Source organism: Bacillota bacterium, from assembly GCA_013314855.1.
GTDB lineage: Bacteria > Bacillota > Clostridia > Acetivibrionales > DUMC01 > Ch48.
On sequence record JABUEW010000012.1, the window covers coordinates 1 to 50969 of the forward strand.

At 39.5% G+C, this 50969-nt stretch carries 51 protein-coding genes and 1 riboswitch; of the genes, 3 read left to right on the plus strand and 48 right to left on the minus strand.

Going from position 1 to position 50969, the window contains the following annotated elements:
• Window positions 1–307 precede the first annotated feature (307 nt).
• Window positions 308–550: a hypothetical protein gene (locus HPY74_03125; GenBank protein NSW89670.1), complete on the minus strand. Its 243-nt coding sequence runs from the start codon at window positions 548–550 to the stop codon at window positions 308–310.
• A 114-nt stretch (window positions 551–664) separates the two neighbouring features.
• Between HPY74_03125 and HPY74_03130 the strand changes: the two genes are divergently transcribed.
• Window positions 665–1381, plus strand: coding sequence for a sulfite exporter TauE/SafE family protein (locus tag HPY74_03130; protein NSW89671.1), 717 nt, complete (start codon window positions 665–667; stop codon window positions 1379–1381).
• A 46-nt stretch (window positions 1382–1427) separates the two neighbouring features.
• Here the strand turns inward: HPY74_03130 and HPY74_03135 are convergent, their stop codons facing one another.
• The 19 genes from HPY74_03135 to HPY74_03225 all read right to left on the minus strand — a co-directional run bounded on the left by HPY74_03135 (window position 1428) and on the right by HPY74_03225 (window position 22685).
• Window positions 1428–2486 (minus strand): hypothetical protein, encoded by a 1059-nt coding sequence (locus tag HPY74_03135; protein NSW89672.1) that lies wholly within the window; start codon window positions 2484–2486, stop codon window positions 1428–1430.
• A gap of 63 nt (window positions 2487–2549) precedes the next feature.
• Window positions 2550–3887 carry an alpha-galactosidase gene (melA, locus tag HPY74_03140; GenBank protein NSW89673.1) on the minus strand — a complete coding sequence of 446 codons (1338 nt, stop codon included), beginning with the start codon at window positions 3885–3887 and terminating at the stop codon, window positions 2550–2552.
• Between the two features lie 127 nt (window positions 3888–4014).
• Entirely contained in the window at window positions 4015–5652 is a 1638-nt protein-coding gene (locus HPY74_03145; GenBank protein NSW89674.1) for an extracellular solute-binding protein, read from the minus strand.
• 55 nt (window positions 5653–5707) lie between these two features.
• The gene (locus HPY74_03150) at window positions 5708–6814 is read right to left on the minus strand and encodes a hypothetical protein (GenBank protein NSW89675.1); all 1107 of its coding nucleotides are present in this window, start codon (window positions 6812–6814) and stop codon (window positions 5708–5710) included.
• A gap of 29 nt (window positions 6815–6843) precedes the next feature.
• A complete protein-coding gene (locus HPY74_03155) occupies window positions 6844–7704 on the minus strand; it encodes a carbohydrate ABC transporter permease (protein NSW89676.1) in 861 nt (286 codons plus the stop codon).
• 41 nt (window positions 7705–7745) lie between these two features.
• Window positions 7746–8759 (minus strand): sugar ABC transporter permease, encoded by a 1014-nt coding sequence (locus HPY74_03160; GenBank protein ID NSW89677.1) that lies wholly within the window; start codon window positions 8757–8759, stop codon window positions 7746–7748.
• Between the two features lie 142 nt (window positions 8760–8901).
• On the minus strand, window positions 8902–11238 hold the full coding sequence (locus HPY74_03165; GenBank protein ID NSW89678.1) for an AraC family transcriptional regulator: 2337 nt from the start codon (window positions 11236–11238) through the stop codon (window positions 8902–8904).
• A 138-nt stretch (window positions 11239–11376) separates the two neighbouring features.
• Window positions 11377–12468, minus strand: a complete 1092-nt coding sequence (locus HPY74_03170; protein ID NSW89679.1) for an aminopeptidase P family N-terminal domain-containing protein — start codon at window positions 12466–12468, stop codon at window positions 11377–11379.
• Window positions 12469–12481: 13 nt separating this feature from the next.
• A complete protein-coding gene (locus tag HPY74_03175) occupies window positions 12482–13348 on the minus strand; it encodes a class II fructose-bisphosphate aldolase family protein (GenBank protein NSW89680.1) in 867 nt (288 codons plus the stop codon).
• Between the two features lie 23 nt (window positions 13349–13371).
• Window positions 13372–14805, minus strand: coding sequence for a hypothetical protein (locus HPY74_03180; GenBank protein ID NSW89681.1), 1434 nt, complete (start codon window positions 14803–14805; stop codon window positions 13372–13374).
• Window positions 14806–14970: 165 nt separating this feature from the next.
• Window positions 14971–15444, minus strand: a complete 474-nt coding sequence (locus HPY74_03185) for an RpiB/LacA/LacB family sugar-phosphate isomerase (GenBank protein NSW89682.1) — start codon at window positions 15442–15444, stop codon at window positions 14971–14973.
• 7 nt (window positions 15445–15451) lie between these two features.
• Window positions 15452–16399 carry a transketolase family protein gene (locus HPY74_03190; GenBank protein NSW89683.1) on the minus strand — a complete coding sequence of 316 codons (948 nt, stop codon included), beginning with the start codon at window positions 16397–16399 and terminating at the stop codon, window positions 15452–15454.
• 5 nt (window positions 16400–16404) lie between these two features.
• Window positions 16405–17238 carry a transketolase gene (locus HPY74_03195; protein ID NSW89684.1) on the minus strand — a complete coding sequence of 278 codons (834 nt, stop codon included), beginning with the start codon at window positions 17236–17238 and terminating at the stop codon, window positions 16405–16407.
• Between the two features lie 23 nt (window positions 17239–17261).
• Window positions 17262–18146, minus strand: coding sequence for a succinate--CoA ligase subunit alpha (sucD, locus tag HPY74_03200; protein ID NSW89685.1), 885 nt, complete (start codon window positions 18144–18146; stop codon window positions 17262–17264).
• Window positions 18143–19270: an acetate--CoA ligase family protein gene (locus tag HPY74_03205; GenBank protein NSW89686.1), complete on the minus strand. Its 1128-nt coding sequence runs from the start codon at window positions 19268–19270 to the stop codon at window positions 18143–18145. The genes sucD and HPY74_03205 overlap by 4 nt, the downstream gene beginning before the upstream one ends.
• A gap of 16 nt (window positions 19271–19286) precedes the next feature.
• Window positions 19287–20702, minus strand: a complete 1416-nt coding sequence (locus HPY74_03210; GenBank protein NSW89687.1) for an aldehyde dehydrogenase family protein — start codon at window positions 20700–20702, stop codon at window positions 19287–19289.
• 93 nt (window positions 20703–20795) lie between these two features.
• Entirely contained in the window at window positions 20796–22271 is a 1476-nt protein-coding gene (locus tag HPY74_03215; GenBank protein NSW89688.1) for a DASS family sodium-coupled anion symporter, read from the minus strand.
• 18 nt (window positions 22272–22289) lie between these two features.
• The gene (locus HPY74_03220; protein ID NSW89689.1) at window positions 22290–22532 is read right to left on the minus strand and encodes a beta-galactosidase; all 243 of its coding nucleotides are present in this window, start codon (window positions 22530–22532) and stop codon (window positions 22290–22292) included.
• Window positions 22533–22685, minus strand: coding sequence for a beta-galactosidase (locus HPY74_03225; protein NSW89690.1), 153 nt, complete (start codon window positions 22683–22685; stop codon window positions 22533–22535).
• Between the two features lie 363 nt (window positions 22686–23048).
• Between HPY74_03225 and HPY74_03230 the strand changes: the two genes are divergently transcribed.
• Window positions 23049–23894 (plus strand): AraC family transcriptional regulator, encoded by an 846-nt coding sequence (locus HPY74_03230; protein NSW89691.1) that lies wholly within the window; start codon window positions 23049–23051, stop codon window positions 23892–23894.
• Between the two features lie 43 nt (window positions 23895–23937).
• Here HPY74_03230 and HPY74_03235 read toward each other — a convergent pair whose 3' ends face one another.
• From HPY74_03235 to HPY74_03320, 18 genes are all read right to left on the minus strand, one after another.
• Window positions 23938–24729 carry a M55 family metallopeptidase gene (locus tag HPY74_03235; protein ID NSW89692.1) on the minus strand — a complete coding sequence of 264 codons (792 nt, stop codon included), beginning with the start codon at window positions 24727–24729 and terminating at the stop codon, window positions 23938–23940.
• Between the two features lie 209 nt (window positions 24730–24938).
• The gene (locus HPY74_03240) at window positions 24939–25292 is read right to left on the minus strand and encodes a hypothetical protein (GenBank protein NSW89693.1); all 354 of its coding nucleotides are present in this window, start codon (window positions 25290–25292) and stop codon (window positions 24939–24941) included.
• Window positions 25289–26155: a GNAT family N-acetyltransferase gene (locus HPY74_03245; protein NSW89694.1), complete on the minus strand. Its 867-nt coding sequence runs from the start codon at window positions 26153–26155 to the stop codon at window positions 25289–25291. The genes HPY74_03240 and HPY74_03245 overlap by 4 nt, the downstream gene beginning before the upstream one ends.
• Window positions 26156–26694: 539 nt before the next feature.
• On the minus strand, window positions 26695–26997 hold the full coding sequence (locus HPY74_03250; GenBank protein ID NSW89695.1) for a DUF192 domain-containing protein: 303 nt from the start codon (window positions 26995–26997) through the stop codon (window positions 26695–26697).
• Between the two features lie 156 nt (window positions 26998–27153).
• Window positions 27154–28068 (minus strand): type II secretion system F family protein, encoded by a 915-nt coding sequence (locus HPY74_03255; protein ID NSW89696.1) that lies wholly within the window; start codon window positions 28066–28068, stop codon window positions 27154–27156.
• 15 nt (window positions 28069–28083) lie between these two features.
• Window positions 28084–29046 carry a type II secretion system F family protein gene (locus HPY74_03260; protein ID NSW89697.1) on the minus strand — a complete coding sequence of 321 codons (963 nt, stop codon included), beginning with the start codon at window positions 29044–29046 and terminating at the stop codon, window positions 28084–28086.
• 55 nt (window positions 29047–29101) lie between these two features.
• The gene (locus HPY74_03265) at window positions 29102–30433 is read right to left on the minus strand and encodes a CpaF family protein (GenBank protein NSW89698.1); all 1332 of its coding nucleotides are present in this window, start codon (window positions 30431–30433) and stop codon (window positions 29102–29104) included.
• A 10-nt stretch (window positions 30434–30443) separates the two neighbouring features.
• Entirely contained in the window at window positions 30444–31601 is a 1158-nt protein-coding gene (locus HPY74_03270; GenBank protein ID NSW89699.1) for a response regulator, read from the minus strand.
• 54 nt (window positions 31602–31655) lie between these two features.
• Entirely contained in the window at window positions 31656–32612 is a 957-nt protein-coding gene (cpaB, locus tag HPY74_03275; protein NSW89700.1) for a Flp pilus assembly protein CpaB, read from the minus strand.
• Between the two features lie 77 nt (window positions 32613–32689).
• On the minus strand, window positions 32690–33583 hold the full coding sequence (locus HPY74_03280; GenBank protein NSW89701.1) for a pilus assembly protein: 894 nt from the start codon (window positions 33581–33583) through the stop codon (window positions 32690–32692).
• A gap of 12 nt (window positions 33584–33595) precedes the next feature.
• Window positions 33596–33985: a pilus assembly protein gene (locus HPY74_03285; GenBank protein ID NSW89702.1), complete on the minus strand. Its 390-nt coding sequence runs from the start codon at window positions 33983–33985 to the stop codon at window positions 33596–33598.
• A 127-nt stretch (window positions 33986–34112) separates the two neighbouring features.
• The gene (locus HPY74_03290) at window positions 34113–34289 is read right to left on the minus strand and encodes a Flp family type IVb pilin (protein NSW89703.1); all 177 of its coding nucleotides are present in this window, start codon (window positions 34287–34289) and stop codon (window positions 34113–34115) included.
• 201 nt (window positions 34290–34490) lie between these two features.
• Entirely contained in the window at window positions 34491–35177 is a 687-nt protein-coding gene (locus HPY74_03295; protein NSW89704.1) for a response regulator transcription factor, read from the minus strand.
• Window positions 35158–36330, minus strand: a complete 1173-nt coding sequence (locus tag HPY74_03300) for a sensor histidine kinase (GenBank protein ID NSW89705.1) — start codon at window positions 36328–36330, stop codon at window positions 35158–35160. Before HPY74_03300 ends, HPY74_03295 begins: the two co-directional genes overlap by 20 nt.
• Before the next feature lie 453 nt (window positions 36331–36783).
• Entirely contained in the window at window positions 36784–38445 is a 1662-nt protein-coding gene (locus HPY74_03305; protein NSW89706.1) for a pyridine nucleotide-disulfide oxidoreductase family protein, read from the minus strand.
• A gap of 149 nt (window positions 38446–38594) precedes the next feature.
• Entirely contained in the window at window positions 38595–39050 is a 456-nt protein-coding gene (locus HPY74_03310) for a GNAT family N-acetyltransferase (protein ID NSW89707.1), read from the minus strand.
• Between the two features lie 109 nt (window positions 39051–39159).
• Window positions 39160–39594: an OsmC family protein gene (locus HPY74_03315; GenBank protein ID NSW89708.1), complete on the minus strand. Its 435-nt coding sequence runs from the start codon at window positions 39592–39594 to the stop codon at window positions 39160–39162.
• 115 nt (window positions 39595–39709) lie between these two features.
• A complete protein-coding gene (locus HPY74_03320; protein ID NSW89709.1) occupies window positions 39710–39898 on the minus strand; it encodes a PspC domain-containing protein in 189 nt (62 codons plus the stop codon).
• 365 nt (window positions 39899–40263) lie between these two features.
• On the opposite strand from HPY74_03320, the gene HPY74_03325 reads away from it, so the two are divergent.
• Window positions 40264–41109 carry a sugar phosphate isomerase/epimerase gene (locus HPY74_03325; protein ID NSW89710.1) on the plus strand — a complete coding sequence of 282 codons (846 nt, stop codon included), beginning with the start codon at window positions 40264–40266 and terminating at the stop codon, window positions 41107–41109.
• Window positions 41110–41137: 28 nt separating this feature from the next.
• Here the strand turns inward: HPY74_03325 and HPY74_03330 are convergent, their stop codons facing one another.
• The 10 genes from HPY74_03330 to HPY74_03375 all read right to left on the minus strand — a co-directional run bounded on the left by HPY74_03330 (window position 41138) and on the right by HPY74_03375 (window position 50351).
• Window positions 41138–41764, minus strand: coding sequence for a manganese efflux pump (locus HPY74_03330; protein ID NSW89711.1), 627 nt, complete (start codon window positions 41762–41764; stop codon window positions 41138–41140).
• Between the two features lie 359 nt (window positions 41765–42123).
• Window positions 42124–42717, minus strand: coding sequence for an HAD family phosphatase (locus HPY74_03335; GenBank protein NSW89712.1), 594 nt, complete (start codon window positions 42715–42717; stop codon window positions 42124–42126).
• A gap of 132 nt (window positions 42718–42849) precedes the next feature.
• Window positions 42850–43524, minus strand: a complete 675-nt coding sequence (locus HPY74_03340) for a thiamine phosphate synthase (protein NSW89713.1) — start codon at window positions 43522–43524, stop codon at window positions 42850–42852.
• Entirely contained in the window at window positions 43517–44350 is an 834-nt protein-coding gene (gene thiM, locus HPY74_03345; protein NSW89714.1) for a hydroxyethylthiazole kinase, read from the minus strand. Before thiM ends, HPY74_03340 begins: the two co-directional genes overlap by 8 nt.
• A 74-nt stretch (window positions 44351–44424) precedes the next feature.
• Window positions 44425–45231 (minus strand): bifunctional hydroxymethylpyrimidine kinase/phosphomethylpyrimidine kinase, encoded by an 807-nt coding sequence (gene thiD / locus HPY74_03350; protein ID NSW89715.1) that lies wholly within the window; start codon window positions 45229–45231, stop codon window positions 44425–44427.
• A gap of 75 nt (window positions 45232–45306) precedes the next feature.
• Window positions 45307–45798, minus strand: a complete 492-nt coding sequence (gene thiW / locus HPY74_03355; protein ID NSW89716.1) for an energy coupling factor transporter S component ThiW — start codon at window positions 45796–45798, stop codon at window positions 45307–45309.
• The gene (gene thiC / locus HPY74_03360; protein ID NSW89717.1) at window positions 45799–47124 is read right to left on the minus strand and encodes a phosphomethylpyrimidine synthase ThiC; all 1326 of its coding nucleotides are present in this window, start codon (window positions 47122–47124) and stop codon (window positions 45799–45801) included.
• A gap of 155 nt (window positions 47125–47279) precedes the next feature.
• Window positions 47280–47379: riboswitch (TPP riboswitch) on the minus strand.
• 210 nt (window positions 47380–47589) lie between these two features.
• Window positions 47590–48342 (minus strand): ABC transporter ATP-binding protein, encoded by a 753-nt coding sequence (locus tag HPY74_03365; protein ID NSW89718.1) that lies wholly within the window; start codon window positions 48340–48342, stop codon window positions 47590–47592.
• Window positions 48343–48380: 38 nt separating this feature from the next.
• A complete protein-coding gene (cbiQ, locus tag HPY74_03370) occupies window positions 48381–49190 on the minus strand; it encodes a cobalt ECF transporter T component CbiQ (protein NSW89719.1) in 810 nt (269 codons plus the stop codon).
• Between the two features lie 42 nt (window positions 49191–49232).
• Entirely contained in the window at window positions 49233–50351 is a 1119-nt protein-coding gene (locus tag HPY74_03375) for a PDGLE domain-containing protein (GenBank protein NSW89720.1), read from the minus strand.
• Window positions 50352–50969 lie beyond the last annotated feature (618 nt).

Genomic DNA, 50969 nt, shown 5'->3' on the forward strand with positions numbered 1-50969 from the left:
CTGACAGAGTCACAAATAAAATCGATATTCAACTATAAACTATAACTTGAATTTTCGGATACTTAAAAGGGCTGTTGCAGTTGCAACAGCCTTACAATTTTTGTAAAGTTATCACCATTTTTTAATGTCTGATACCAAAGTCAGGTATAATACTCCTGTTTTTATCTAAATGCAACTGCTTTTAGTTAAATTTTTTAAGTTAAAAGTTGCTATAAGAAAATGAGTCTTGAAACAAGGAATTTTAAAAGAATTAAAGAATATATTAGGTAAAAATATTAGAATAGCAATAGCAAAAGATATAGTGATTTTAATATACATAATATAATTCTCTGTATTCCTGTTGTGCTGTAAACTCCTTGAATGCTTCAACAAAGCACTTTCGTATAAAGCCATCTTCATTCAAATAATTATCTACCTTGTCAATAAAAAACAAAGAAAGTACCTTGATACCCTTATCCGAAAATTTCTTTTTCTTTCTTAAATGTTCCAATACAGTTTGCCTTATCTGGTGCTTCATTATTTCACTTTTGTTGTACAGAAATGCCCCCAATCGCACGATGCATCACGACTCATGTGATTTTCAGCAAAATCATATATATTTTCAGCAAAAGCCTTTATTTACTTGCTCATGTAATAATACTATAATTCTATTTGAGGAGAGAATATGACATACATTCAAATATTTTTGATTTTTCTATTGTCCGGCATAACCCAAGGAGCTTTAGGTTTTGGTTTTGCTATAATTTCAGTTCCACTTCTTACATTGATTCTACCAATAAAAATTGCTGCCGTTGTAGTACTTTTGCTTGGTTTTATTACAAATCTGCAGCTTGTTATAAGGCTTAGAAAGCATGTGGATCTGAAGATTGTTTCTACTCCTGTTGTGTTTTCAATAATTGGAAGACTTACAGGAACTTACATTCTTATAAATTCTGCAGGAGACGTACTAAGAGTAATACTTGGTATTTTCCTTGTCTTGCTTTCAATTTATTTTTTCAGGTATAGTACAAAAATTAAAATACATGCTTCTTTTTTAAACGGGTCTATTGCAGGGTCCCTGAGCGGTTTGTTTGGTGGAATGTTCAATATTTCCGGTCCTCCAATAGTAATTTACTATATTTCAAGTATAAACGATAAAATGAAATATGCAGCCTGTATGCAGATAACGATGACAACAAGTTCAGTTTTTTCGATACTAATACACATATTATATGGTAATATTGACTGGAATGTTCTTACGTATGTTGGTACCGGTCTGGCAGCTGCAATTGCAGGAAGCCTTCTCGGTCTCTATATTTTTACAAAGATCAACAAGGAGAATCTGAATAAAATTATATACATTTTTCTTATGTTGATGGGAGTTATCCTTGTAATAAGGTAAAAAACCCGCAATTCATCTGCGGGTTTTTCCTTCGGTTAATATAATCTTATTCTAGTGCATATTCCTTTAATGCTCTGAGTACAACCGGTATTGAATCCCGCCAATTTGCCGGCAGATCTTCAGATATGCCGAACGCCAGAAGCCTGCCGTCAACGGATGCATCCCTCGCGTATTGTTTGACCAGAGCACTGAGTTCGTTAAATGGCATAAAATACTTTGAGACGTTTATATTACACCATAACAGCTTGTCAGGCCATGCTATTCGGGCATCCTTATACTCCATATCGCCTTCAGGGGGTGGTGTGAGTGATTCTATCAGGTCAAAAGCCGAATTTGCTATTAAATCCTTACAAGCATTTGTCCTTCCATCAAAATGCACACCGAATATTTTTCCGTTTTGATGCGCTAAAGGTGCACACTCTTCATAAACATTCATAAGTTTTGTCTTATATCTTTCCCTGCCTATTGTCTCGGCTGAAAAATTTTCCCCAAGCCATATGAACCTTCCGGGGCCTTCAGCTACAATCTCCAGTTTCTTAATGAAGTTTTTATACAATGCTTTATATAGTTCATCTACAAGGTCTTCATAGTCAAAAAGATGAAACGCGAAATTTTCAAGGCCAAGTAATTCAACCTGCAACTTCTGAAACGGAGATCGTCCCATTTGCAGCTTTATAACAGGACTTGTGGCTGTCCGGGATTCTATCTCATCAACAAGCATCCTGTAGTTATCATAATCCGGAACAATATCCGTATTTTTTACTATATAGAGCATTACTTCATAATCCTTCTCATTTTCTATCCAGTATTTCAATGTCCATGATCCATCAGCAATTCTGTATATATCTCCTACAGGAGTACTAAGAGTTGTTTTTTCAAGGACGCGCCCGTTTACATTACAAGTTTCTTTTTTTAGTGTTACACCCTTGTGTATTTCCTTGGCTGTAGGAACATGACAGCTCAGTCCAAGGCCTTCTTTGAAAAATTCATTCCATATGGGATCATCAGGATTGTTCATCCGCCACATTCGGATGTTAACCGTATAGGGAATCACATCCGGTTTTTCTCTATTCAGGAATATGTCAACTTGTTCCTTAGCATTCATCTGATATCTTCCTTTCAATTTTTATGCGAGCTTAATTTGATGCCTCCTCTTCATTACTGCCAATCAGCACAAATAACCCTTCAGGTACTCCGAATGAACTTTTATAAGTTCATCAACAACATTCTCAATCTGGTCGATGTCTAATACACTGTGGGTAAGCGGATCCATCATCAATGCCCAATACACATAGCGCCTGTCATGCTTTAGCATGGCTTCAACAGCAAGTTGATGAACATTGATTTCCATCCTGTTCAAAGCTGCCAGCTGGGTAGGCAAATCGCCATAGATGCATGGATGGACCCCACTCCTGTCAACAAGAGATTTTACCTCAACTGCACTGAATTCCGGCAGATTAGTAATAAGTCCTCGGTTTATAAAATTAGCATACACCTTGCAAGGAATATTAGTTACCAAGGAATTCAAGATTTGTGGACCATATTCCACACTTCTTTCATAGTTTGGCAATTCATGTTTTACAGCCTTATCCAATATAGCTTTGTAGTTATTCTCTTTCCTCTTCGCAAAAAAACTGTATTTATCAATCTCTACAAGATACTTATCCGCCAGCTCCCGGGTACGCAGATAATATGGAACATATTCCGCGAAATGTGTACTGGATTCGGTAACCATATATCCGGTTCTATTAAGCATATCGAGTCTTGTGGGTCCCAGCTTTGCTACCACATCATCATCGTCATTTTTTCCTGATGAATAAATACCTCGCTCTTTTACCAGGTTTCTGAAAAGAGGGTATATATCCTCACCGTTTCTTTCCAGTTTTGTAATCCATGCCATATGGTTTATGCCTGCACAATCATAGTCCAGTTCATCATATGGGATATCAAGATATTTCGCTATGGTTTTTGTAGTTCCCTGTACACTGTGGCATAATCCTATAAAGGGTACTTTACTCACGGATGCGGCATACATAACAAGCATCGCCTGGGGGTTTGTATAGTTTAAAACAACAACATCCTGAGAACTGTTTTTTTCTATCAGCTTCAGCATTTTCTCACAGAACGGCATGGTCCTTAAACCCCGGAAAACACCCGCTATTCCCGACGTATCACCTATTGTCTGATTAAGTCCGTATTTCTTGGGTATTTGCATGTCCGAATCAACCGCGCCTAATAGTCCTATTTTAACAAGATTGATGACAAAATTGCATCCTTCAAGTGCTTTCTCAAGGTCAAGGGTATAAATTATATTACGGACTGAACATCCGGTCTTTGCAAGGTATTCATCAATGATTATCTTCAGATTGTCAAGTCTTGACCTGTCAATATCCATAAATACTATTTCACTATCCTGCAAAGCTTCAAAGCTTAAAATATCCACCATGAGTCTGAATGTAAATCCATAGCTTCCAGCTCCGATAAATGCTATCCTGGGATTTTTCATCACTTCATTCTCCTTTTTTCATAATGTCATTAGAGTTGCAGTTTAATCTTTATTAAAGAGCAGGCACACTCCTTAACTGAAATGGAAGTATGCCTGCGCGTAAATATCCGATCATCAAACCATGTTTCTATTTTTCAGAATTCGCTTCTTTTTCAAGGATTTCACCACCAGCCTTTTTCCACTTTTGAACATATTCATCAAAATATTCAAGTGGTTTATCACCGGTAATAATCTGCGTATAAGCCTCTTCCCTCAATTTATCCAATTCTGCCTTGTATTTTGATATGGAAGGCAGCGGATTTATAAGTGCATCCATCATCCCATATTCCCTGAAATAATGTTTATCCATCCATTCCGTGAATACAGGCGACGGCTTGAAATCCATTGGCCCATAATTAAAGCACTGAAGGACTATATGTCCTCCTTTCTTACTAGCTTCCAGAGCTTTCCAATTCGGATTAACAGGATCGACAGTCCCGTACTCATTTAATTTCCAGTCCCTACCTTCCATTCCATAATATGCTGTAGCATTTTCCTCAAGGCTGACGAAGTGGATGTCATTGATAACCTGCAATAGCCGCGAAAATTTGTCTGGTTCTTTTTCCAATTGTTTTCCAAAGGAGTATACAAGGTCACCAAAGAATTTATCACGTAGAACCCCTCGTGCTCCATTCGGTCCTGCCGGCGGCTTTCCAAATACCAGTTCTTCAACAGCTTTAGGATTCAGTTTAGCCATTTCTGCTCTTGAAGGTGAAACATCCATTCTTCCCGGAAATGACGGTACCCAGTTATGAAATGCACCTGCACAGGTAAAGCCTATCCTCCCCTGTATAAATGGAACACCTAGCAGGCTTCCTACCTTTTCACCTGTAACGAATTCAGGGTCAAGGACCTTGTCTGCATACCATTTGCGGAGAAGTCCAAGGGCTTCCTTCATTTCCGGCTGTATTCCTCCAAAAACCAGCCTTCCATCCTTTTCCGTCCAGATATTCGGCTGGTATCCGTAAGCACCGTACACCACACTCATACCTTCCTTTGACAAACCATAGGTATCTTTTTTACCGTTCCTATCGGGGTCCTCGTGAGCAAAAGCATACATGGCTTTTTCAAATTCTTCAATTGTGTCGGGCTCCTTTTCCATTCCTACATTTTTTAGCCAGTCGCCACGATAAAGAACCGGCTTCCTATAAATATTCTTATGCTGTATTACAGGTATGCCATAAAGTCCCCCGTCAAAATTATAGTATTTGGTAAATACGTCAGGTCCGATTAATTCCTTGTAATGTGCAACCATTTCAGGTGCATAATATTCAAGTACATCCCTGGGAATCTCCATTAATATATTCTGTTCATAATAATTAAGGAAGTTTGTAGCCGGTTGTATCCTGAAAAGGTCCGGGACCTCTCCGCTGGCTACTCTAAGAGCAATAAGCTCCGCATATTTTGACATATCGATGTACCATAAATCAAATTTCACATTGAATTTCTCCTCAAAGTACCTAAGGATATAAGGATCGCTGTCCAGAGGTGCCATCTGATATGATGTCCAGCTAAAAGTATATTGCTTGTTCGGATCAGGCTTATACTTTTCCGGAATGCCAGAAGAGTCTGTTTTGGCTACCGTACTGCTTGTCTGGCTACTTGTTTCGGAAATTTCACCCCCTCCGGAATCCTTGTCTTTTTGTTTTGGCGCGCATCCTGTGACATTCAGCAATAATGCCAAAACCAGACCTGCAGTTAGAATTTTTGAAAAAATCTTCACCATATTCGTACCCTCCTTATAAATTTGATTTATACATAACCGTTTAATGGTTAGTACCTTATGTATTTTTCACAAACCATTCCAAAATCTCATCCGCTTCGTCCTGGCTCGATGCTCTTACATGATAAACAGCCTTTTCGGGTTTTAGTTCCTTGTGCATGATTTTAATTTGGTCTATACTCCCCCTGACCTCAACCGCCTTGCCAACCGCCTGTATTTCTTTCAATAAATCCAGATATTCAATTAACTCCCCATTCCCAGCACCGGGTACAACCTGTATAATATATAGTCCCTTGCTGTTTAAAACACTGTTTTTATGAGCAGCTATAGCACCCAAACCATCCCAGTGGTACATTGCATGTTTCACCACCTCGGCTTCTTCTTCAAGGGCGGGCATCACCCAGCGGTTGAACATTTCAGGGCTGATCATGATGCTGAAATCGCATTGAAGAATAGCCGCGCCATCAAATGAATAGACATCGTGGCGCACATATCCGTATTCATCCATCCTTCCCGCTTCCCTCATTACATCCCACAACTCACGGAAAATATTCTTCGCATCCTTCATTGCGTCGTCGATTAACTCCGGACAATCCAGCAAGTCCATGCATAAAGCCTGGGGACCTCTTATGGCAGCCAGCAAATCCATGTTTGTATGAAGGTCCAGTGTTGTCAACAGCATTTTCCCTCCAAGCTTCTCAAATGCCTTTTCATAAAATTTCATCAGTCTTTTCCATATATAGCATTCTTTATTTAATTTAATTGGAAGAGATTTCTTCCAGTCCTCCACAAAAGGCTTAGCCCATATGGTATCCGCAGAATCAGGATTAATCTCAAGTTCTGCACCGCACAATGCAGCTATAGTATCGGGGCCGAAGGTAATGTTTATCGACGGTAAAGCTTCACCCCCGTAATATGTGCTTTTTGCCGCTTCAAGCACTTCATCGATTGCCCGGTCCATATCGCCGAAAATACGCTCTTCCAGCATCCATAACTGTTTGGCAGTCTTTTCAATTTTATGTCCGTTTTTTGGAGCAATTACCGACACAATCGGTCTATCGATAATATCGCCGTTGAAGAATGCATCCCATCTTTTCGATACATCACACAAGTCAGGTTTGAACAGTATTGGCTTAGGATATCTTTGACCGGTATTCAAATCCATATCATCTCCCCTTTTTATTGTTGTTTTAATTATCCTTTAAGAGATCCAACCATTATACCTTTGACAAAATACTTCTGAATAAACGGATATACCAGGAGAATAGGCATTATTGTAATGATTGTAGCGGCAGCCTTAAATGATTCAGGATTCATGTATTCTACATCTATTTCCTGGAAAGCAGCTTCAATTACAATACGCCTTGTCACATTCTGGAGGACCTGCTTTTTGGGATCAGTAATATACATCAGAGCGTCAAACCAGGCATTCCAGTGATATACGGCTGTCCACAAGAATAATGTGGCAATGATGGGCATGGATAATGGCAGAATAATGCTGAAAAGTATCCTGAAGTCCTTTGCCCCGTCTATCCTGGCTGACTCCTCCAGTGTCTCCGGAATTGACGCAAAAAAGTTCCTTACAATAATCATATGGTATGTAGTAACCAGGCGCGGAAGCACTAATGCCCATACCTTGTTTATCAACCCTAAGTTTTTCACCAGTAAATAATTCGGTATCAAACCTCCGCTGAAATACATGGTGAATACAATTAATGCCATCCAAAATGTCCTGTTCGGAAGGTACTTTTTTGAAAGTGGATACGCAAGAAGAATCGTTACACTCATTGAAAAAAAACAGCCGGTTACAAGCCTGATAACACTGTTCCGGAATCCGCTAGCGATAAATTTGTCCTTAAACACACGCTGATAATTAATGATTGAGACTTCCGGCGGTATAATATTTATTTCGGTGAAAGGAACTGATGGTGCGGAAAAGGATAACGATAACACATATAAAAAAGGGTATATTATTGAAATAGAAAATAAAATTATGAACAAATATATACAAATATCAATAATAATATCCTGAGAACTTCTTCTTGTTCTGTACATTGGAAATATATTCCTCCTTATTTTTATACATGTACTGGCTGCTACCATATTCCATATTCGTTTATTTTCTTAGCCAGTGAGTTGGCAAGTACTATCATTATAAAGGCTATAACATTCTTAAATAGTCCTACGGCTGTTGCTGTGTTATATTGCATGCCTCCTAGGCCTATACGGTATATATATGTGCTGATAACATCACCTACGCTGTAAACTGCGGGATTGTACAGGTTAAATATCTGGTCGAAATTGTCATTTACAATCCTTCCTATTGCAAATATCAACATAATGGTAATCACCGGCGCCAGTGAAGGTATTGTAATATGTATTATTTTCTGAATTCTGCTGGCTCCATCCATTTCACCGGCCTCATATAGTTGAGAGTCAATAATTCCGCTAATTGCAGCTATATATACTATTGATCCCCATCCAACACTTTTCCATATATCCGTAATCACCAGCGTAAATCTGAACCATTTGGGGTCACCGAGGAAAAATACAGGAGGCAGGGTAAGTGCTTTTAAAGCAATGTTGACCGGACCGATGGAAGGCGATAAAAATTGTATGAAAAGGCCCCCAAGGATTACCCATGAAATGAAATGCGGCAAATAACTTAATGTCTGGACGACTTTTTTAAATCCACGCAATCTTATTTCATTCAGAAGGACTGCAAGAAGTATGGGTGCAGGAAATCCAAAAATTAAATTGTAAAGGCTTATAATCAATGTATTTCTGAATACTTGCCAGAAAGTCGGAAGATTAAATACGTGTTTGAAAACCGACAACCCAATCCATGGACTGTTCCATATTCCCTTTTTGAACATGTATTCCTTAAAAGCTATCTGTATGCCATAAAGCGGGGCATAATGAAAAATAATGTAATAAAGCAAACCCGGAAGCATCATTATAAATAAATATCTGTATTTGAAATATTTATAAAATATTCCTCTATTATGTAGAGAATAAGCAGCTTCTGTTTTATTAGTTCTATTAACTATATTTTCAAGATTTTCAAGCAAACCTTTCACCCCCTTTTCGATGCTCAAAACGGTAGTCATCCATATAAACAGTTTAAAAGCTAATATCATTTAAGTCAATCAACAAAAGATATTAATCATTGTAATTTCTGACCTTTATACGGTAATGTTTAGAAAATACCAGAATGACAAGAAATTACTATGTAAGAGGATGTAATCTTTACTACATGGAATCCTCTAAAGCTCTAAAGTTTATAGCTTTTAGTTTATAGCTTTTAGGGGTCATCCCATAGCGCCGTTTAAATACTTTGATGAAGTATCCGGCACTGCTGAATCCTGTTTCAGCCGCTATTGTTTCCACTGACATATTAGTTTTCAGTAAAAGCTCCCTAGCCATTTCCAAACGGGTATTGGAAACATAATCAGCGAAATCCGTGCCGGTTTTACTCTTAAAGAGACGGCTAAAATAAGATGCGCTCAGGAAGACTTTCCGGGCTACATTCTGCAGGGAGAGATCGGAATTAAGATTTTTCCGTATATAATCTATTGCCTGATCTACGGCCTCATAACTTTTGAACTCACTTCTCCTTCCTGTACACTTAATGACTTCAGCCGCTATACACCTTATCCAATTCCCGGCATCGTCTATATTATTAATTGCAGAAAACTGTTCAAATAGTTCCCTGCCAATGAACTTCTTTTTGTGCGGCAAATAGTGCATGTATCTGGACAAAACCGACAACAAGTAAATGAGTTTTTGTTGACAATGATCAGCAGAATAGTTGCTACTCTTCATAAGATGAATCAGTTCATCAAGAGAGCTGTCCAGTTCATTTTCATTATTTGAATCAAGTGCACCTATTATCTTCTCGATAATTTTATCAGGAATTTCCAGTGAACTGTTCTCTCTAACCATTAGAATATCTTCAGTAAAAATTCTATTTTCCGGCATGAAATACAAATATTTCTGAAGTAACTTTGCAGTATCAAAAGACTGGTATAGATCAACCGGATTTTCAACCACTCTACCAATGTAAAAAACCAGCTTTACAGGAAAAATCTTTTCCTGGCTCATCAGGAAATTGCATAATGCAATATAAAGATCCTGGCTATCGGGTGTAGAATTAACAATAATCCCCAGGCTATCATCACTTAATTCCGTAGCAAAGCATGAAATTGAACCCATATTATAATTTTCTATACTTTCAATAAGAGAATACCTGATATAATGACTGTCCTGCAAACTAATATTTGAATTGAAATAGTCAATTTGAATAATAATTGTACAATAGCATGAGTAATTGAATTTCAGCCCTATCAATTTCATGCGTTCTCTAAATTCGCTGTAATCATTTACAGTATGATTAAGCAGCCTCAATACCAGGTTATGTTTTATCAGACTCATGTTTGTTTCCAGTATAACCTCAAGATTTTTTACTTTTAATGACATATTACTGAACGCATCAGCAAGAAATACATATTCGTTTTCCGTGTTAACCGGAGATATCCTGGAACTATGAAATATCTTCTTAAGATTCTCAATAAGGATTTTTAAAGGATTATAGATATTAAATGTGAATAGACCGGACAAAACAATTCCTACAACCATTGTTAAAAGACATATTGCAAAAACCTGGTATAGTATATTTCTTAATTTTTCGTAAAACACATCAACAGGGAGTATATTTATTATTTTCCAACCTGTAGAAGAAAGTGATGTGTATGTAATTATACTTCTTACCTTATTTACATAGTTAACAAATCTTCCACTCTCACCGGAGAAATCAAACGGGCCAATACTGGAAAGCACTTTATCCGCAGCCGGCTGGTCTCTGTTTGTTGTTGATATCAGAGAACCGTCCGATGTAACAATATAAATGGCGTTCATGGAATCGAAGCCATAGCTCCTGATTATTTCATATACTGCTCTTTCATTAATATGAATAGCGATAAACCCTTTGCAATTACGGCCGGAAGAATCATATGGATATGTTTTTACATATGAAAAAACTTCTCCGATCCGACTGTATGTACTGTCTGCTTTTTGAGACAATCCCAGCCATTTGACATTATCCTCGGAACTGTTAATAGTATAAAACCACATTAAATCCGCAGAAGAGCGTGAAATCCGGGACACATCAAATTTCAAGCCATAAACCGAAGATATCATTACATCGCTGTCTGCAATATATACGTCGATTGAATGGAGGACACCATGGCTTACAAGTACTCTTTCTTTAAGGTATTTATTAAATTGAAGTACCTTATCATAGTTGCCGGACAAGGGATTGTTAATAAAAAATATAAAGTAGTTGGAACTCTGCATAGGACCAGCCAGATTGACAAATTCCTGTTGCGCCTTCTTTATTATGGATTCTTCCAGCATTTTCCCTAGATTTTCCAGTTGGTTGTCCTTAAGCGAAAAAACAAATTCGTTAAAATTGGAAGAAAAGGTCAAATATGAGAATATTCCAATAAAAATCGTGCTTACCAATACTATTGCCAAAAATGAAATCATAAGCTTGAAATATACACCTTTAAACTTTTTCAACAGTTTCATGTGATCACCAAAAATATGATTTTAGGCTTTTCCAAAGAAATCTATTTTATAGTCTATGACAATTATAGCATGGTTGCATACAATATGCAAATTTACATTTATATCCTCCGGTTGCATTCATTATTGCAACCACTCCAATTACCTTATCAATATGTCCGGTCTTTTAAGCTCCTTTCCTTCATATACTACCTCAATATACGGATATTCACCGGTATAGGTAAGTATTTGATTTTCGTCTTCCATTACAATGATGGTATCTTCCGATTTTGTTCCTGAAATGGAAGGATTCCATGCAAATGCCTGGTTCGCTTTTACAATTTCCAGACATTTTTCCGTACCACGATATTCCCTGGCCATATATCCTGTGAGTCCTCCCTGGTGATGCAGCTTCCACTCGTCGGCATAACCGGTTCGCCTGTACTCCTCGAGCGCCAGTTTGAAAACATCTGAAACTGCCATTTCCGGCCTTGTACTTAATATAAATGCAGCATCCGTTTTTGTAACTGCACTGTGTTTTACCTTGATATCGTCAGGGAGTTTGCCGAAGTGGACAAATCTTGTCAGTGAGGCATATAACCCCTGCCTTCTTGCACATACGGCAATCATCAGGTACTTGTCCAGACTTTTGCTCGTCGGCAGAGGATGCCTGTATTTAAACAGTCTCCAGTCCGAACCGACTAATATCGTTATGGGTTCTATTCCTAACGACCAGAGTCTTTTTCCGACTTCTCCGGCAATTTCATACTCTGTCGTTCCCTGTCTTACTAAAAAGCAAACATCCTCTACAGCATTTGCCGCTTCATACCCCAGCGCTTTATACCTGAATATTTCAACATCATCCAGGGTGCTTCGCATACTCCTGAATTCACCGGCCAGCTCCGTATCAACTGCTGCATTCCTTATTCCGAGGGTTTGTAAAGCAAGCTCCCTGATGTCGATATCATCGTACCAGTTGTATATAGCGTCATCAAAGCTCAATCCCCCGAGTTCTTCGTCATGCAGCCTTCCGGCTTCAATATTGTTAGCAATCAGCAGTATCCTGTCACGGGTAATTGCGATGGACGCACAGGATGTCTCCGATGCAAGTCCGACAAACCCTCTGCCACCCGTCAACCATGAAAAATTGGGTAAAGAGCTGACGACAATCCCGTCAAGCTCTTTATCCGATGCCAGTTTCCTCACTTTTTCCACTTTTCTTTTAAAACTTTCCACCGTGCTGGTTATACTCATTTCAACCATCCTGTTATATTTTGATTTCCTGTGCTCTTCCATCAGAGCCTAATGCGCGTATGATGTCCTTAATATCCTTTTTCAGATGATCCTTGCAGGCCTGCATGATTCTCCATGCATGGAATTCATGATTCAGGGAATTGCTATACTCATTGAAATATTGAATGTAGTTCATCCTGAGTCCTTCTCCGAAGTTAATTTTGCTCATGCCTTTTTCCACACATTTCGAAATGGTTTCAAGGGATACGCCGCTTGTTCCGTGAAGTACCAGCGGTACATCCGTTACTTTCCTGATTTCGGTTATATGGTCGACATTAATACCGGTCTGCTCCTTGAAAATTCCATGAGTGGTGCCTATTCCAACAGCCAGCAAATCCACATCGACATTTTCCACAAACTGCTTTACTTCATCCGGACTTGTCAGCGGTGCCTTCTTACCTTCCGCTTCTGAGCTCTTGATAATATTTCCTACCTCTGCCTCAACGCTTATACCCAGAGGCCTAACAAGATTTATCACAAGATTTGTACCATCAATATTTTCTTCCAGCGGGCAGCCTGCATAATCGATCATAACCCCTGTAAATCCTGCTTTTACAGCCCTCATGATCGACTCGAGGCTCTTGCCGTGGTCAAGCTGCATGGCTATGGGGATTGTACAATCCGAAGCCAGATAACGTGTCAGGTAAGTAAAAAAATCATACCCGCGGTATTCAAGGTTGGGCTCATAACACTGTATTATAAGGGGGGATTGCAGTTCCTCAGCTGCTTCTATTATCGCCCTCGTAATATCATAAGTTGCCCCATTGGTATTTAAAGCAGGTACTGCATAGCCTTTCCGGGCTGCATCATCGGCAAGCACTTTTGAATTACATATTTTCATATTATTTTACCCCTTTCTTTATTTTATTCTATATTTTGCAGGTATTCCCTATACTCTGTCACAGGAAGCGGCTTAATGTCCAACCATGCCATCACTTCCATGAGTTCGTTTTCAACGCTGCCTCCGACGATCGGGTAATGGTGCTGGAATCTTTGAAGCATTAACGTATTAACGAGATCCTTCAGTGCAATGGGCTTGCCATTCATTTTAAGGTTGCCGATCCAACCCCTGCTGCCGTCATAACTCCTGTCCTGTTTTTCAATGAACTCGCCCGAAAGGACAAGCATCCTTTCATATTCCCATGTGAGCCTGGCTATCGTAGCCGATTGGCTCTTGTAATACATATCCCCGATTGTCCCTACCTTCACATTGTCGGCTCCCGCAATCCTGCTGCCCGGTTTGTAGTGTCCGGCCAGACACATCCCCCTGCTGTCGGCAAACCTGGAAGGCGCCGACCCGCAGTGCCACATCAGCACCGATTCCGTATCGAAGTCAAGTTTGGACAAATCCATCAGCATGGGCATGTCATCGGTAAGCCCGTGAAGGAACATCATACTGATGGCGCTGTCCACATCGCCTTCACATGCGGCTATATATCCTTTGTCCAGCAGTCGCCCTATGATGGAACAGACGACGATCCCCAACTCTTTCCTGTATTTCGGCCAGCATCCTATGGCAACGGCCTTGTATCCGTTTTCGCTGATGAAATCTTCAAAAGCCTTATAGACTCTGGCAGTCGTATCCAGATTTTTTTTTGCATCCGGCGTTACACAACGTGCCTCATTGACCATTTCATCAATTACATCCTTCACTTCGCTGTCCTTATAGGATAAAGCCCTGTCCTTTATTTCGGAAAATTCATGAAGCCTCTCCACCGATACACCCAGCCTGGATTTCGTTTTGCGCTCGTCATAATAGAAATCGTTGAAACCCGGGGCAATGCCTCCCACAAGGGCTATTCGCGAACCCCATACGTTTTTTATAGCCGTGAGCGCCTTCACGGTTATTTTAAATCTGTTAATAAAGAGGTCATCCGTGATGTCTCCATAGAACCATTTGCATTTTATGTTCCTGCCGATATACTGTCCTATGATGCTGGCGTACATGTTCATCCCGCAAAATGAATTTAAAGGGATGGCGCCACTATCCGTTATTTCGGGTATTCCCCATAAACCGATTCTTGCGCCCGTTTCGGTTAAAGGCCCGATAACATCCCCTCCGGCAAAGGTTGTGAGCTGAATCAGCAGGAAATCGACCTTCTTGGTCTCCAGCTCCTTTTTTACGGCTTCGGAGTCTTTCCTTGCAACAAGGGGCTCTTTTACTACATACAGGTCAAACCCAAGTTCTTCGGCAATCTTCTGCATCTCGGGAACATAGTGTTTTGCATACTGACCTTCCCTGCTCCCCCAGAAACTGGGTTGAACAGCACTTACCAATCCCACTTTCAACTTTTCCATTTTCAGCAGCTCCTTTTAATGTAAGGGGACACACCATTCCAGAAATCAGATGTCAGAAGTCAGAAATTAGATTTAAGTAGGCTTTGAAGCAATTTAATAATTCTGTTATCTGGTCTCTGTTTTCTGTTCTCTGCAGTTTCGGAATGTCCCCTTTCGACGCTAAAGCTATTTAAAATTTATTTCTTCCAGTTTCTTTATTTCTTCAAGGGCGCCGCAGAGAAATTTTCGCCTGTCCGCCGGGAACCCCTCGGTAAAATCCGCTTCAAGCCATCTGTTCACCATGTCTATTGCCTGCTGAGGCGCAATAAGCCAGCCCCCCATCGTAATGATGTTGGCTTTGTTGATAATTTTACTCATCCTGGCTGAATAGCTGCTTTCAACAGCCACCGCATAGACACCTTTGAATTTATTCGCCACGATGCACATGCCCGCGCCGGTTCCACAAATCAAGACGGCTTTTTCCACTTCACCCTTCTGGACTTTCCTTGCCACAACGGGTGCTACCTCGTAATAGGGTTTGAACCCATCGGGATCCGTCATACCCAGGTCTTCAACTTCATACCCCAGTGAAACCAGATGTTTTTTCACCTCCTCCTTCAAACTGAAACCGGATTTATCGGAACCTACTGCAATCTTCATCATCTTTTTACCTCCTATTTTTTTTTGCGATGACTTCTTCCGCCGCGCGCGCTATATCCCCGGCAGTCATATGGTATTTTTCAAACAGGTATTCCTTCCTGCCGACCTCCCCAAAATGGTCTGCAACGCCTATCCTTTTCATTGGAACCGGGCACTCTTCGATCAATACTTCAGCCACGGCGCTGCCCAGACCGCCGATAATGTTGTGGTTTTCAACCGTTACCACCGCACCTGTTTCCCTGGCTGCGGAAATGACACCTTCACGGTCAATAGGCTTTATGGTATGTATATTGACCACCTTTGCGCTTATTCCTTTGACTTTAAGGATTTCTGCCGCATCCAGAGCGCTTCTGACCAGTATTCCGGTTACAAAGAGGGTTACATCCTTTCCATCCAACAGCAAGTCGGACTTCCACAGATCAAATTTGTATCCGTCATCAAATATCTTAAATGCACGCCTTCGATATAACCTGATATATACCGGTCCGTAATGTGCGGCAATCTGGGGCATTGCCTTTTTCAGTTGAGTGCCGTCAACTGGCTCGAATATGGTCATACCGGGCAGTGTTCTCATAATGCCGACATCCTCCAGACTCATATGGGTGCCTCCGTTCAATTCCGCTGTAACACCCGGATCGGTACCCCCGATTTTCACATTCAGTCCGGCATATGCCACCGATATGGTAATCTGATCAAAACACCTTCTTGTGGCAAAAGCGGTAAAGGAATTGGCAAAAGGTATCTTCCCGAAGGCGCTTAAGCCTGCCGCAACCCCAATCATATTGGCTTCCGCTACACCGACATCCACAGTCCTTTCAGGAAACCTTTCCTTAAAAGGCACAGTACCCGAAGCTTTCATTAAATCAGCTTCAAGAAGTACAATACGCTCATCTTTTTCAGCAAGCGCTATCAATGATTCACAGTAAACCGCTCTTAATTCCTTGTCATCAAACATTCAATTCACTCCTCCATACCTTTGTCAAGTTCCTTTAACGCCTGCGCGACATCTTCTTTTGTCACAGGCATATTATGTGAGCCGACCTTTCCTTCACAGAACGAAGCGCCCTTTCCTTTGACAGTGTTCAGTATGATCATTGAAGGCTTTCCGCTTACTTCCTGCGCTTTTACAATGGCATCATATATCTGTTTTATGTCGTGTCCGTCCACCGATTGTGTGTACCAGCCGAAAGATTTCCATTTATCTTCAATCGGTTCCAGAGAATTAATCTCGTCGGTTGTCCCGTCAATCTGCATTTTGTTGTAATCGGTAAATCCAATCAGATTATCCAGTTTTTTTTGCGACGCAAGCATGGCTGCCTCCCATACTTGTCCTTCCTGGCTTTCTCCGCATCCGATCAGGGCATATACTCTCACATTCTTTCTGTCCATCTTTGCAGCAATTGCCATGCCTACAGCTGCCGAAATCCCCTGTCCTAGCGATCCCGCCGTCATATCAATTCCTATAGTACGCTGCATGTCGCAGTGACTGGGGAGCTTAGTACCCGGCTTGTTCAGGGTCATCAGTTCTTCTACAGGGAAATAGCCCTTCATAGCTAGAACAGCATATAATGCCGGTCCCGCGTGTCCTTTTGACAGTACAAACCTGTCCCTCTCCTCCCATTTCGGGTCAGCAGGATTGATCTTCATGACCTTGTAATATAATACTGTCAGAACCTCCGCTATGGACATGGCTCCGCCGATGTGCCCTACTCCGACTTCTCCGATCATGCTGACAATGTTTTTTCTAACATCCACTGCTACTTTACGTAAATGCTTCAATTCTTCTTCTCTCATTCTGACCACCTTCTCCACATTTACTATTTATTTAAAACCGATCGCAGCAGTTCCCCCACCTGGCTCGGCCGCTTCGCTACAAGCGCCCCTGCACCTGTCAACGCGTCGGCCTTGCTGGCCGCAGTTCCTTTTCCTCCGGTGACAATAGCTCCCGCGTGTCCCATTTTTTTCCCCGGCGGCGCAGTCCACCCTGCAATAAAGGCTACCAGCGGTTTTGTAAATTTACCGTCTGCAATGACCCGGGCCACTTCTTCTTCCATCGTACCTCCGATTTCCCCGATCATTACTACCGCATCAGTATCGGCATCATTTTGAAATAGAGGCAGCACTTCCGCAAATCTTGTCGCGGGAACCGCATCACCTCCTACTCCGACCAGGGTAGAGACTCCAAAGCCTGCCTTTACAACCATGGCAGTTACTTCATTTGTCAACGAGCCACTGCGGGTCATCACTCCTATTCTGCCTTTACGGTAAACCCTGTCTATCCAATATGGGAAAAAACCCATCATCGCTACACCGGGAGTAATAACACCCGTTGTATTTCCCCCGAAAATCATCGCTCCACATTCCAGTGCTGCGCTTCTGATTTTCAGGGTATCATGAAGGGGTATGCCTTCAGCTGTTACCACAATCTTTCGTATGCCTGCGTCAATGGCTTCGAAGACGGCATCCTTTGCAAACTGGGGTGGAACAAACAAAAGTGAAGCGTCAGGATTGGTTTTTGCGGCAGCGCGCCTGACAGTGTGGAATACCGGTACCCCTTCAACCGTCTGACCTTCTTTTCCGGGAGTCACTCCTGCTACAACACAGGTTCCGAGTTCGATCATGTGTTTTGTCCAAAATGACCCTTCTTTTCCTGTAATGCCCTGAACAAGAACCCTTGTATCTTTATCGATGAATACACTCATTTTTCTCCCCCCTTTGCTGCCAGCGCTATAGCCGTTTTAACCGCTTCCTCCGTATCCGCAAGCGGATGAAGTCCCATACGCTTAAGGATCTCATTGGCTTCCTCCTCACCGGTTCCGCGGATTGCTGTAACAATAGGAATGTCGGGTTTCAACTTTTCGATCGCTTCTTCTATACCTCTTGCTATAACATCAGCCCTTGCGATTGTTCCAAAGGTAACAATAAGCAGGACTTTCGGTTTGTTTTTCAGAGCAATGCTCATGGCTTCTACTGTCCTGGTATAATTTGGTCCGCCAAATTCCAGATAATTTGCAGGCTTTCCGCCATAGTAATGGATCAGGTCGTATACGGTATTGGTCAATCCGGCGCCGGCACACATGATGCCGATGTCCCCATCAAATCTGAGATATGGGAATCCGGCTACAGCTGCTTCAAACTCAAGGTCACTGTCGAAATGGCTTCTGGAAATTCCAAAATTCTTCTGTCTGAAAAGCGAATGATCATCTATGCTGATTTTTCCATCAGCCGCAACCAATCTACCGTCTCCCGTAATTACAAGCGGATTGATCTCCACCAGTTCCGCATCTATCTTTTTAAAGAGACTGTAAACTGAAGCAACAATTTTAATCATCTCGCTTACCTTATCCTGTTCAACATCCAGTTGAAAAGCAATATTCCTTGTCTGGAAGGTGTTTAAGCCTTTGAAAGCATCCACTTTTTCCTTTATAAGCTTTTCCGGAGCTTTAACGGCAATTTCTTCAATATCCATGCCTCCGGCACCACTTGCCACAATCAGATCGGAACCCGTTACCGGATCAATTGTAACCGAAACGTACAGTTCCCTGGCGATATCCAGCGCTTCTTCCATTAAGAGCTTATGTACCGGGATATCCGCATTGAAAAGCCTCACCGCTTCCTTCTCCGCTTCTTCAAGGGTCCCTACAAACCTGATCAACCCGGCTTTACCCCTGCCGCCTCTCAGCACCTGAGCTTTTAACACACAGGGGAGTCCGGTCTTTAATACAGCGTCTTTTACCTGTGATCTGTCTTCAATCAACACACTCTCAGGTACATGAATCCCTGCTTCTTTAAACAATTCCTTTGCCTGGTATTCAAATAATTTCAAAGCTGCTTCACCATCCTTATTTTCCAAATGCCGCCCAATAATTCCCCCACATCTCTTCATCGGTAGGCTTGACCGGAGGTATCGGCTCGGAAACCCAAGTTATATTGAGCATATGACGATAGTTGATATTCTCGGTTGTGATATTGCCGCCCCATGTACCACATCCTAAAGTTACCGTTGAAGGCATGCCGTTGAAAAAATTACCCCCGTTTGCCGGAGCCATCGGCTGCCGTACCATGATCCTGCTGGTTTTCATTACTTCCGCAAGCATGCTTATATATTCTTTATTGAACGTATAGATACCGCAGGAATGGCCGTAACCTGAATAATTCGTCAGTTTCTCGGCACATGAAATGGCATCCTCAATTCTTGAATACTTCCACAGGGTCAATACAGGGGACAGCTTTTCGCCTGAAAATCTGTCACCCGCACCCGGTTCAGCGCCTTCAACCATCAGCATATCCGTTTTTTCAGGAACGCTAAGTCCGGCATCTTTGGCAATCCGGGCAGCAGATTGTCCTACTATTTTTGGGTTTAGTGCAAACTTGCCTGATTTTCCTGGAATCCACATCCATCTTTCAAGTTCGGATTTTTCCTTTTCACTACACAGGTATCCGCCAAGCTTCGTGAGTTCCTTTATCATTTCATCATAAATGCTTTCGTGTATGATGATGGAATTTTCTGATGAGCATGATGTAGCATTATCAAATACTTTACTTAAATGAACCTTGTTAGCAGCATCCGGCACATCCGCATCTTCGGCGATAATCATCACAGCATTTCCCACGCCCACTCCGTAGGCAGGAGTTCCACTTCCATATGCGGCCTTCACCATAGCCGAACCCCCTGTGGCCAGTACCAGGTCAACTTTCGTCATCAATTCCTGGCTCAACTCCACACTGGGTTCTTCGATATACTGAATCAGATCCATGGGAGCACCTACCTTTTTCAAGCCCTGGCGCATCAAATCGCAAATAAGCTTGCAGCTTTTTTTGGCTTTGGGATGTGGAGCAAATATTACGGCATTACGGCCTTTTAAAATCGTGATTGAATTGCTTGCAGGCGTTACTGTTGGGTTGGTTACCGGGGTCAGCGCACCGACCACTCCTACCGGTTTAGCATACTTCGAAATGCCCCTGATTTCATCGCGTTCTATCAGTCCTACACTCGGTTTACCAATCACGTCCTTAAGAACACCTAGAACTTTTACCTTATGCTTTGTCATTTTGTCTTCATAACGTCCCATCCCCGTCTCTTCCACTGCAAGCTCCGCACATTTGCAAATATTTTCATCCTTATATGCCTCCCATCCTATAGCAAGGCACACCCTGTCTATCTGCTCCTGGCTGTAATGCTCTATCTCCCGCTGTGCAGTACGGGCTCGCTCCAGCAGCAAGTCCAGGTTTGTTTCGTTTCCCTTAATATCACTCATAGACAATCCTCCCTTTCAATTTTTACCCTGCCCGAGCGGACAGGGTCGTCCGCCTACTTAATGGCAGTTTCCGTCATATTGGACGGTGTCCGTTCACATTCCGACAATGTGGGCCATTCCAAAAAATACTGCTCCTGCCACCACCGATACAATGATTGTCATGGGTATTCCAATCAGAGCCATATCCTTCAGCGAAAAATAGCCCGCCGAATAAGGGATAACACTGGTTGGCGTTTCGGTAACCAGTATGAACGCCATACAGGCTGAATAGGCCGCGGGTACGGCAAGAAACCAGGGACTTACGTGCAAAGCACTTCCCATGGCAATCATAAGCGGCACGGTTACGGCTCCGGTTACCGTATTGCTGGAGAAGCATAGATGAATGATGCCCACCACCAGGACTGCAAACATTGCAAGTATTACCGGCGGCAGGACCTCCACACGGAGCCCGTAAGCAATCACCCATGCAAGCCACCTGGCCGCCCCCGTATCAAATGCAATCTTGCCCAGTGCAAGACCGGAAGTGATCAATATAATGCCTCCCCAGTCCACACTTTTTTCGACATCCTTCCAGCTAAAGATGTTCAATCCCGGTATAAAAAGCAGTATTCCTCCCAAAATGGCCACAATCTGCATTGTAAGGTTGATGCGTCCTCCGGTGGCTGTCTTGATAGAAGGTGCGGCAAGCCAGAGAACAATCATCCCTGAAAAAATTACCATTGTGGCAATTTCCTTCTTGTTCAGGCCTTTTTCAGCTTCTCCTGCCACATCATCTATATTGATTTCATCTAACTCGCTGGGATACGCTCTGGTGATTATAAGCCACGCTATAGGAACCAATACAATTACTGCCGGAACACCTATAGCCATCCAGTCCAGGAACCCTATATTCAAATTTGCATATTTGTTCAAAAGACTTATGGCGAGTACATTGCTCCCACTGCCAACCGGAGTCCCCATTCCTCCCACCAGTGGTCCCCAGGCACATGCAATCAGCAAGGATTTGCCAAAATTGCTTTTCATAGCCTTGATCCCGCATTTGTCAAGTATACCGACTGCAAGTGGGGTAAAAAGAGCAGCTGCGGCCACTTCAGTAAACCACATGGCGCTGAATGCACCGAAAATTAAAAATACCAGGATTATTCTTGACGGGTTTTTACCGACCATGCCAAGTATGAGCCGCGACAACCTCGTACTGAGACCTGAGCTTCTGAAAGCAGCGGAAACCATCATGACACCGATAAAGAAAAGGATTAAAGGGTCTCCAAAGCTGGCTGCAACCGTATCGGAAAACGTACTTACGCCGAAAGCAGGAATCAGCAGCAAAGTGATAAATGCAGTAATCACAAACGGAACAGCTCCAGTCATCCAGGAAAAAATCGCGAAGGCAAATACAGCAAGCGTGTCTTTTGCTTCCCCGGTAAGCTGTACCAGTTCGCTGCCCATGTAAAACGGCTTTGGTACCGGCACAAAATGTATGAGAAACATCAACACGAATGCCAGGATAAGATATATACCGTTTTTATATTCAGATGTCAACCGTTTAGGCGAAAACGAAATAGAAGTCATCGAGTCCACCATCCCTTGCTATACAGGTAATTTCACAATCAAACCGTTGCATTGCTCGCAGTTGCACTTCACCCCCCTGACTTCATTGTCTATCTGCCATCCTATAACTGCTGGATTTGAAGCATAATGTCCGGCCATCTCTTCAACCAGTCTCTTAACATACCGGATGAATGCAATACTGTTATAGCAGTGTCTGCCGCAGCCGCCCTGCAAATGAACTGTTTCATCGGTTGCAACAATCTCAGGATGTTTATGAAGCATTCACTTTGGTGAAGTCTCGGTTGGTGTCCCGAGTATTACCTCGATCCCTTCCTTGTATGCCATATCGATAAATTCATCCAGCCATGCAAAGTCAAATCTGCCATTCTCGGGTTCCAGGAATGACCAAGCAAGCTCAGCCATTCTCAGGCACATCGATTCCGGCCTTCATCATAAGTCGGATGTCCGCATTTCACCTCTCCCCAGACCAATATTCGGTATAGCATGATACTCCGATATAAATATCTTTTCTCATATACTTGACATCCCGCTAATATTTGTTTAATAAAACATATTTGTTCAGGATCGCTTGATGGATTCCATACCGTTAATCCTCTAATATCATCCAGACAACAATATAGATGAATTTGTCGCATACGCAAGTACTATTATTGTTTCATTATGTTTGACAATCTATCTTGTTATGTTAAAATTATAGTATTATAATATAATTAAGTACATACATACGTTTGCTGAAATTATGCACATAATTGCTGTCATGTTGGGAGGGTATTTCTAATGCTGAATATTGCAGCACATAAAAATAACTTCACAGAAGGCCGGGGACTGGTGGACAATGACAACTATCTGACCGTCGTAGGCTCAGGTTATCAACGCTTTATTACAAAAGATTGGAGCGTTATACGGGAAAAGGGAAGACCCGATTATCAGATTATTTATATTATTAAAGGCAGAGGATTTTTTACATTCAATGAGCAAACATATGAGGTGCCCGAGGGCAGCATAGCAATTTATACCCCCGGTCTGCCGCAGTATTACAATTACTACTGCCGGGATTGTACCGAGGTCTGCTGGGTTCACTTCACAGGAAACGGCGTTCACCGTCTTCTTGAAAGCATGAACCTTTTGGACTCGAATATATATCATATAGGTTATGGAAAAGAGTTTGTAGAGCTTTTCAATGAGATCACACACGAACTCCAGGTCAAGCGTCCCAGGTTTGAGGAACTGTCTTCCGCCCTGCTTCTTTCTCTACTTGGTAAAATAGCCCGGGTGATGGATGAATCCAAAATACGCAAAATCAATACAACTTTTGAAAAAATATTCAAAATGATGCATTCAAACTTCAACAGAAACCAGCAAATCCGGGACTACGCCAAAGAATGCAATCTCAGCGTTTACTGGTTTATACATAAGTTCAAGGAGTTGACCGGTTTCTCACCCACAGCCTATATTAAGCAGCTCAGAATCAACGAAGCAAAATACCTTCTGTCCAATTTCTCCTTAAGCATCAGCGAGGTTTCCTTCATGGTAGGTTACGAAAACCCGTTATATTTCAGTAGAGTTTTCAAGCAGGAAACCGGCATTTCACCGAGAGATTATAGAAAGACCTTATTGCTTTAACAAGATATAAAGTACTTTTCTTCCATTAATTCAAAAATATTTATTACAACCTAAATAGCGTTTCTTCCATTGTAGAACCCTCGACCTCATAGGTTCTACCATCAAGAATCGTCATATACAGCTTTGAATACTGCGTCGGTAACAGATTTCTCTCCTTCAGTTCGACTCTCAGCCGTATCGGCTTTTTGTAGACTAGAGGCTTTTGCTCCGAAAGCCTCGAAATTGCCTCCTTTGTTTTTGCCTTAATTACAGCATATGCCTTTTCCAGTGGTAATATCATTCCACCCTTCCACGTGATGCCTTTTTTGACCTCCGCCGTAACCACACCAGGCAGCAGTGCCTCGGCTTCGCAGCAGACTTTGTCGTCACCCGAAACCATAATGACTGGCTTGCCGCGGTCGCCGACAATTCCCGCGTCAATAGCTACCTCACCAGCTAATTGACCATTGTTCCAGTAATTCTGTACGGATGCAGAGCTCATAGTATGCTCTAGCATATCGCCGTACGTACCTGCCATCACATGGTACCCGAGCAAAATCACACCGTCACAGTCCTCGAGTCCGGGAAAACAATCCTGGCCAGTTTGGACGACTATGTAGTAATCCGCGAGACTTGAAAACTTGCTCCAGATGACATTTGCACCGCCGCCGTGGCAGTCTCTAACGTAAACCTTTTCAGCCCCTGCCTCTTTGTAGGCCTCAACGCATGCGTTGATATCTCGCACCATCAGCTCTCGGCCTTCGTTGTACCGTCCGGACGATGACGAGGTCGATACCTGCTCGCTGTCAAAAACACCGCTAATTCCCTCAGCATCTACCATGATGTAAATGTTCAAGCTACACCTCGGAATATCTCTCTCTCCAATGCTTTTTTACTTTTTTCAATACAAAAATAATTTCTTCCGGTATATGAATATTTAAAGTAGCTATAATTATTTACCTCTCAATTCAGTTACTATTCTTATAGATATTATTATACCCTATAGACATAGGTATATAAAGCAAATTTTATACTTTTCAAGCCTTTGCTTACAGAAGATAAACGCTAGGATTTTCTCCATCCGTTCAAGCGCAAGCCTAAAAAGAAATTTGGCAAGAACGAGAAACAGCCACCCAGGCATCCTGGAATTATACAAAAATGTGTTGATTTAGCTTTACAGGGACGCACCTTCGAAGGCCGAATTGAACAATTAAAAAGAGAACATCCCCCAACAATAACTATACAGAAAGCTGCAATAATCATGGGAGTAACACCTCCTCCCTGATCAACACCAGAGTCTGTAAGATTTTCAACACAGCGGGATAAATCGTCTATGTCAAGCATAGTTTTCCACGCAGTTGCATTTTGCTCAAGCAATTCCGCATAGAATTGTCGAACCTGTTCAGAATTAAAAATCATTCAGACACCCCCCCACACACAAACTTGTATTCATCATAATCACACACAAGCTTATACCCTATTTTCATGTAAATACTATTGGAAACCGGATTGGCCAGGTCTGTAAACAGGCAGCAGAATTTATAGTCACTATCAAGTAAATGTTTACTCAAACTGGCCACACAGGAAGTAGCGTATCCTTTTCCCCGGTAGTGTGGTGGAGTATAGACTGCATTAACAACAGCCCCATTGAGTGTTTTCCTGCCCATTGCCGCTTGAGAAACAGGAAAGCCATCCTCCCATATATAGAGAATCTTATCGTTTAATAATTTTCTGACCTTATCCACAGCACCTGGCACATCAATCATACCAATTCCACAGTCCAAATTAAATGCTATACTCCAATAAGGCAAGAAGTACAGGTCGTTTTGGTCTGCAATCCTCAGTTTTCCTGATGAAAAGAAAACGGCATTCACCCTGTCAAGCCTGTAGATTCTCATTTTCTTGCCATCTTCTTTAATCCTTCCACACAAAGAAGAGTACTCATCTGCAAACCGACAAGCAAGTGATTTTTCTGCAAGCACACCGGGTATCTGCATCCCAAGATTGGCAATTTCATGTATTAAAACATTCAAAGCTTTGTCATTTTCATTATTATCGAGTTCATATAGGACAAGATTGTACGGCGGAGTCATTAATACTATAAGCCGGGGAGTTCCCCCCGTATCTTTGACCGCTGCCATAAACCAATTAGTTGTGTCTGCTCCTTCTTTTCCTCTTATTGAATTTGAAATGATTAAATTATTTTGTATTTCATTCCTTGCCAACACATCCATGTTATCGTTTATATACTGATTGATGCTGTTATATAACTCAAATCTCATTATGGTGACCTCCTTCCATTATATTTCCCTTGGCGAAAACAGAGAAATAAAAACCCCACAGAATCACCCTTAAGTGACTCCGTGGGGTATCATTTCCACGTGTAGGGCTTATTGTGCCCCTATGCAGCTCAAGCATCCTGCTCTTATGCACACTCACCTTTTTGGAATATTATTACATAGCAGGCTTGGACTTGTCAAGAGCATTTTGCAAGAATTCCTGCAGGTTTAAAAGATTTTCTTATAATTACCCAGTTGTAGAACACATTATACATCCTTAGCATAGGTTTCTACCCATGCAGGGAAATAACCGCTTCCTGCAGCAACTCTTTTTGACGCAATAGAAGTTACCTCCTTTAAACATCCCTTGTACCTTTATTATTGGATTATCTACAGGAGTAATAATGATTCTTTCGCCTTCATCCTTTATCTCAACTTTTCGACCTTTTAACTTCCTTATAAGCTTTATATTGATCTTTAAAGGAAGCAACTCTTTTTATACCCGGGGCGATTAGTATTTTTAAATCAGCTTATGAATTTGCTTACAGGATTGCAATTTTACTGCCTGTTTTAAGGCTTTTGAACAACCCTGCCTTGCCTTCTATAACCATTTTAGCTCCTTTTACCGGCATTATCACTTTACCCGGTCCAAGGCCCTCTATCTTTTTAATTATTTCCATGGCTTCATTTATAAAGAGCACGTCGATGTCAAAATTCATGAAGAAGGTATGAATGCTGTTGCATGGCTTTACGATAATGGCATTATAATGGGGTTTTTCGCGGAACATGTAGCCCACAAACCTTTTCATAAAAGTGTCTGCCAACAACACGTCCTTTATAATCATGGAATCACATATCAAGGTTTTTACCGTTGATTCATATATTAAGGTTTTTGCCACAAACTCACCCCGTAATTCGATTCAGCAAGATTTTCATTTGGCAAAACTTTCGACATTATTTAAATGATATCCGTAAAAGAAGGACCTTCAATCCTCAATTTTTCACTTAAATATACTGAAGATTTTAATAATAGCAGGCCCCAAAACAATAATAAAAATGGATGGGAAAATAAAAAATATTAATGGGAACAACATTTTAACAGGTGCTTTCATAGCCCGTTCTCTTGCTACTTGCTTTCTGTGCTCTCTCAAGTTTGCTGCTTCAATTCTTAACACCCGCGCCAGGCCGACGCCCAATTCATCTGCCTGGATAAGTGAATTAACGAGCATGGAAAGTTCCTTAACATCACAACGTTCGCTCATATTCTTAAGTGCTGTTTTACGTTCTATTCCCATCTTCATTTCCTTAAGGCATTTTGCAAATTCATCACAAAGCGCTCCACTTATATTATTAACAACTCTTGCCATAGCCCCATCAAAAGATGCGCCTGCTTCAACACTAACAGTAATTAAATCAAGAGTATAAGGCAAATCCTTCAAAATCATTTTTTTCCTCATTTCAAATCTTCTTGAAAGACTAAAATTTAGAAATGTATTAACAAGCAGCATAATAATTATTGCAATGATAAAAGCCTTTGATATATCCGGTTCAATAATATATGATAATAAACCGGTTGAAATGGCTGAGATGAGCATAATCATGCATTTATTAAACAACCACCTTTCTACCGTGCCGTTTTTCAACAGTCCTGCTCTTTCCAGCTTTTTATTAAGTCCAGTAAGCTTGTGGTTTGGAGTTATTCTTATAAGAAAATCACAAAATACATTATAGAAATGCGTAAGTATTCTTTCTGAAAAGAACCTGTTTTCAGTATGGTCCCGGTTTGTGTTATGAAGATCTTTAATTTGCTCTATTCTATCCCTAATACGTATTTTATCATAATTTAGGCTATACAGAACTCCATATGCAAATATAAATACTGCTGTAAAGAATATAAATACTGCAATATACAGCAAAGCTACAACTCCTCCTCATAAATCAATATTGACGATTTTTCTTATCATAAAAAACCCCAGTATTTGATTTAAAACAGAAATAGTAACCATCACTAATCCACTGGGATTAGTAAACAAAAGAAGAATATACTCTTTATTAAATAAGTAAATAGTAAGGCCTAAAAAAATTGGAATAAGTGAAACAATGATACCGGATAATTTGCCTTGGGCCGTCAGGGTTTTAAGCTCATTTTTAATCTTTTGCCGTTCTCTTATAGTTTCCGAAATATTATCCAGTATTTCGGATAGGTTCCCGCCAATATCCTTCTGAATCAAAATGGCATTTATTACGAGTCTAAGGTCTTCCGATTCCATTCTTGCCAACAGGTTTTTAAAAGTATCTTCTTCAGGAATACCAAGGCTCATTTCCTTAAGCAGTTCTTTAAATTCTTTTGAAAACGGATCCTTCGTTTCTTCAGTTACTACTGCCACAGACTGCAGAAAAGAATATCCTGCTTTAAGCGAATTTGAAATAATAGTAATACCTTCATTAAGTTGGCTGTCAAATAGCTTGATTCTCTCCTTCTTTCTATTCGCTATAATGATTCGTGGAATATTCCAGGTTATAATAAACAATACAAGTGCAGTAACATAATTTTTAAAAAGGGCATAAGCTAAAAAAGCAATAACTAATGATGAAAACATTTTTATAACCAACAATTCTTCTACAGTAATGGACATATCTGCCTTTATCAGTTCAACTTCAAGTTTCTTATTCCTCTTTTCATTAAATTTTAACTTGGGAATTAAACCTGACATTATCTTCAACAAGCTAGTTTTATTCTTTTTATGGTTTTCCAGTTTCTCTTTGATAATAAAATCTTCATCATAATGCTTAAGTTTATCTATAGGCTTTTCTTTGTAAAACAGAGAAAAAAGTATATGGCTTATTAATGCCCAAACAGAAAAAAAAGTCAATGCTATTATAATGTATACCATCTTGCTCCTCCCCTTTGGTTAATTAGAGCAGTTTACAGCCGGTACTTTAAAAAAATCATATACTTAAAACATCCGGCGGTATATTGATACCCTTTTCTTTCAGCTTTTGGATAAATTTTGGCATAATACCTGTAAATACAAATTCTCCCTTTACCCTTCCTCTATTGTCCAACCCTCTTGGTTCAAATCTGAATATATCCTGGAGAATAATAACATCCCCTTCCATACCCTGAACTTCTGTTATATGAGTGATTTTTCTGCTGCCGTCCATAAGCCTTGATTGATGGATAATCAAATCTATAGCCGACGCTATCTGGTCTCTAATGGCTTTAACAGGCAAACTCATACCGGACATAAGCACCATGGTCTCTAATCTTGACAGCATATCCCTGGGAGAGTTTGCATGCCCGGTAGTCAGAGAGCCGTCATGTCCTGTGTTCATAGCCTGGAGCATATCCAAAGCTTCTCCTGAACGTACTTCTCCTACAATGATTCTATCGGGACGCATTCTTAAGCTGTTTCTAACCAAATCTCTTATAGTTACTTCTCCTTTACCTTCCAGGTTAGGCGGCCTGGTTTCCAGCCTTACAACATGCTCCTGGGATAGTTGAAGTTCTGCCGCGTCTTCAATTGTCACTATCCTTTCATCATCCGGGATAAATGAAGAAAGGACATTCAATGTAGTGGTTTTACCGCTTCCGGTACCTCCCGAAACCACAATATTAAGGCGTCCTTCTACGCAATATTTAAGCAGCTCTGCCATTTTGGAATTCATAGTTCCAAAATTTATTAAGTCCTCTACTTTAAAGGGATCTTCCGAAAACTTCCGTATAGTAATAGACGGTCCATCTATTGCCAGGGGAGGAATAATGGCGTTAACCCTGGATCCATTTGGAAGCCTGGCATCCACCATTGGGGAGCTCTCATCTATCCTTCTGCCGATTGGTGCTACAATTTTCTTGATAACATGAAGCACATGGCTGTCATTTTTAAATTTAGCGTCTGTCAGTACCAACTTACCCTCTTTTTCTATATATACCTGGTTGGGTCCGTTAACCATAATTTCTGTAATACTATCATCTGCAAGTAGACCTGTTATAGGACCAAATCCTATAATCTCATCTAAAAGTTCTTCTTTTATTTTCTTTTTCTGACTATTAGTCATATTTAGAGACTCTTGCTCAATATTCTTAGTAATAATGGCACTGATTTCCTGCTTTAATTCCTCATTTTGCTCCGATATGTCATTAAAATCTATATCCAATTCTTTAATGACCCTGTTTTGAATTTTCATCTTTAATTCCAAATACTGGTCTACTTTTTTTTCGTTAAACCTGCTGGATTTTTTATCAGTATTAATCTCTTCCAATCTTCTGGCAAGAGACATCCTATCACCTCTACCCTGTTAAGTTTTTGCACATTAATTCAATGGCATTTACTACCTTTGATTTAGACTTACTATATTTAGCATTATCACAAAAGGGTTGTCCTTTGTTTACTGAAATACTTACTGTCTTTTCTTCTTCAGGAAGAATAGCAAAAATATTATCTTTAAATGCCTCCTCCACTTCTGCTTTGCTTATTCCATACCTTGAAGTAAACCTGTTTATAACAAGCTTGACCTTATCATTGTCATATCCAAGGGATTTCATAATTCGCAGTCCCAATTTAGTGTTTTTAAGAGCAACAATTTCTCCTGTAGTTACATATAAAATCGTCTGAGCATTGTCTAAAATGTAAAGGGTACTATCATTAAAATTTATACCTGTATCAACAATAATTACATCATACTGCTTTTGAAATACTTTCATCATTTTTTCAATACTATCTTTACCAATATATTCTGCCGCTTCGGGTTTTGCCGGTGCAAAAAGCATATCCAAATTTTCATTATATTTATATAAATAGGGTTTTATATTTTCATATGAATTTAATTGACCATCATCAATTACATCAAGAATAGTCTTTTGATTATATTGGTTTACCAGCATGGAAATATCACCAAATAGTAAATCCATATCCGCAAGAAGTATTTTTTTACCGGATTCTTTACTTAACATAATGGAAGTGTTAAGGGCAAGCACTGACTTGCCCACTCCCCCCTTAGAACTAAAAAATGCTATAACCTTTGCATCTCTGGTTGGTGCCTGGTTACTTTGCAGTTTCATTTCTTTTTCTTTATATTTTTCATAGGTTACTTTAATAGTTTCAGACAATACATCATAATGAAAGGGCTTAATAATGTATTCCTTAGCACCATAAAACATGGCCTTTTTCAAATACTCATTTTCTCCCTGGACAGACAAAATAATAACAATAACCCAGGGGTATTCATCAGAAATTTTCTCTGTAGCTTCCAACCCATTAAGTACAGGCATATTGATATCCATTAACACCACATCGGGTTTTACTTTAGGGATGAGCCGAAGAACCTCTTCTCCATTTCCGGCTTCACCCACTACTTCAAACATTTCTTTATCTATACTCAATATTTTTTTTATTACATCCCTGGTCTCTTCAATATCATCTGCTATTAATATCCTGATTTTACCCATCTTCTCACACCTATCATTTTTGTGTACACCGGTCTCATGCGTATGTATTTGATGTCAATTATTCAATACCGGGATTTTGATAATTTCCCCAGGTATAATTAGATTGGCGTCTTGAATATTGTTGGCTTTTTTTATTACTACATACTTTTCCGGATCACCGTAAAATTCCATGCTGATCTTTCTTAATGTGTCTCCCGGTTTTACTTTATAATTAACAAATTCACCATTGCTATTACTACTGTCATTTTGCTTGTCCCCCTGTAAAGGTCCACCTGTGTTGCCTGACCATCCTACCAATTCCTTCCAGGTAGTGCCCTTTGTTTCAAGGATACTATCATCTCTTAACGGCCTTAAAGCTAGCTTCAAAATACCAATATTTTCAGCCAATACTAATTTTTCTAATTCAGAAGTTGACACAGATAGTGTTACGAGGAAATAATTCGGTATATCTTCTTTATAGTTTGAATCATCATCTCTATTCAGTTGCTTGTCTATAGCCAACAATTCAACATTTTGCAGAATTATTTTTGACAAGTCGGGTCTTACCACTTCTTCCCCATCTTTTTTTTCGGCCAAATATACAATAATGTCAACAAAATCCCCGGGTTCTATTAAATCTGAAACTCCCGAATCCCCTGTAACATTAATAGAAATTGCCCTATACCCGTTATCTATTTTTAAATTTAACCCCCCTTCACCTTTACTAATAAGCTTACTTTTATGAAAACCTTCGTTTTTTAAAATAGTCTCTTTTGTATATTTGCCGACAATGTCCGAATAATCCCTAATATAGTCAACTAAAATTGAGTTTTCCGGCACATGGACTTCTTTGATCATCTTCTCAGTTATAAGGGTTCCTGCAGGTATTGTATTATCTGCCACTAAAATAGTTATTTCGTTAATTTCTTCACCGGATTGTTTCAAAGACTGTAAATACGCAAAAACAAGTCCTGCAGCTATTACTGCGAAAATAAGTGATATTAAAATCAATTTTTGCCCGATACTTTTCACTCTACCACCCCTATTTTAACGGTACCTTTGTATTCTCTGTACCGCCTGTATCTTTATTTTACGTATCACTTGCGCCCTTATTTTATCAGTTTTGCCCCGTATACGCCCGTATCATTTAAAGTCATATCAATAACGGCATTTGCCACATACCTGACAAACCGGCCGATAATTTCTATTTTCCCTGACTTTTGAACTATATCCTCCACGTAGAATTGCCCAAAACCTATCACCGATATTTGCCCTCTTCCGTTTGTTTCTAAAGTATCAACCAAAGGTACTGTCCACAACCTGACAGAATTTCTTGAGAAGTTATCAAAACTGCTGTGCTCAGAATTTATATAGTTTTTAATAGCATTAGCGGCTCCTGCCATGTTCCCCGTTTCAGTCTCTATCAAATCTCCGACCGATATTGTCCCGCTATAGCCGTAAAGGGCATTTTCTTTAAAAACGTTGGCCCCTTTTCCGCCGAGCGCAACTGCGCCATAATTACCTTTATACCCATCCCCGGCATTCTCCTTAAGTATCACCAAGCTGCCGTATGAATAATCAAAGATTTCAACTGCAAATGGCCTGATACCGCCTTTTACCGATTTTGCAGGTCCAATTATAGCTTTTGTTGTTACATTTACGTCGCTGCTATTGATTTTTACTACAGGACCAAACAAATGCTTTACATTTTTAACCCCTTTTATTTCAATACTTTTTTGATCACTACCAATAGTTATTACAGTACTGTCCGGGTCTACATTGTTTTTTTCGAGATAGTCTATAGCTACTGCTCTTGCTTTTTCACTATCATCCGGTAATTCAAGGATGGCTGCTAAGGCTGCTGAATCCAGGGCATTTGCTAATTTTATTTTTTCTGCATAAACTAACCCGATATCTATAACATAGGCAGTAAACCCCAATAAAGCAGTAAACAGTAAGCAAAGAATAATAGCTGCACTTCCCTTATCATCAAATATTTTCACTACAGTCACCACTCATTCAATTCTCATGGATACTTGTGCATTCAAGACAACCACATTATTGAAGATGCTGCTTATAATAGGGACAGTAAGATGATAGTTGTACGTCACCTTTACAGTAAGTGTGTCTCCGGACTTTCTGCTTGTATCGCCAGGTGTTACGGTTATTATTAAACCTTCCGCATTTAAGCCGGGAGATGTAGATATGATCAAGTTCTCTATTTCAGCACTGGAACTTCCCACAATCCCGGCCCTTGCACCTTCCCTTGCTGCATTGTTGATAGCAAGATACGAATTCAGCATAACTCCGAATTCTATAATTCCCATCACCACCAATAAAAGTAACGGAAATATTATCGTAAACTCTACCAGTGATTGTCCTTTTTTACTTTTTAACCGTTTCATAGTAGCCCCCCTTACTCCTGACCTCCAATGGAGCTTACTTATCCGGAAAAAATGCTCTAATCAATATCCATATTTATGATTAGAGCATTTTACGTGCAGGGTATTCCCAACTTTTGCATCATTGCTGTTATTGGAGTGCATTTATTATTTCCTGGAATTTTGCTGCTATTGCCGGCCCCAGAACTACCAGCACCGCAATAACCACTACTGCAATAAGTCCTACCAACAATGCATATTCAACCATACCCTGTCCTTTTTCATCTTTTGAAATTAATAATATATTGTTTTTTAATTTCCTTAACATATCGGCCCCTCCTTTAAACTATTCTGCTGAGCCATTTCTATTCAAGAACCGTCGCTAACGCTCTTTTCATGTCAACTAGCCCAGCGAGTTAAATTAGTTTTACTTGTGATTTAATTATAACTCTGTTTGGAAGGGCATAACAGTTTCTAAAAGTCACATTCTCTAAGTATAAAAGTCACAAAAAAATAAGGACCAAAGTCCCTATTCCTGAGTTTTATATTTTAATTTATAGTAATCCTCAATGTCATTCTCTATTGCAGTAATTGCGGCTTGTACACGGTCGCTTGCATTAATCTTTCTGTATATATTGGTTGCATAATTTTTCACTGTTTTTTCCGATATGTACAGCTTTCCCCCAATTTCCTTATTACTAAGCCCCCTCGAAATATTCATCAGCACTTCAATTTCCCTCTTTGATAAGTTATCAAGAATATTGGCTTCCTTTTTATTCTTGCCTTTTATATCCTGAAAAAAGATTGAAACCAAAGATTTATCAATATATTTTTCTCCCTGGTATACTGTCCTGATAGCTTCCACAATTTCCGCCCCAACAGAGTCCTTGAGTATATACCCGTCCGCTCCAATATTAATAGCCTCATAAATAATCTTTTTATCATTTTCAACAGTAAGCATAATAACCTTAACAGTATCGCCGTGTTCCTTTTCCTTTATCTTTTTAAGGGTTTCAATTCCATTCATTAAAGGCATATTCAAGTCTAACAACACCACATCAGGTGCAGTAAACCCTAACATATCCAATACTTTTACACCGTTTATGGCTTCGCCAACTATATCCATATCCTCTTCAAAACTGATAATTCTCCTCAAACCTTGCCTTATCAGGTCATGGTCATCTGCAATTAATACTCTAATTACCTTTTTTTTCATCCCTGATCACCTCCCGGTTAATAGGCAATTTTACTCTATAGACTGTACCTTCTCCCTCTGCCGACTTAATTTTAATTTCTCCCTGTAACTGGTTTACTCTGTCAAGTATGCCAATCAATCCATAGCAGTCACCTTTAGTTTTTACCCTTTTTAAAGTTTCTTCTACATTAAATCCTACACCGTCATCAGATATGACCAGCATTAAATATTTTGTGCCATAGTCCAGCTTTACCGTTGCATGCTTTGCCCTGGAATGCTTTTTAATATTGTTAAAAACCTCTTGAATTATCCTGTACACGGCAACCTGAATAATTGGTTCTATTTCCGACTTTACAGGTTTCAATTTTAATTGTACATCAATATCAGTCTCTTGAGAAATATTTTTTATAGCTTCTTGTATAGTCTGGTTTAATCCCAGGTCATCAAGTGACATTGGCCTTAAGTCAAAAATAATACTTCTAATTTCTTTTAAAGCCACTTTCACGCTTTCTTTTAAATCTTCCAATTCTTTAAGCCCTTTCTCCAGATCATCCTGAATAGTCATTTTGCAAATATCTACTTGCATAGCAACATTAGCCATATGTTGCGCAGGGCCATCATGAATATCCCTTGCTATTCTTTTGCGTTCATTTTCCTGGGCTTCTAATACTTTTATTCCTATCAGTATTTCGGAATTTCTATCCGCATCTTCTAAAACAGAAAGGATATCCCCCTCTAGATAGGCTAGAGCAATACTTATTTGGTTAACTACTTTCTCACCATTCTCTATATTACCCATTAACTTTTTTAAAGCCACTTCCAATTGAGTCCTTTTTTCTCTTAATGCCTTTTCTTCATTTGTCTTAGTAATAAATTTCACTCTTATTTCTAATGATTTTTCATAGGCATCCTTGATATCACTTTCACTATATATATTGAAGTTTTTGGATACTTCCGCCAACCACTGTCTTGCACTTTTATCCAGTTTCTCCAGTTCATCAACTTCATTAATAATTTTAATTAATTCACTTTTGACGTTAGCCAGTTCCAGTTTTAAATTTTCATACTCATTTCTTATACTATCTACTATTTTAAGTACTTCTTCCCTGCTGGAACTTATCTCCCCTATTATTTTTTTAGTAATAGCGTTAATTCTGCTAATATCCAGGTTCATACTGTTAATCATAATCTCACCTTATTTAAAACTACTATATATACCATACAAATTAGAATAAAATGGAGCTTCAAAAAAGCTAAAATAAAAGTAGACCATAACTTTCCTCTTAACAACGCCTGCACTAAAGTGCAGGTGCTATACTTTCGACTAAAAGTCGACTAAAGTAAATACATCTCATCACATCATTCATTATACCCCTTTAGTATTGATATATCAAGCTTTGTAATATAATTCCAGTCAAATAGTTTCTACTTAATATAGTACTTAATATAGTACTTATTCATATTCGACATTTTTTTCGTAAATCCTACACAGAAAAAGAAATATGTAAAAAAAAAGAAGTGAAATAAAGAAATGAAATAAAGATGCAATATAAAATAGATACAATATAAAATCTATCTACTTATTAAATATGATCTTCATAGCAATTCTATTATTTATTCTCCTTTATTATTTTCCTTGCTTAGCGGCCTGGTATGTCCTATATCCCCCGCTTAAATTACGCACCTTGTTAAAACCATGTTGCATCAGGATCCTTGCAGCCAGGTAACCTCTAAGCCCAACCTGGCAATAGATAATAATCTCCCTTTCCTTAGGAAGCCCATCCATACGCTCTCTTAATAAATCCAGAGGAATATTGACAGAATTGGGGATGGCACCCCGCATGTTTTCTTCTTTGGTGCGAACATCCAGCAATATGAACTTTTCCGGATCCAATCCATCCAATTCATCCCAGTGAATAACAGGATGAATACCTTTTAGGATGTTGGAAGCCACGTACCCGGACATATTAACAGCATCCTTGGCTGATGAGTACGGTGGCGCATAAGCCAGTTCAAGTTCCTGCAAGTCATAAACAGTGAGATTTGCCCGCATGGCAGTAGCCAAGACATCAATACGCTTGTCAACCCCTTGAGAGCCAACAATTTGGGCTCCCAGTATTTTTCCGTCTTTTGGACTAAAAAGTAGTTTTATGGCCATTGGAGCAGCTCCCGGATAGTAACCGGCATGAGATGCTGAATGTGTATAAGACTTCATGTAGGGAATCCCATGCCGTTTCAGAGTTTTTTCATTGTTTCCTGTACAGGCAGCTGTCATTTCAAATACTTTAACAATAGCCGTTCCCTGGGTAGCCTTGTAGGTGTCTTTAATGCCACATATGTTGTTGGCTGCAATACGTCCCTGCTTGTTGGCCGGCCCTGCCAGAGGTATTAACGTTGGTCTGCCATTTACAAAATCGAGTACTTCAATAGCATCGCCTATTGCATATATATCGGGGTGGGAAGTCTGCAAATACTGGTTTACTTTAATGCCTCCACACTCTCCGATTTCAAGCCCTGCTTTTCTGGCCAGACTGGTTTCAGGTCTAACTCCAATTGCCAATATAACCATATCAGTTTTCAGCTGTTTTCCGCTTTTAAGATTTACAACGGTATGCTTACCATCCCTGTCAAATGATGTTGCACTATCTTCAAGGTACAAGTCCACCGAATTTGCTTTCATATGCTCATGCAGGAATGCTGCCATCTCATAATCAAGGGGAGCCATAACCTGATTGGCCATTTCAACAATTGAAACCTTTATATTCCTACAACACAGGTTTTCAACCATTTCCAGGCCTATAAATCCTCCTCCCACAACAATAACACTTGCCGGTTTTTCCTCATCAATATAATCTTTAATAGCATAGGTATCCGGTATATTTCTTAGGGTAAAAACATTAGCCTTATCAATTCCCGGTATGGAAGGCTTGATTGGGCCTGCGCCGGGAGATAGTATGAGTTTATCGAAGCTTTCACAATACCTTTCTTTTGTTACAAGATTTAGTACTTCTACTTGTTTTTTGCTTAAATTGATTTCCACAACTTCACTGTTAACTCGAATATCTATGTTGAATCTTCGAGACATACCTTCAGGAGTCTGAATAAGCAAATTTTCCTTTCTTTTTATTACCTCACCCACATAATAAGGTAAACCGCAGTTGGCAAAAGAAATATGCTCTCCCCTTTCAAAAAGGATAATCTCCGCTTTTTCATCAAGTCTGCGAAGACGTGCTGCTGCGCTAGCTCCGCCGGCCACTCCTCCTACAATAATTATTTTCCTTTTATCCACTATAATCCCTGCCCTCTTATAAAACTAAGCCTAATATTTAATATTGCATTATAATTTCCAATTTCTTGTTTTATTATCAATTTTAAACTAAGCATCAAGAAATCTCCTTTCATTATAAGCGGGAGCTTAAATCGGCGCAAATAGCACTGTTATTTTATGTTAATTACTCCCTTCTCCATTTTATAATCATCCATAATAAACCCATTTCCGATATCCTGGACAATGTCCCCTAAATTGACAAAACCCATTTTTTCGTATGCCGCAATTGAACCCTGGTTATTTTTATTCACTGTCAGCCAAATACTTTCCAGACCTGTTTCTTTGCAGATACTTTCAATATAAGATATAGACATTCTGGCAATTCCGCGGCCCCGGAAGTTCTTATCTACGTACAACTTGCTTAAAAACATCTTATTATTCGAATAATCAGGCAAAATTGCGAAATACCCTGCATATTCACCATCCAGTAACATCAAAAAATACCGGTATCCGCTCTCAAGCTGGTTCCTTATTGCTTCTGCACTCTGGAATTTGGAGAGCATATAATCCACCTGTGCTTTACCTATTATCGGCTCATAGTGTTCATGCCAAATTTTGTTTGCCATTTCTTCCACTATTTTTACCTGACATTCATCTTCTACTTCCAATATTTTTATTTTTTCCCCCAATATAGTTCACCCTTTAGACTAAAAGTTTATCTACCCGGATGTTTGGTCATGCAAAACTGATTTTTACATGAGTACCATTCGACAATGTATCGCTTACAGGGCATCTGTCCTCTATTGTCTCAAGCCATTTTGCCAAAGTTTCTGCGTCTGCATCAGTATCGGCTTCTAATTTTACTCTAATCTCTTTGTATCCTGCCCTTTCAGCTTTTGATTTACCCATAAACCTTGCAGGATTCAGGTCTCCTTCAAGGTCAATCCGTATTCCTCTAAGTTCAAATCCCATTTCTCTTGCAACAACATGCCCAACAACATTTATACATCCGGCAAGAGCAGCAAGCAAATACTCCACAGGGTTTGCTCCTGCATCGGTACCTCCAAGACTTTTGGGTTCATCAATTATCATTTTAAATCCTCTTGTTTCTACCACTGTTTTTGTTGGATTTTCACTATGTGCCTTAGCACTGAACTTTAAATCTGCCATTTTATCATCTCCCTTTGTGTATTTTTCTATCATATTAATGTTATACATAATTTAATATTACCCATAATCTAACAAATTAAATCATAAATTACTTTTCTCATTGTTCATTTTGTTTTTACCCTTCCGGAATCACAAATACACATATAATATATGCAAGGATTCCGCTCCCGCCCATGCAGGCAAATAAAATCCAAAGCACCCTGACAATGGTCGGGTCTATATTGAAGTATTCCGCCAATCCTCCACAAACTCCTGCTATTATTTTGTTGCGGGATGACCTGTATAGTTTTTTATATTCACTCATTAAGAGCACCTCCTATCAAGCCTTTATACTTTTAGACTTTAAGTATTAAATTAACTACATAAAATATACATTGTTATATTATTTTATATTTATATCATTACAGTATTATTCAATAATTATTATATATCAATTAATACCATAGTATCAATTATTTTTGGGCATTTTAACATCAATATAGTAACTTTTTTTGAGGACACTGAAAAGAATATTTTGCCACTTCTTTTTTATTGAAATATCAATTATAATATAATATAATGTAATTATGGTAATTTTAACATATCTACCTGTGTTAAATGATAGAAACCATATAAATTATAATAAATAAAAATTAAACTCTAATAAGGGACAGGGAGTTGATATATCTTATGAAACTTGGGATTCACGCATATGCATGGTGTTCGCAATGGAGCAATGAAACACTCCATTTAATTGAAAGGGTTAAAAATCTTGGTTTGGATTTTATTGAAATTCCCTTAATGTGCCTTGATACTTTTGATGCACCTGCCGTAAAGGAAAAACTTAAACAGGTAGGCATAGAAGCTTGCACATCTACAGTGCTCTTAAACGATACGGATATTACCAGCGAGGATAAATCTATCCGTCAAAAGGGAGTGGATTACCTTAAGGCCTGTGTAAAAGCCACTGCAGAAATAGGCGCTTCCAGTTTTTCAGGCGTTGTATATTCCCAACATGTCAAGCCTGCTGTCAGAAGGCCTACTGAACGTGAATGGGAATATTCTGCGGATTGTCTTAGAGAAGTAGCGAAGTTCGCCCAGGATTATGGTGTAAATATAGGGCTTGAACCGGTTAACAGGTATGAAACATATCTAATCAATACCTGTGAACAGGCTTTAAAACTTAAGGAAATGATAGGAGAGCCAAACATAAAAATACACCTGGATACATATCACATGAATATAGAAGAAAAATCTTTTTATAAAGCAACCAAAATGGCAGGTAAGGATCTTATCCATTATCACCTTTGTGAAAATGACCGCGGTATCCCCAGCACCGGCCTTGTTGATTGGGATGGAATTTTCAAGGCCCTGGCAGAAATTAATTATAGAGGGTATGCTGCTCTTGAATCTTTTGTCGACTGTACCGATAACATGAATACCTGGGTATGGAGGCAACTGGCCAAAGATGGCGACACTCTTGTAAGGGAAGGAGTTGCTTTTATCCGCAGCATGCAGAATAAATACGGTTTATAATTCTTCAACTTGTGTTTTCCTTTTATTATTATTTCCAGACATTGTAATTAGCCCTGAATATCTCAAAAATGTTTAAATGCTCTAAAAGTATCTTCAGTCCAATTAACATTAATATGATACCTCCAAATAATTCCGCATGGTTTTTAAATATTAAGAGGCATTTCTTTCCAATTTCCACCCCAGCTAAACATACAACAAACGTTATTATTCCAATTAAAATTATGGATTTAAAAATCGGTACCCCTATAAAAGCAAAGCTTATTCCAACAGATAATGCATCCAGGCTCGTTGCAACTGCAAGTACAAATAACGTTATGTTGGTTAAAACTTCTTTCTTTGCCTCTTCCGGCAAGCACTTCCCATTATTATCACCATTATTGTTCTCTTTTCTTGCTCCGTATATCATTTTAGCTCCAATAAAGCTCAGCACTCCAAACACAATCCAGTGATCAAACCTGGTTACATATTTCTCGAAATTTATACCGATAAGCCATCCAAGCAGCGGCATTCCTGCCTGGAACAACCCGAAAGTCCCGCTTATTTTTAAAGCAGTATTAGTCTTCAAGTCTTTTAATGTAGCTCCATTAGTAATTGATATGGCAAAAGCATCCATGGATAATCCAAATGCCGTAAACAAAATTTCCAAAAAACCCATTATATTCATCCTTCCGTGTATTTTACCAAGCTTCTTTTCTTTTAGTGTGTTATTACTACTTATTTATTTTCCACTACTTATTCTTATTGTAGTGTTACAAACTAAAATGAGACTTATGCACAACAAAACGTTATACATGAGTCTCATTATTCAAGGCAAGCCAGACCCTTTGGCCAGTATGTTGACTTTGCCACACAGTATTACACTACCGTGCCAACTACTCCCTCATATTCCAACAAAATAACCAATAATATAATATAAACTATACTAAAATAGTTTATATTACTATGTATTATATTACAATTCTTTATATTATGTATTATACTACCATTCTACGGAATACTCAATATCAAAAAATCTTAGTTTTTGGTATATTGCTCAAAGCTAATGATATACCCATCAGCCTGCTTTTTAATTTCTTCTTCTTCATGTTGGGAACACTCATCGTAAACTCCTATAACCTTCATGCCTGCTGCCTTCGCGCCCATCACCGCAGGGAGAATATCTTCAAACACAACACATTCTTCCGGCTTAAGGCCAAGTTTTTTGGCTGTAAGCAGGTAAATATCGGGTTGGTCCTTCCCCTTTCCAACTTCATCTGCTGTTGATATGGCATCAAAATAGTGCCGTATTTCATTATTCTTTAAGACTGCTTCCAAAAGCTTATTACAATTGGTAGTGGCAAGTCCTATCTTAATACCTTTATATTTTAATAATGAAAGAAATTTCTCCACACCGGCCTTAAGTCTTATATTATGTGCGTATTCATAAAAGGCCATATCATTCCACTCATCCATAATGTCTTCTACAGGATCAGGAATTTTAAACCTCTCTTTAAAGTATAGAGCAGTTTCCTTGAAAGTCATATTTTTGATTTCAGTACTCAAATCATCAGGCACAGCAATACCTCTTTTTTCCAGGAAGTCAAAGTCTATCTTATCCCATACCCGCATTGAGTCTATAAGTGTACCATCCAAGTCGAATATTACTCCTTTTATTATACCTTTATTTATTTCTTCAAGTATATTAACCTTTTTTGTATTAATCTTTCTTCACCTCACATAATTCCTGACTTTTTACCTTTTTTACCTTATGAATGCCAGCTTCCTTTTTAAATCCTCGGATGCTTTTTTTACATTTTCCTTACCCATTATAGCAGAAACAACAGCAATACCTTTTATTCCCGTACCTTCAAGCATACCTGCATTGTCCTCATTTATACCTCCTATAGCAACAACAGGAATACTGACCCTGCCTGTTATATTCTTTAACTGCTGAATACCCACATATTTTGCATCTTTTTTGGTATCGGTTACAAAAACTGCCCCTACACCAATATAGTCGGCACCATCCTCTTCCGCCTGCAAAGCCTCATTAAGAGTTGTTGCAGAGACTCCAAGAATTTTATCTCTTCCAAGCAGGGTTCTTGCAACCTTAGCCGGCATATCCGTCTGGCCCACATGCAACCCTGCTGCATCCACTGCCAGTGCAATGTCCAATCTATCATTTATAATAAGGGGGATGTTATACTTATCTGTAATACCTTTGACCTTCAAAGCTATGTTATAAAATTCCAAAGTAGATACATCCTTCTCTCTAAGCTGCACAATGGTTACACCACCCAAAATTGCCTGTTCTACAGCTTTCTCGATGCTTATGTTACGAAGCAAATGCCTTTCGGTCACAAGGTATAATGTATAATCCGGATGTGCCAAGGAGACGTTTTGTCTGCCATGTCCAATTTTCCCTTTGTTAATCATGTACTCTACCTCTTTCCAAAACATCTTTTGCTGTAATCCGAGATAATGAATCTACCAGCTTTACTCTGAAACTCCCACTTCCTCTATTGTCTTCCGTCAAGCTTTCATAAGCCATTTCACCTGCTAATCCCATAGTAAGGACCCCGGCCACAGTCCCTTCAAGATAGTTATTGGTAACACCGCAATATACACCTATAAGGGAGGTACACATGCACCCTGACCCGGTTATCATAGAAAGCATTTTATGGCCGTTTTCTATGAAATAGGTTCTCCCATCTTTTGAAACTATATCAACAGGGCCTGTTATTGCCACAACACAACCCAACCTGGACGATAATTCATCCGCAATGCTTTTCCCATAATTCAGATTGCCTAATAATAAAATATCCTTTTCTGATGCATCCACGCCCCTGGTAGTTGAACCAAGGCCGCTTACCGATTTTATTTCCGACATATTGCCCCGTATAACAGCCAATTTTAGCTCATTTATAATTCTTTCGGCAGTTTTATCCCTGAGCTTTGTTGCTCCTGCACCTACAGGGTCAAATATTACAGGTATCCCAAGTTCATTTGCTTTTTTTCCTGCAACCAACATAGACTCAATAGTTCTTTTATTTAATGTCCCTATATTTAGGACTAATGCGGAAGAAAGAGAAACTATGTCTTGCACTTCCTCTATATCATCTGCCATTATAGGTGATCCGCCTATTGCCAGTACTACATTGGCACAATCATTTGCAGTAACATAGTTTGTTATATGATGTACCAACGGTTTTTTTGCCTTTACCTGTTCTAAAAGTCCCGATACATTGACGTTCATACTCATATTCTTTATACTCCTTTCATAATTGCCAAATTAAATATATTGTCACCATTCTAACCTTCGATAATTCCTGCCTTCTAATCCTTGATAATTCCTGCCTTGCTGTATAACTCATAAAAATGGTTTATAGGTCCTACCCCCATTCCTATAGGCAAAGCATGCCTTATTGCTATTGTAATATAAGCCTTTGCCTTTTCCACTGCTTCTTTTACGCAAAAACCAAGTGCAAGGTTTGATGCGATTGCAGCAGAAAGAGTACATCCGGTGCCGTGTGTATTCCTGGTATCAATCCGTTCAGCTTCAAACTTAAAAATATTTTTACCATCGTAAAGGATGTCTGTTGAATCACCCGACAGGTGCCCTCCCTTTATTAGCACATTTTCAGCCCCTAAAAGTTGAATTTCCTTTGCTGCCTCTTCTGCTTCCTTTAGAGTATTAATCTTTTTACCGGTTATTTTCTCAGCCTCGGGAATATTGGGAGTTATAACAGTGGCAACAGGTATCAACTCTTTAATAAGAGTTTCCATAGCCTTAAGGTTAAGGAGGGCATAGCCACTCTTGGATACCATAACAGGGTCCAATACAATATTTTTCGGCTTGTACACCCATAATTTTTCGGCAATCACTTTTATGCTCTCAATTTGAGAAACCATGCCAATCTTTACCGCATCTGCCCCTATATCTTCAAAAATAGCATCTATCTGCTTTCCGATAATCTCGGGACTTATATCCTGAACTGCAATTACTCTTTGAGTATTTTGAGCTGTAACTGCCGTAATTACACTCATCCCAAAGACACCATGAGCAGAAAACGTTTTAAGATCTGCCTGAATCCCTGCTCCTCCTCCGGAATCAGAGCCAGCAATAGTCAACACCTTTTTCATGAAACCACCTCCATTAGAAAATTCTTTATATTTCTGTATTCATATCTATTTTTGACAATTACGCAATTTTTGTTATTATTTAGTAATTTCCATTGTATTTTTTAAAAATTTACGCCCTTTAAGCATAAGAAGTGCAATTATGCTTCCTGCTATTGTATTTATAAGGAAGGGAAACACATAGAAGAAGGCGGCCACTTCTTTGCCCATCAGAAGTTTTGCAACAGGGTAGGCAGCAATAGCTCCAAGGATCCCGGTTCCTACAATTTCCCCGGCAGCTGCAAACAGCTTATTGTTTGTTTTTTTATACAATATTCCAGCTAGGAAGGCTCCTATTATACTGCCAGGAAATGCAAGCAGCGTACCCACACCCAGAATGTTTCTTATTACCGATATACAGAAAGCTATCAATACGGCATATCCTGGTCCTAATGTTACAGCCGACAGCACATTTACAATGTGCTGTACAGGCGTACATTTTGAGGCACCTATTGGGAAGTATACAAAATTACTCATTGCTACGCCAAATGCAACCAGCATGGCTGCATGTATAAGTTTTCTGGTTTTCAATCAAAACACCTCCTTTTCGTCATCTCCCAGTACTTTAATATGTTTACCGGTAATAACCCTGTTCATATTCCTTACGGCACACATTTTTCCACACATTGTGCATGTATCGTTATATTGGGGAAGGGATTCATTCCTGTACTTCCTTGCTTTTTCAGGGTCTATAGCAAGAGAAAACATTTTTTCCCAATCCAATTCCTGTCTTGCTTTTCCCATTTCATAATCCCATTTCTCAACACCGGTAATCCCCTTAGCAAGGTCTGCAGCATGCGCAGCAATTTTGGATGCTATAATCCCTTCTTTCATATCTTCAAGGGTTGGAAGTCTTAAGTGCTCCGCGGGAGTGACGTAGCAAAGGAAATCAGCCCCGCTTGCAGCTGCTATGGCACCTCCGATAGCACTTGTAATGTGGTCGTAACCCGGAGCTATATCTGTAACAATAGGCCCTAACACATAAAACGGTGCGCCTCCACACAGTTTCTTTTCTAAGAGGACATTAGCGGCAATTTCATTTAAGCGCATATGTCCCGGCCCTTCAATTATAACCTGCACATTCTTTTCCCAGGCCCTTTTAGCCAATTCTCCCAGGGTTATCAGTTCCTTAACCTGGCTTGCATCTGTGGAATCTTTGATGCTTCCAGGGCGGCATGCATCTCCAAGACTTATGGTTACATCATATCTAGCGCATATATCTAATATTTCATCAAAATATTCAAAAAAAGGATTCTCTTTATTATTGAGTTCCATCCATGCATAGATTAGAGATCCTCCCCTTGAAACTATGTTTAATTGACGTTGATTTCTTTTGAACGTCTGTGCTGTTTCCCTGTTTATCCCCGCATGGATAGTCATAAAATCTACTCCATCCTGTGCATGCTTCTCGATAACATATATGAATTCGTCAGAAGTTATGCTTTCAAGTTCCTTGTCATAAAAACCCATAGCATCATATACAGGAACAGTACCTATCATGACAGCAGACATACCAATTAGTCTTCTTCTGAATTTTTCAGTTTTTCCGTAAGAACTCAAGTCCATTATAGCTTCTGCTTTCATTTCAATGGCCTTTTCCGCCTTTTTAAGTTCATCCTCAATGCTGCAGCAATCTTTTGAAACTCCCAAATTCACATTTATTTTTGTCCTTAACCCCAAACCTATTCCTTCAGGTTCAAGGTTTTTATGATTTTTATTCGCAGGTATCACTACCTTCCCTTCTGCCAAATAACCCCTCAATATTTCCACATCTACATTTTCTTTTTTGGCCACAATTTGCATTTCATTTGTTATTATCCCTTTTTTGGCAGCATCCATTTGAGTTGTATAATTCATACCAATCTTCCTTCCTTTTTAATTTTAAATTACTCCAGGTAATACAGGGGGATGTTTGTTTTGTTCCTACCGTGTTTTTTCACGTGATTACATGTGAATATGAAAAATGCTTACCCATAAGGTAAGCATTTAGAATTAGAACGGATTTTATAATTTTAATAATTTATATTGCTTCCCTACGGTAGTATTAACTACATCAGGTTCAAAGGGTCAGGTTTTAACCTTCTCAACCAAATGGTCCCCCCGCAAAACCACATTTTAACAATTTTATTAAGTTATCAACTAATATAATAACAATTACTTTTTTACAAAATATCATAATCATTATACATATTTTTTATAGTTTTGTAAATGAATTTTTTTTATGTTATCCTTATGTTATTGCACTTTTATTTTTATGCTATTACTTTTTATGCTATTTTTAAGATGTGTGCCAGTACTATATTTCAAAATCAATAAGCTTATTTACCTAGTCCTGCAAACAGGACACTTCTGCAGTCCAAGAGGTATTTCAAGCCCGCATTTATCCATAAGTTCCCCATTTGACAGAATTTCTCCTGTAGCTCCGTCTATTACTATTTTCCCCTCACTCAATACAATTGTTCTTTCACAAAGTTCCATAACCATGTCCAGGTCATGGGTAGCTATTATTTTTGTGTGGGTAAAACCCCGCAGGAGATTTATCAGCCTGCGTCTTGATTTAGGGTCAAGGGCTGACGACGGCTCATCCATGACAAGAATATCCGGGTTCATGGCTAATACTGTGGCAATGGATACCATCCTCTTCTCTCCTCCTGAAAGCCTGTATGGAGGTCTATCTATCAAATGCAGGGTACCCACAGTTTCAAGGGAATTTCTTACCCTCTTTTCAACCTCTTCCTCAGGCAACCTGTAATTACGTGGTCCAAAAGCTACATCATCATAAACTGTTGCCATAAACAACTGGTCGTCGGGATCCTGGAAAACCATCCCCACTCGTTGCCGTATAAACGGCAGGGTTTTTTTTGTAACCGGAATACCCCCTACGCTAATTTCTCCTTCATTCGGAAATAAAACCCCGACAAGATGCATTAACAATGTTGATTTGCCTGCACCATTTGCCCCCACAATACCTACAGACTCTCCATGTAATATTCTGAAGGAAATCCCCTTTAATGCCTGCTGCCCGTCAGGGTAACTGTATTTTAAATTCTTTCCTTCAATAATGTGATGACTCATATCATTTACCCACTCCTGCTTTTCATTCGATCCTGTTATTAGTTTGATCCTGTTATTAGTAAACCTATTATAGCCGGAACATCCACATACCGTATTATAAGGAAGTATATACTCCACCCTGCAAGGTATGCAATGTCGGATAACTTCATTTTTTTTACATTCCCGGTACTATACTCACCTGTAAATCCCCTGCAGCACATGGAGTTATAGATGCGTTTTGCCCTATCTAATGTTCTTATAATCAACTGGCCGGTAAGAGAACCCCACTCTCTAAATCTTACACCTTTTGTAAAAGGAGAACGGAGTGAATATGCACATAAGGTACGGGCAACCTCCTCTGCCAACACTGAAATGTACCTATATGTTAAAATAAGCTGCAATATAAATACTTTTGGTATTCTCATAATCGTTAAAGCATATGCAATCTTCGTCATCCCGGTAGTTGCTATTAGAATAAATACTCCCATTACAGTTAATAACCCTTTCAGCAGGATCGATATAAAAGATACCCATCCGGCAGATACTGTGAGCCATGGTAACACCGCCAGCGGTTTGCTATCAAATAAAGGGTTGAAAATGCCTATAATAATAATGAAAGGTGAAACTGCAACAAGCCTTTTAAAAATTGGTTTTAGCGGAATATCCGCCAAGTTCATTATCACCACAGGATAGAATATAAGAGGCAACAAGGTGCTTACTTCATATTTTTCGAAGGATACAGTTACCATCAGAAATATGAATGTTGTAAGCACCTTTGCAAGAGGATGTATATTGTGTATAGCCGTCCTCTTTTCAGAAAGCTCTTCAAGTATTCTAATATTATATAATGATTCTATCACTTTTGCCATAACTTCATTACAATCCTACATAATTAAACGGCTTTTCCGCCGTTAAACAGGCTCTTTGGCAGTTGCACTCTTTTTTTCAGTTGCACTCTTTTTTTTCTTAACAAAGCTTATAACAAAACCTGTTATTCCTACCAACAGTAAGGTCATTGCACTACCAACCAACCCCGATATGCTAGTTCCTGCATCTACAACCGGCCATATTTCATCAGGTTCAGAAAATTCCAACTGTGTTGAAGCCTCTGAAGCCTCAATACCTGCCTCCTTACCTTTCTCACTTTCCGCAGGTTTAAATCCATAGTCAGGCAAAAATGCTATTTTCTCCTGAATAGAAGCCAGTTTATTATGTATACCGCTGTCAGCCTCAAACTCCTCTCTCCCTGAAGTCTTAAGTATTGACCATTCCAGCCCGTCAGGATACATAGATGCAAACCATGAGAGAATCCCTCCCGTTATAACTGCAACCACAATAAGGCCGGTAAGAACTTTTTTGATGGATACTTTACCTAAAGCTTCACCTGATATAGACTTTTCAACAATTTCGGGGCATGCTCTCCATATAAAACCCATAACAGCAGCAGTGATAAGCCCTTCGACTACTCCGATGGCCAAGTGTATCGGTTGCATTATCATTAAAAAAGTACCGAAAGGCAATTCGGTTTTACCTGAAAAAAGTGTCTCAAGTACTACACTAAAAGCGCCCAGCTGAAGACCCACTATCGAAGACAGCATTGCCCCTGCAAATAACCTGCCTTTAGTATACCCTTTCTGCATAATTTTTTTATAGATAAAAGGATAAGCAATAAAGCATGTATAAAAACCCAGGTTGAAAATATTACATCCCATTGCCAGCAAGCCTCCGTCCGCAAAAAACAATGCCTGTATAATCAAAATAGAGGCCATAGTAAGAAAACCTGCATAAGGACCAAGCAGTATGGCAAGGAGCATACCCCCTCCCAAATGTCCGCTGGACCCTGTTCCTGGAATCGTAAAGTTAATCATTTGAGCAGCAAATACAAATGCACCCATTACTCCCATTAACGGTATTTTTTTTTCGTCAAGTTCATTTTGAACTTTTTTCACTGAATAGGCTGTAACACCGGCAGCTGCAGCCCACATAACACCACCTACAGCCGGTGAAATAAGTGCGTCAGCCATATGCATATACATCACTCCTTCAAGTATTTTTGTTTTAAGGGCAATTTTCAAAGCATTGAAAGCTTACCCAGCTAAAAGTCGGCAATTTTAGGCCCTGTACTTTGAAAATAAAAACCACAAAAGCCAATACATTACTTCTGTAATGCATTCAACCTTCGTGGTTGACTTTCAGTTTGATTCCTATATACTTAACGACACCTGCAATAAATTGCTGCGATAAAAAGAGCCTTCATGACTCTTATTTCATAACTTATTATAATTGTTATAGGCAAAATTGTCCATACCTATTTTTATGCATGGCGCATTTTCAAATTTTGAAGAAAATGCTGGAAGTAACATTGCGAAAAGTCTTATAGAGCCTGTTAATCCGACGAGGGATAAGCAAATCAACTGTTCTAAGCAAAATAATTAAAAAAGGCAGAGATGAAGCACGAATTTAAAAGAAAGAGAAAACAAGAGTTATAGAGAGTAGCAAAAAAATATTTTCGCAAAACCGAGTTGGACACGTACAAGATTAGTATTGTATAGTAGACTTGGGGGAGGTAGGTAATCAAGTCATGAACAATACTAATAGAACATTTTCAGGTAGGACATTTAGTCCTGAAGATATAGAAATGATAAAAT

Bases quoted from the DNA above. Each gene is read 5' to 3' on its own strand.
- HPY74_03285 (NSW89702.1), bottom strand. From the start codon at position 33,985: ATGAAACGGTTAAAAAGTAAAAAAGGACAATCACTGGTAGAGTTTACG.
- HPY74_03195 (NSW89684.1), bottom strand. From the start codon at position 17,238: ATGAGAGAAGAAGAATTGAAGCATTTACGTAAAGTAGCAGTGGATGTT.
- HPY74_03270 (NSW89699.1), bottom strand. From the start codon at position 31,601: ATGGGTAAAATCAGGATATTAATAGCAGATGATATTGAAGAGACCAGG.
- HPY74_03145 (NSW89674.1), bottom strand. From the start codon at position 5,652: ATGGTGAAGATTTTTTCAAAAATTCTAACTGCAGGTCTGGTTTTGGCA.
- HPY74_03250 (NSW89695.1), bottom strand. From the start codon at position 26,997: ATGATTATAAAGGACGTGTTGTTGGCAGACACTTTTATGAAAAGGTTT.
- HPY74_03210 (NSW89687.1), bottom strand. From the start codon at position 20,702: ATGAGTGATATTAAGGGAAACGAAACAAACCTGGACTTGCTGCTGGAG.
- HPY74_03315 (NSW89708.1), bottom strand. From the start codon at position 39,594: ATGGCAGATTTAAAGTTCAGTGCTAAGGCACATAGTGAAAATCCAACA.
- HPY74_03320 (NSW89709.1), bottom strand. From the start codon at position 39,898: ATGAGTGAATATAAAAAACTATACAGGTCATCCCGCAACAAAATAATA.
- HPY74_03300 (NSW89705.1), bottom strand. From the start codon at position 36,330: ATGAACCTGGATATTAGCAGAATTAACGCTATTACTAAAAAAATAATA.
- sucD (NSW89685.1), bottom strand. From the start codon at position 18,146: ATGAGTGTATTCATCGATAAAGATACAAGGGTTCTTGTTCAGGGCATT.
- HPY74_03225 (NSW89690.1), bottom strand. From the start codon at position 22,685: ATGTGCCTGAGAATGGCTGAGCTTGCTTGGTCATTCCTGGAACCCGAG.
- HPY74_03150 (NSW89675.1), bottom strand. From the start codon at position 6,814: ATGGATTTGAATACCGGTCAAAGATATCCTAAGCCAATACTGTTCAAA.
- HPY74_03325 (NSW89710.1), top strand. From the start codon at position 40,264: ATGAAACTTGGGATTCACGCATATGCATGGTGTTCGCAATGGAGCAAT.
- HPY74_03240 (NSW89693.1), bottom strand. From the start codon at position 25,292: ATGATTTTTAATTCTGAACAGGTTCGACAATTCTATGCGGAATTGCTT.
- HPY74_03230 (NSW89691.1), top strand. From the start codon at position 23,049: ATGCTGAATATTGCAGCACATAAAAATAACTTCACAGAAGGCCGGGGA.
- thiD (NSW89715.1), bottom strand. From the start codon at position 45,231: ATGAAAAAGGTGTTGACTATTGCTGGCTCTGATTCCGGAGGAGGAGCA.
- HPY74_03190 (NSW89683.1), bottom strand. From the start codon at position 16,399: ATGTTTGATGACAAGGAATTAAGAGCGGTTTACTGTGAATCATTGATA.
- HPY74_03290 (NSW89703.1), bottom strand. From the start codon at position 34,289: ATGTTAAGGAAATTAAAAAACAATATATTATTAATTTCAAAAGATGAA.
- HPY74_03220 (NSW89689.1), bottom strand. From the start codon at position 22,532: ATGCTTCATAAACATCCTGAGATTGTTGCAACCGATGAAACAGTTCAT.
- HPY74_03245 (NSW89694.1), bottom strand. From the start codon at position 26,155: ATGAGATTTGAGTTATATAACAGCATCAATCAGTATATAAACGATAAC.
- HPY74_03335 (NSW89712.1), bottom strand. From the start codon at position 42,717: ATGCGGGTATGGGATAAGATAGACTTTGACTTCCTGGAAAAAAGAGGT.
- HPY74_03295 (NSW89704.1), bottom strand. From the start codon at position 35,177: ATGAAAAAAAAGGTAATTAGAGTATTAATTGCAGATGACCATGACCTG.
- HPY74_03130 (NSW89671.1), top strand. From the start codon at position 665: ATGACATACATTCAAATATTTTTGATTTTTCTATTGTCCGGCATAACC.
- thiC (NSW89717.1), bottom strand. From the start codon at position 47,124: ATGAATTATACAACTCAAATGGATGCTGCCAAAAAAGGGATAATAACA.
- HPY74_03310 (NSW89707.1), bottom strand. From the start codon at position 39,050: ATGGCAAACAAAATTTGGCATGAACACTATGAGCCGATAATAGGTAAA.
- HPY74_03170 (NSW89679.1), bottom strand. From the start codon at position 12,468: ATGAGTATAACCAGCACGGTGGAAAGTTTTAAAAGAAAAGTGGAAAAA.
- HPY74_03340 (NSW89713.1), bottom strand. From the start codon at position 43,524: ATGATTAACAAAGGGAAAATTGGACATGGCAGACAAAACGTCTCCTTG.
- HPY74_03160 (NSW89677.1), bottom strand. From the start codon at position 8,759: ATGACTACCGTTTTGAGCATCGAAAAGGGGGTGAAAGGTTTGCTTGAA.
- HPY74_03180 (NSW89681.1), bottom strand. From the start codon at position 14,805: ATGGAAAAGTTGAAAGTGGGATTGGTAAGTGCTGTTCAACCCAGTTTC.
- HPY74_03260 (NSW89697.1), bottom strand. From the start codon at position 29,046: ATGGTATACATTATAATAGCATTGACTTTTTTTTCTGTTTGGGCATTA.
- HPY74_03215 (NSW89688.1), bottom strand. From the start codon at position 22,271: ATGACTTCTATTTCGTTTTCGCCTAAACGGTTGACATCTGAATATAAA.
- HPY74_03155 (NSW89676.1), bottom strand. From the start codon at position 7,704: ATGTACAGAACAAGAAGAAGTTCTCAGGATATTATTATTGATATTTGT.
- thiM (NSW89714.1), bottom strand. From the start codon at position 44,350: ATGAGTATGAACGTCAATGTATCGGGACTTTTAGAACAGGTAAAGGCA.
- HPY74_03365 (NSW89718.1), bottom strand. From the start codon at position 48,342: ATGAGTCATCACATTATTGAAGGAAAGAATTTAAAATACAGTTACCCT.
- melA (NSW89673.1), bottom strand. From the start codon at position 3,887: ATGAAAAATCCCAGGATAGCATTTATCGGAGCTGGAAGCTATGGATTT.
- HPY74_03330 (NSW89711.1), bottom strand. From the start codon at position 41,764: ATGGGTTTTTTGGAAATTTTGTTTACGGCATTTGGATTATCCATGGAT.
- cbiQ (NSW89719.1), bottom strand. From the start codon at position 49,190: ATGGCAAAAGTGATAGAATCATTATATAATATTAGAATACTTGAAGAG.
- HPY74_03185 (NSW89682.1), bottom strand. From the start codon at position 15,444: ATGAAGATTGCAGTAGGTTCCGATAAATCCGGTTTCAGTTTGAAGGAG.
- HPY74_03135 (NSW89672.1), bottom strand. From the start codon at position 2,486: ATGAATGCTAAGGAACAAGTTGACATATTCCTGAATAGAGAAAAACCG.
- HPY74_03175 (NSW89680.1), bottom strand. From the start codon at position 13,348: ATGAAAATATGTAATTCAAAAGTGCTTGCCGATGATGCAGCCCGGAAA.
- HPY74_03265 (NSW89698.1), bottom strand. From the start codon at position 30,433: ATGTCTCTTGCCAGAAGATTGGAAGAGATTAATACTGATAAAAAATCC.
- HPY74_03165 (NSW89678.1), bottom strand. From the start codon at position 11,238: ATGAAACTGTTGAAAAAGTTTAAAGGTGTATATTTCAAGCTTATGATT.
- HPY74_03375 (NSW89720.1), bottom strand. From the start codon at position 50,351: ATGCATATGGCTGACGCACTTATTTCACCGGCTGTAGGTGGTGTTATG.